Annotated in this window: 34 protein-coding genes; 19 read left to right on the top strand and 15 right to left on the bottom strand. The window is 37.0% G+C overall.

Annotated elements, in window-relative coordinates; genetic code table 11:
• Positions 1-138 precede the first annotated feature (138 nt).
• From C7972_RS22580 to C7972_RS22525, 12 genes are all read left to right on the top strand, one after another.
• On the top strand, positions 139-963 hold the full coding sequence (locus tag C7972_RS22580) for an ABC-three component system protein (protein ID WP_110358437.1): 825 nt from the start codon (positions 139-141) through the stop codon (positions 961-963).
• Positions 960-1,190: an ABC-three component system middle component 6 gene (locus tag C7972_RS24480; protein ID WP_110358436.1), complete on the top strand. Its 231-nt coding sequence runs from the start codon at positions 960-962 to the stop codon at positions 1,188-1,190. The genes C7972_RS22580 and C7972_RS24480 overlap by 4 nt, the downstream gene beginning before the upstream one ends.
• Entirely contained in the window at positions 1,181-2,878 is a 1,698-nt protein-coding gene (locus C7972_RS22570) for a DUF2326 domain-containing protein (protein WP_110358435.1), read from the top strand. The genes C7972_RS24480 and C7972_RS22570 overlap by 10 nt, the downstream gene beginning before the upstream one ends.
• 996 nt (positions 2,879-3,874) lie before the next feature.
• Positions 3,875-4,444, top strand: a complete 570-nt coding sequence (locus C7972_RS22565) for a Crp/Fnr family transcriptional regulator (RefSeq protein WP_110358434.1) — start codon at positions 3,875-3,877, stop codon at positions 4,442-4,444.
• Positions 4,445-4,491: 47 nt separating this feature from the next.
• Positions 4,492-5,604: a dienelactone hydrolase family protein gene (locus C7972_RS22560; RefSeq protein ID WP_220020945.1), complete on the top strand. Its 1,113-nt coding sequence runs from the start codon at positions 4,492-4,494 to the stop codon at positions 5,602-5,604.
• Positions 5,605-5,989: 385 nt separating this feature from the next.
• Positions 5,990-7,450 (top strand): DKNYY domain-containing protein, encoded by a 1,461-nt coding sequence (locus C7972_RS22555; protein ID WP_110358432.1) that lies wholly within the window; start codon positions 5,990-5,992, stop codon positions 7,448-7,450.
• Positions 7,451-7,655: 205 nt separating this feature from the next.
• Positions 7,656-7,949, top strand: a complete 294-nt coding sequence (locus C7972_RS24475; RefSeq protein ID WP_110358431.1) for a sterol desaturase family protein — start codon at positions 7,656-7,658, stop codon at positions 7,947-7,949.
• A gap of 238 nt (positions 7,950-8,187) precedes the next feature.
• On the top strand, positions 8,188-8,760 hold the full coding sequence (locus tag C7972_RS22545; protein WP_110358430.1) for a Crp/Fnr family transcriptional regulator: 573 nt from the start codon (positions 8,188-8,190) through the stop codon (positions 8,758-8,760).
• A gap of 73 nt (positions 8,761-8,833) precedes the next feature.
• On the top strand, positions 8,834-9,871 hold the full coding sequence (locus C7972_RS22540; protein ID WP_110358429.1) for a methyltransferase: 1,038 nt from the start codon (positions 8,834-8,836) through the stop codon (positions 9,869-9,871).
• Between the two features lie 216 nt (positions 9,872-10,087).
• A complete protein-coding gene (locus C7972_RS22535) occupies positions 10,088-10,642 on the top strand; it encodes an NADPH-dependent FMN reductase (protein ID WP_181422976.1) in 555 nt (184 codons plus the stop codon).
• 125 nt (positions 10,643-10,767) lie between these two features.
• On the top strand, positions 10,768-11,388 hold the full coding sequence (locus C7972_RS22530; protein WP_110358428.1) for a dihydrofolate reductase family protein: 621 nt from the start codon (positions 10,768-10,770) through the stop codon (positions 11,386-11,388).
• Between the two features lie 110 nt (positions 11,389-11,498).
• Entirely contained in the window at positions 11,499-12,350 is an 852-nt protein-coding gene (locus C7972_RS22525) for a GNAT family N-acetyltransferase (RefSeq protein WP_110358427.1), read from the top strand.
• Positions 12,351-12,395: 45 nt separating this feature from the next.
• On the opposite strand, the gene C7972_RS22520 is transcribed toward C7972_RS22525, so the two are convergent.
• Complete coding sequence (locus tag C7972_RS22520) at positions 12,396-13,166, bottom strand: LytTR family DNA-binding domain-containing protein (protein ID WP_110358426.1); 771 nt, start codon at positions 13,164-13,166, stop codon at positions 12,396-12,398.
• Entirely contained in the window at positions 13,147-14,310 is a 1,164-nt protein-coding gene (locus C7972_RS22515; protein ID WP_110358425.1) for a sensor histidine kinase, read from the bottom strand. Before C7972_RS22515 ends, C7972_RS22520 begins: the two co-directional genes overlap by 20 nt.
• A 194-nt stretch (positions 14,311-14,504) precedes the next feature.
• Between C7972_RS22515 and C7972_RS22510 the strand changes: the two genes are divergently transcribed.
• The 5 genes from C7972_RS22510 to C7972_RS22490 all read left to right on the top strand — a co-directional run bounded on the left by C7972_RS22510 (position 14,505) and on the right by C7972_RS22490 (position 20,510).
• The gene (locus tag C7972_RS22510; RefSeq protein ID WP_181422975.1) at positions 14,505-16,931 is read left to right on the top strand and encodes an outer membrane beta-barrel family protein; all 2,427 of its coding nucleotides are present in this window, start codon (positions 14,505-14,507) and stop codon (positions 16,929-16,931) included.
• A 158-nt stretch (positions 16,932-17,089) separates the two neighbouring features.
• On the top strand, positions 17,090-18,367 hold the full coding sequence (locus tag C7972_RS22505; RefSeq protein ID WP_110358423.1) for an APC family permease: 1,278 nt from the start codon (positions 17,090-17,092) through the stop codon (positions 18,365-18,367).
• 1 nt (position 18,368) lies between these two features.
• Positions 18,369-18,989 carry a MarC family protein gene (locus C7972_RS22500; RefSeq protein WP_110358422.1) on the top strand — a complete coding sequence of 207 codons (621 nt, stop codon included), beginning with the start codon at positions 18,369-18,371 and terminating at the stop codon, positions 18,987-18,989.
• A 276-nt stretch (positions 18,990-19,265) separates the two neighbouring features.
• Positions 19,266-19,625, top strand: coding sequence for a hypothetical protein (locus C7972_RS22495; protein ID WP_110358421.1), 360 nt, complete (start codon positions 19,266-19,268; stop codon positions 19,623-19,625).
• Positions 19,626-19,928: 303 nt separating this feature from the next.
• Complete coding sequence (locus tag C7972_RS22490) at positions 19,929-20,510, top strand: Crp/Fnr family transcriptional regulator (RefSeq protein ID WP_110358438.1); 582 nt, start codon at positions 19,929-19,931, stop codon at positions 20,508-20,510.
• A 1-nt stretch (position 20,511) separates the two neighbouring features.
• Here the strand turns inward: C7972_RS22490 and C7972_RS22485 are convergent, their stop codons facing one another.
• From C7972_RS22485 to C7972_RS22430, 13 genes are all read right to left on the bottom strand, one after another.
• Complete coding sequence (locus C7972_RS22485; protein WP_181422974.1) at positions 20,512-21,165, bottom strand: bifunctional 2-polyprenyl-6-hydroxyphenol methylase/3-demethylubiquinol 3-O-methyltransferase UbiG; 654 nt, start codon at positions 21,163-21,165, stop codon at positions 20,512-20,514.
• 1 nt (position 21,166) lies between these two features.
• Positions 21,167-21,781: a hypothetical protein gene (locus tag C7972_RS23975; protein ID WP_181422973.1), complete on the bottom strand. Its 615-nt coding sequence runs from the start codon at positions 21,779-21,781 to the stop codon at positions 21,167-21,169.
• A 153-nt stretch (positions 21,782-21,934) separates the two neighbouring features.
• A complete protein-coding gene (locus C7972_RS22480; protein ID WP_110358419.1) occupies positions 21,935-23,731 on the bottom strand; it encodes a neutral/alkaline non-lysosomal ceramidase N-terminal domain-containing protein in 1,797 nt (598 codons plus the stop codon).
• Between the two features lie 48 nt (positions 23,732-23,779).
• The gene (locus C7972_RS22475) at positions 23,780-26,758 is read right to left on the bottom strand and encodes a PVC-type heme-binding CxxCH protein (RefSeq protein ID WP_110358418.1); all 2,979 of its coding nucleotides are present in this window, start codon (positions 26,756-26,758) and stop codon (positions 23,780-23,782) included.
• Positions 26,759-26,905: 147 nt separating this feature from the next.
• Complete coding sequence (locus C7972_RS22470) at positions 26,906-28,363, bottom strand: neutral/alkaline non-lysosomal ceramidase N-terminal domain-containing protein (RefSeq protein ID WP_220020943.1); 1,458 nt, start codon at positions 28,361-28,363, stop codon at positions 26,906-26,908.
• Between the two features lie 160 nt (positions 28,364-28,523).
• A complete protein-coding gene (locus tag C7972_RS22465) occupies positions 28,524-29,735 on the bottom strand; it encodes an FN3 domain-containing metallophosphoesterase family protein (RefSeq protein WP_110358416.1) in 1,212 nt (403 codons plus the stop codon).
• A gap of 291 nt (positions 29,736-30,026) precedes the next feature.
• Positions 30,027-30,875 (bottom strand): endonuclease/exonuclease/phosphatase family protein, encoded by an 849-nt coding sequence (locus C7972_RS22460; protein WP_110358415.1) that lies wholly within the window; start codon positions 30,873-30,875, stop codon positions 30,027-30,029.
• 22 nt (positions 30,876-30,897) lie between these two features.
• The gene (locus tag C7972_RS22455) at positions 30,898-31,743 is read right to left on the bottom strand and encodes an endonuclease/exonuclease/phosphatase family protein (RefSeq protein ID WP_181422972.1); all 846 of its coding nucleotides are present in this window, start codon (positions 31,741-31,743) and stop codon (positions 30,898-30,900) included.
• Positions 31,744-31,977: 234 nt separating this feature from the next.
• Complete coding sequence (locus C7972_RS22450) at positions 31,978-33,447, bottom strand: RagB/SusD family nutrient uptake outer membrane protein (RefSeq protein WP_110358413.1); 1,470 nt, start codon at positions 33,445-33,447, stop codon at positions 31,978-31,980.
• Positions 33,448-33,465: 18 nt separating this feature from the next.
• Positions 33,466-36,564, bottom strand: coding sequence for a TonB-dependent receptor (locus C7972_RS22445; RefSeq protein ID WP_110358412.1), 3,099 nt, complete (start codon positions 36,562-36,564; stop codon positions 33,466-33,468).
• 686 nt (positions 36,565-37,250) lie between these two features.
• On the bottom strand, positions 37,251-37,475 hold the full coding sequence (locus tag C7972_RS22440; RefSeq protein ID WP_146216370.1) for a carboxypeptidase-like regulatory domain-containing protein: 225 nt from the start codon (positions 37,473-37,475) through the stop codon (positions 37,251-37,253).
• Between the two features lie 680 nt (positions 37,476-38,155).
• The gene (locus C7972_RS22435) at positions 38,156-39,895 is read right to left on the bottom strand and encodes an N-acetylmuramic acid 6-phosphate etherase (protein ID WP_181422971.1); all 1,740 of its coding nucleotides are present in this window, start codon (positions 39,893-39,895) and stop codon (positions 38,156-38,158) included.
• A 1-nt stretch (position 39,896) separates the two neighbouring features.
• Positions 39,897-42,122, bottom strand: coding sequence for an alpha-N-acetylglucosaminidase (locus C7972_RS22430; RefSeq protein ID WP_110358409.1), 2,226 nt, complete (start codon positions 42,120-42,122; stop codon positions 39,897-39,899).
• Between the two features lie 427 nt (positions 42,123-42,549).
• On the opposite strand from C7972_RS22430, the gene C7972_RS22425 reads away from it, so the two are divergent.
• Complete coding sequence (locus C7972_RS22425; RefSeq protein WP_110358408.1) at positions 42,550-43,353, top strand: AraC family transcriptional regulator; 804 nt, start codon at positions 42,550-42,552, stop codon at positions 43,351-43,353.
• A gap of 645 nt (positions 43,354-43,998) precedes the next feature.
• Positions 43,999-45,285 (top strand): S9 family peptidase, encoded by a 1,287-nt coding sequence (locus C7972_RS22420; protein WP_110358407.1) that lies wholly within the window; start codon positions 43,999-44,001, stop codon positions 45,283-45,285.
• Positions 45,286-46,654 lie beyond the last annotated feature (1,369 nt).

Genomic DNA, 46,654 nt, shown 5'->3' with positions numbered 1-46,654 from the left:
AAAAAACAAATAGATAAATTTGAATTAAAACCTGAAGATCTAGGATTTACAATTGCCCTAGATATCAGCAACTTAATTTGACGTTAGTCAGAATTTAAAAAACCATAATTAAAACATTTAAAATCCTATATTTGCTTAGTGGGAAAAGGACCAAGAAATTATAGCCAACTGACAATTAAAAGACTGTATAGTTTATCTGGAAATCAATGCGCATTTCCAGGGTGCACCACTACTTTTACAAGTCCTAAAAACGATACAAATTTATCTAATATATGTCATATCGCTGGAGCAGAAAAAGGAGGCGAACGATATGACCCTAACATGACAGATAAGGAAAGGGCTAGCTACGACAATTTAATTTTGTTATGTGCAAATCATCATATCGCAACTAATGATGTTTCAAAACACACAGTTTCATCTTTGAAACTAATGAAACAAAATCACGAAAAAGATATTTTAAAAAAAATTGGAACAACTGATATTTTAAACAAATATCCATCCTCATTAGCAACTGTGATTAATCATATCAGTTCTATAAGCTTAGATAATGTTGACATATTAACTTCAACAAACATTTACAGCCCTGACAAAAAAATCGATTACAATAAAGTTATAGTTTACAAACCAATTCTTGAACAGTATAAAGTTTATCATGGAAAGTTGAATAAAATATATTCAGAAATTGAAAAACAAGGTTCGTTTAAAAAAGAATTGCTTTTGCAAAACATCAATAAACTTTATTTAAAAGCTAAAGGTGAAATTCTTGGAGAAGATTCGACTATTGAAAAGATTCGAGAAAATGCCGATAAATTAATTGAACTTGTTGAAAACTATTTATGGGAGTTATTCGAAAAAAGTCCAAATGCAAAGGAAGACATTCCTTTTGAAGCTGTTAATATTGGCATGAAGATTATAATCGTTGATGCATTTGTACGTTGTAAAATTTTAGAAGAGCCTATATGATTTTAAATAAAGACATAAATCCAGAACATTCTTTATACTTTATCGGTTCATTAATACTTAATGAACTAACAAAATCTAAGAATGAAAAATTTGATTTTCTAGAATTATATAGTGGTATTCAAAATAGTCAAACGGTTTCAATGAACATATTCATTCTTAGTTTAGATTGGTTATATTTAAATTGTGTAGTTGACATCGACAAAGGAAAAATTAAAAAATGTTTCTAAAACTTTTAAAAATAGAAAATGACAAAAACGTCATAAGAGAAGTTTTTTTTCATAAAGGAATTAATTTAATAGTTGATGAAACTAATACGGATAATGAGCAAGAGTCTGGCAACAATGTTGGAAAAACAACTGCAATACGTCTAATAGATTTTTGTCTAGGCGGTAAAGGGAAAAATATATACCAAGACCAAGAATTTAAAAATAAAGGAAATAATGTTATTGAAAACTTTCTTAAAAACAATAATATAATTATCACCTTAATTCTAAAAGAAGATTTAGATGTCGAGAATTCAAGGGAAATAACTATTCGTAGAAATTTTTTAACTAGAAAAGATAAAATTCAAGAAATTAATGGAGAACAGTTTAATGATGATAATTTTAAAATAAAATTAAAGGAGTTAATTTTTGACTCTGACAAACTAAAACCGACTTTTAGACAACTTATTGCAAAGAATATTAGAGATGAGAAAAACAGATTAGTTAACGCTGTAAAAGTTCTACATTTTAATACAACCGCAGATGAGTATGAACCTCTTTATCTTTTTTGGTTAGGTATAGACTTAGATGATGCTGACAAAAAACAGCGATTGCTATCTCAAAAAAAGATTGAAGAAAATTTACAAAAAAGATTAAGAAAAGAAAGCAATCTTTCTCAAATTGAACAGTCGCTAACTGTAATTAATCGTACTATTTCCGATTTAGAAATTACAAAAGAAAATTTCAACATTAACGAAAATTATGATGATGACTTATCTTCTTTAAATTTAATTAAATCTCGAATCAATAAAATTTCTACTGAAATAAGCCAAATCGAAATACGCAAGGAACTTATTGAAGAAAGTAAAGCTGAACTTGAAAAAGAATACTCAAATATTAATGTATCTCAAATTCAATTTCTGTATAAAGAAGCAAAAATTCTAAATCCTTCTATTCAAAAATCTTTTGAAGAAACATTGAATTTCCATAATTCAATGCTTTCAGAAAAAATTAATTTCATAACTGAAGAACTTCCAGTTTTAAATGAGTCAATTATATCAAAAAGGAGAGAACTACAAGAATTATTAATAAACGAGGAAAAATTTACAACTAAACTGAAAAAATCTGGCGCTGTTTCAGAACTTCAAACAATAATTACAAATCTAAATGTAGCATATGAGAAAAAAGGTAATCTTGAAGAGCTAAAAAGATTATGGAAAAACTCAATGGATAAATTAGACGACATTTCTACTCAATTAAGTGAGATAGATAAATCTATTACTGATAAAGATGGTCTAATTCAAGAACGAATTTCTGAATTCAATAAGTATTTTTCTTCAATTTCAAATAAGTTATATGGGGAACAATTTGTTATGAGTTCAGAAAAAACCGAAAAGGGTTATGAACTAAATATAACTAGTATTAGTGGGAATTTAGGAACTGGTAAAAAGAAAGGGCAGATTGCAGCGTTTGATTTAGCATATATTCAATTTGCCGATTCTTTAGACATTGAATCGCTACATTTCATCATTCATGACCAAATTGAGACAGTACATGGCAACCAAATTTTGAATTTAATGACTACTATCATTAATGAAATAAATTGTCAATATATAGCACCTGTTCTTCGTGACAAACTTCCAACTGACATAGATACTAGTATTTATGAAGTGTTGAAATTATCACAAGAAAGTAAACTATTTAAAATATAGAATAAAAAAACTGGGCACAATAACTAAGTATTCGGCCCGCCGATAGGCCAGGGCTGAATATATTGTTGACGGATCCGATCTCCTTCTATGGGGAAAGCTTTCTTTTTAGCGTTTTTTATGGAGTCGTATTTCGGCAGACTTGCCGCAGTTTTGTATTGGGCTTTGAACTTCAGCATTTTTCTAGTGACCCAAATCCAACTTTTGCGCCAGTTTGGCGAACCGTCCTGTCTCTTTTTGGTTTAGCATTTACCTTAAGGCACAGCACTTCTGCCCCGCGGTTTGCAAGTAGTTCCTATGGTTGATCCGTAAACGTCAGTAATTCCTTCCAGCATTGGGGAGGGCCGCGCCCGTCGAAGGTCAAAAAGGGTAAGGCTACAAAACTATCAAATCAAATTGCTCTACGAACTGAATTAGGTTTTGATGCTTATGACAATGATGACTTCTATCCTGATGCTGGTTTTCTGCTGACTACCGTTATTACTTTAGAACCACGTTGGTATTATAATCTGGATAAACGCGCAAGTAAATCAAAACGAATAGACAATAATAGTGGAAATTTCTTTTCTCTTAAAACAAGTTTTCGTTCAGACGATTTACTTCTCGACTTTGGAGATGAAAAAAACGCACAAATCGTAGATAACTTATCAATAATTCCAACTTGGGGAATTAAAAGAAACTTAGGAAAACACTTTAATTATGAAACGGGTATTGGAGTTGGTTATATTCAATATTTTTCTAAAAATGCCGGGTTTTCAAAAAATAAAGGAGAAACCGCGATAAATCTACACTTACGTATTGGCTATCAGTTTTAGGAATAAAAACGTTGTACAACAAAGACGTGTATAATTAATAGCGATTTGGTTTATAACTCAAATCGCTATTACTTTTTATTTTGTATTTTACTTCCAGAAAAATAGTGTCTATAAAATCGCTACTACTCATACACAAAGACGTTGGCATCAACCAAAATGGGAATGACATTACTTAATAAAATATATGCCCGGCTATCTTAAGAAATACCTAACACAAAAAATGGTTATTTCTAATGAAGAATTAGAAAATATTTTGGTTTGTTTCAAGAAACTTCAATCCAAGAAAAATCAAATATTAATTCATCCGAACAAAATTTGTAAACATCTGTTTTTTGTGCAAAAAGGGTGTTTAAGAGTTGTTTGTACTAGAGATGATGGTCAAGAGTGGACAAGACAAATTGCAATTGAAAATGACTTTATTACGATATTCCCTAGCTTTTTAGAGCAAACAATTTCACGTTCTTACCTACAGACAGTGGAAGCAAGCGACGTATTCTACATTTCCTATTCGAATTTCAAAAAACTTAACAATATAGTGCCAAATTGGAGGGAATTCTACACGAGCATTCTTGAACAAACTTATGTGAATAGTATAAAAAGAATTGAAAAACTAATTGCAATGGATGGGAAACATCTATATGAAGACTTTAAAATAAACCATCCTGAATTATTGAAAAGGTTACCCAATAAAATTTCAGCAAGTTACTTAGGAATATCACAGGAAACACTAAGTAGGTTAAAGACCAAAAAATAAGAACCTTTGATTTTTGTCAATGCTTTTTAATCTTAAGCACTCTAATTTTGGCTTTAATTCAAAATAAACAGGCCATGCATTTTAAAGCCCTCCTTTTTTCAATCGTTTTATTCGCTTTACTCTCTACTATAGCTTGTAATGACAGTAATCATAAAGCAATAACTTTTAAAACCTATTTAAAAACACATAAATATGCGGTTGGTCAATCTAATTTTACCATTATTGATTCTTTAAGAAACAGACCTTTAATAACCGAAATTTGGTATCCTACCAATGATACTACAAAAGTGAATATAACAACCGAATTTCCGTTTATAGTACCTCCAACTTCCAAAGACGCTGATTTTTTATCAGAAAAATCTCCATTAATTTTACTTTCCCATGGAACAGGAGGAAACAGAATAAGTCAAATGTGGCTTGCTTGCGAATTGGCCGCAAACGGATTTATAGTTTTAGCAGTTGACCATTACGGAAATACATTTGACAATAAAATTCCAGAAAATTTCATCAAAGTATGGGATAGACCATTAGACATTAGTTTTTCACTTGATCATATTTTGAACAACCCTAAATTCAATTCTAAAATTGACTCTACCAAAATAGGAATGGCAGGGTTTTCATTAGGTGGATATACAACCATTGCCTTAGCTGGTGGAGTATTAAATTATAATTTTTTAAAAGAATTCTCAGATACGGAAGAAGGCAAAAAAGAGTTTGATATCCCCGAACTAAAAAACTTATCAAAGCTCATAAAGCCTGAGGTTATAAAAAAGGGAAATACCTTTAAAAATCTAAAAGATGATAGGATTACTTCATTTGTAACAATGGCTCCTGCAATAGGTCAGGGGTTTAAACAAAAAAATCAATTTGGGAATATCACGGATTCAATATTAATAATTGGTGCTGAAAAAGATGAAATAGCACCCGTTGAAACGAATGCAAAACACTATCATACATTAATAAAATTATCGAAATATATTGAATTAAAAGGAGAGATTGGGCACTATATATTTATGAATGAGGCTAAAAATGGATTAAAAAGAAGTGCACCTGTGTTTTTTAAAGATAATGAAACAATAATCCGGAAAAATGAACACAATAAAATAGCCAACATGATTATTCAGTTCTTTGACAGTCAATTTAAAGAGAATCAAACTTAAGAAATGTATAAAACATGGCAAGTAAGTGCCAAACCGAAAGTGCGTTGTTTGTTTACAAAGTACAACCAAATTTTTAATTTGGCTTTTGTGATAGAAAAGACACAACAAAATATAAAAATGCGGCCAATATCGAGCGGACCGTTCCTTTAGCCTGCTGTTAGATTGTGGTCGTCGCTTCAAGCAACCACTAACACGGCCTAAAATTTAGTCCTACCTTCTTCCAAAGAGAAAATTTCTTACTTTTAATCCGGCCCGATTCCGATCCTGTAAAATCCCACCACGCCCAAAAGCGTGGCAGACCGGATTTCCCAGACCGAAATCACAGTCTTAACGAACAGAACAATAACCCGGAATATTATATAAAATCGTTAACAACATTAAAACAATGAACGAAAGTTTTACTTTTAAAAACAATAAAGTTTACTATTCAGGAATCTTATTAAAAGGCATTTCGGCGGAAGGTTTTGGTAAAGTATCATACTCCAATAATAAAAGCGAGCAAAATATTTTCTGTTTAAAAGATGTCAAAGGTGTTTGGTGGTTTTGGCCACATAATAAACCAAAAGTAAAATTCCTAACCTCGGATATAGACAACTTCACTTTTATCAATGAAAACTTTGCTAAAGACAGCAAGTATGTTTATTTAGTGGCAAAAGATGGCTGTGTAATTCCAAATTCTGATGCCGAAACTTTTTTGGTTTTTGAGGATACACCTTATTTCTCAAAGGACAAAAATAATTTATATGCCCTAGATAGTATTTCTGGATTATTCATCTACAAATATGCAGATTGCGAATCACTAGTGCCTTTGGGATGGAATCAATTTATAACGGACAAGCATAATGTATATTACTATTCTAATGTAATAGAGTTGAGCAATGCTTCAAAACATGTCGAAATATTTGACCAAAACATACTTGGTGAAAGTGACTTGAACAACTTTGAACTGAACAAAAAATATCTGCTGGAAAAATACCCTCATATTGTTGGTTGGTGGCATCCAGACTATGAATATAATTTTGAATTTCCACGATTGAACCAGAATTGTTTTTATAAGACAAAAACTGCAATTTTTTACTTACATAAAAATCCTTACGGAGAAGTGGCCAATCCATGTCTAATTGAAAAAGTTGATTTTTCTTCTTTTGAAATCCTTTCTCACTATTATGCTAAGGATAAAAACCATGTTTATTGCCAACATCGTATTGTTGAACATGTAAATATTGCTTCTTTTGAGGTAATTAATGAAAACCTGGCAAAGGACGATCATTATATTTTCTTTAACGGATATATGGTAGATTGTGATAAAGCCAGCTTTGAGGTTATTCAGGAAGAGCCTAACTTGTCAAAGATAATCGCCAAAGATAAAAATAGCATTTTTACAGATAAACTTACTTTATTTGGAAACAATGGATTAAGAACGGGAAACGACAGAACATTAAGCCCCATAAGTAAATCAGACCCAAGTTCGTTTCAAATATTCTCTAAACTATGGGCAAAAGATAATAAACAGGTCTACTTCCATTACGAACCATACCGAAAAGCAGATGCTAAAAGTTTTGAATTTTTATTTTCAGATAGCCACGATGAATGGGCAAAAGACCATCAATTTTTGTTCAATGGTAATGGAAAAAGAATAGTAAAGAATATTGATGGGGCACATTTTAAAATGCTTAATAAATTTTGGGGTAAAGACAAAAAAAGTGTCTTTAATTTTAAAACAGGCGGTATTCGATCATCGATAGATGTAGATACATTTCGAATTACGGATGATAAAGGGAGTGCTGAAGATAAAAATTTTGTTTACGTCTACCGTGATGGAGAAGTACTAAAAAAGAAGAAATAAACCATTGCCAACAAAGGAAACCGATAATTCTACTACTCGGAGCAATTGTCGATTTCAACTATAATTATGTTATTGTTTTCATCGACATACTTGAATTTAATACGAAATAAGGATAAAACACCACAACAACGGCTCGTATAATTCAACGTCGCTCAATTATTAAAATTCAACTATATTTAATCCCATTGTTTAACACTAACACGTCATAATTGCCTACCTCTCGCACGCAAACATTCAAATACAAAAAAGCTTTTGGGACTACATAATGGTTACACCACAAATTCATCATTTTCATCATAATGAAAAAATGGAGGAAGCGAAAAATTTCAGTAATATTTTCCCATTTTGGGACCTGATATTTGGTACATATTATAACCGGGAAGGTACAGTTGATAAGGTTGGGGTTATTGAAAACTATAAGACAAATTATCCAAAAGATATAGAATACTTTAAGCAACTATTATTTCCAATATCAACTATAAAAGAATGTTGTAAATAAAAATGCCTGTGCAAAACAAAGATATGTATAGAACATAGCTATTTCGTGCTTTCAAAAAGACTTGTATGTATTTGCAAAGACAGCCAAATTTTTTAAACTTAGTTTTTAGAATAATAGAGTTAAAAACAAAATATAAAAATTCGGCTCGGTGTTTAACCGAAAAGTTATACCTTTTTACACGCTGCATTTCATACACCAAACCTTAGCAAAAAAATATAACACCATAGAGTAACAACTAATGTACGATAAGCTACTAGATCATATCAGGCAAAATGTTCCAGGTACCGGCATTGAGAAACAAATTTTAAAAGAATATTTTACACCAACGCTTTTTGAGAAAAAGGAACATTTCTTAAAGCAGGGCTACATTTGCAAATTTGCCGGTTTCGTCATTGAAGGTTGTTATAGAAATTATATGCTTTCTACTAAAGGGAAAGAAGTGAATACCGGGTTTGGTTTTGAAAATTGGTGGCTTGGTGATGTGGGTAGTTTTGTGAATCAAACTCCTACATTGATCAATACACAATTTCTAGAGGACACTACGCTGCTAACAATTACGGCAAAGAACCATTTAGAGTTATTGGAAAAATCCCAGTGCTTTAGGGAATACACTAATAAGTTACGTTCCACAGCAACCGCGGCTTCGGTGTCAAAACTTTCCGGATTATCCGAATCTGCCAGCACCCGCTATAAAGTATTGCTTGAAAAATATCCAAAAATTCAACAGAGGGTTTCGCAAAAGCAAATAGCATCATTTCTCCAAATCACCCCCGAGGCACTCTGCCGTTTAAGAAAGTCCGAAATTCCTTAAAAGTCTTGATGTAGGTCAACGATTTTACGTTCTAAATGAATGTCCTTTGATATTCATTTAAAACAACACGATCATGGAAACATTCAAAAACGTAAAAGTAGACCCTTCCAAAATAATGCAAATTGGCATGGGGTTTTTTGCATCTAAAACAATGCTGACAGCAGTAAACATGGGATTGTTCACACATCTGGCAAAAGCAGATTTAACAGGGCAATCCATCAAAGAAAAATTAGGACTACACAACCGCGGGCTTTATGATTTTTTAGACTCGTTAGTGGCTTTAGGCTTTTTGAAAAGAACAGGAATAAAGGAAACTGCCATTTACAGTAATGCCGAGGATACAGATCTATTTCTCGATAAAAACAAACCAAGCTACATTGGTGGAATGCTTGAAATGGCAAATAATCGTTTATATCCTTTTTGGAATAATTTGGAAGAAGGTCTAAAAACTGGAAAACCTCAAAATGAAACCAAAACAGGTGAAGCTCCCGTTTTTGAAGCAATATATGCGGATCAGTTAAGGCTAAAAGAATTTTTAAGTGCCATGGGCGGTATTCAAATGGGCAATTTTATGATGTTTTCCAAAATGTTTGATTTTACCAATTACCATACACTTTGTGATGCAGGAGGTGCGGGCGGATATCTTGCCGCACAAGTGGCCATAAACAATCAACATATGCGGTGTGTTACATTTGACTTGCCACCGGTGGAACCTGTGGCCAGAGAAAATATCAATATGATGGGATTAAGTGATCGGGTATCTGTACAATCAGGTGATTTTTTAATCGAAGACCTTCCCAAAGCTGATATCATTACCATGGGAAATGTGCTACATGATTGGGGAACAAAAGAAAAGAAAACACTTATCAAAAAAGCATATGAGGCGTTACCACAGGGCGGAGCATTGGTCGTTATTGAAAATATTATTGATGATAATAGAAGTGAAAATGCTTTTGGTCTAATGATGTCGCTAAATATGAATATAGAAACCCCAGAAGGGTTCGACTTTTCCGCAGCAGATTTTAATGCTTGGGCAAAGGAAAGCGGTTTTACACGAACATCCGTAATGTCCTTGACCGGGCCATCAAGTGCCGTAATAGCCATAAAGTAAAAACCTTTGCCAACAAAACCTGTGAAGTAATGTAGGGCCAGGTGTTCGATTCCGAGTTTTAACTATATTTATGAGATCGCAAAATCTTTCCGATTTTGTTGTTGAAATAATAAAGTGCAAACAACAAGGTTAAAGGCTAATTTAGCGTATAGGCTTATCTTTAACTTGTATAAACTATGTGCCTTAACGAACAGCTAAAAGAACTACTCGAATTGCATGATAAAAATTAAAAATATAATTGGAATTTGTGGTAGTGCCAGTCGGAATTCTGCAAATCTGTCAATTCTCAAGTGGATATCGGAATTGGATAAAGTTAATTTCAATTTGGAGATTGTAAATGATTTGACCGAATTACCACATTTTAAAACGGAATTGACAGATAAAAATGTACCTGAACAGATTATTGACTTTCGAAATAAAATTGAAAATGCAGACGGAATTATAATTTGTACACCTGAATATGTTTTCAGTATTCCGAGCGGTTTAAAAAATATGATTGAATGGTGCGTATCAACAACTGTTTTATCTAACAAACCAATTGGACTTATAACCGCTTCGGCAAGTGGCGAAAAAGCACACGAAGAACTGAAATTGATTATGGAAACTGTCCAAACCAAATTTACGGACGAGACAACCCTTCTGATTCAGGGAATAAAAGGAAAAGTAGGAAAAAATGGTAAAATATCGGACAAGAAAACAGAAGCTGAATTGAAAAAATTCGTTGAATCATTTGAAAAGTGGACGGAAATGCTAACAGCTAACACCTTATAAAAATAATTGCTATTTTAGGCTTAAACAAAGGCAGTTGCTCTTTTGTTACGGCTGGTTTTTCTACGGAAAATCCCCGCATACAAACCGGTTGGAGGTACTTTAAAACAACAGACACTATATTATAAATGAGTAAAATAATATTTGATAGCGGAATATCTCTTGACGGATTTTTCGCTGGAGACAATAGAAGCCCGAAAAATCCCATGGGCGGTGTTTCTGGACAAATACATTCGTGGATGTTTAATCAAAAAGCCTTTTGGGAATACCTAGGAATTGAAGGAGGTAAAGAAGATGGAATCGACGGGAATTTTATTAGAGAGACAATAGACAGAACCGGAGCATTTATAATGGGAAAACGGATGTTTGAGGAAGGCGAAGAAAGTTGGCCAAATGACCTCTACAAAGCAGATGTCTATGTTTTGACACACGAAAAACGAGAACCTTGGGTTCAAGAAGGCTCAACAACTTTTCACTTCATTAATGACGGAATAGAAAGTGCAATTGAGAAAGCTATACAATCCGCAAAAGGAAAAGATGTGAGAGTACAAGGTGGAGCAAATACCATTCAACAATTTCTGAACGCAGGACTTGTTGATGAATTTTTTATTCATATCGCACCTGTTTTCTTGGGTAGTGGAATCCGATTATTTGACGGAATCGACAAGGACAAGTATGATCTTAAGATCCTAGAAGTAATCTCATCTGAACTGACTACCCATTTGAAATACAAACTGATAAAAAAATAAAAACCAAAGTTCAACAACAACTATAATTATTTGACCGTCCCCACCTACTTCAGAACATCCTTGAAACTATTCTTATACAACATCATTACCTTTAATTACGAACACCTGAAATGGAAATAAAAACGTTAGTAGGAGTCGATAAAAAAAGCATCTTAAAAGCTTTTAACCATGCTTTTTCCGACTATTTCGTTTCTTTCAAACTAACCGAAGAACAACTAAGCGCAAAAATGCTTGCGGACAAAATTGACCTTAACCTATCTGTGGGGGTTTTTGATAAGGAAAAACTGATGGCCTTCATTTTACACGGATTCGACATCATAGAAAATAAAAAAGTAGTGTATAACGGAGGAACCGGGGTTATTCCTGAAAAAAGAGGTTTGGGACTAACAAAGCAGATGTACCACTTCATTCTTCCTATTCTAGTTAAACAAGGAATATACACAATAACACTTGAAGTAATTACCAAGAATATTCCGGCCATCACATCTTATAAAAAATCAGGATTTAAAGTTAAGAGAGAACTATTGTGCTATAAGGGATACGCTGAAATTTCAAAAACAACCGAGCACGTAGATATTAAACCATTGCAGCATTTTAATTGGGCGCTGATGGAATCCTTTTGGGATGTTCCCCCTACTTGGCAAAATTCAAAGTGCGTTCTCAGGACATTAAAGGACAACAACATTTCGTTGGGTGCTTTTATAGACAATCAGCTGGTTGGATATACTATTTTCAACCCAGCCAGCAAACGGGTACAACAAATTGCCGTTAATAAAGATTATAGAAAAAAGGGAATAGCTTCTACTTTAATTTTAAAACTAAAAGAAAAATACGGCAATGAGCTTTCAGTTATTAATGTAGATAAACGGGCTAGGGCCGTAAATGATTTTTTTAATAAAATAGGACTTGAAAATAATCTTGAACAATTGGAAATGGAACTGGAATTGAATAAAAAATTATAGCGAGCAGGGGGAAGCATGGTACAAGTCCATAAGTCCCTTAAGCAATTACAGATCCAACCATTCTTTAAAAGCGTTCGCTTTTCCACTACTTATCACCTGATCTCCTTCTGGGGCCGGTTCCAGAAGTAAATACAGTCGCCCTTTAAAATAAGGCACTACCTCTTTTACGGCTTGTATATTTACCACCAATTGCCGGTTGGCCCTAAAAAATGCCTGCGGGTCCAATTGCGTTTCCAATTGGTCAAGGGTATAATTTATTACAAACCGATTCCCTTTAAAATTGACCAACAAGACCACCCCTTCTTCCGCAATAAAATACGCTACCTCTTTCGTGGAAATACTTTTTATGACCTGCCCGGTTTTTACAATAAACCTTGATTTTTCCTCTCGATAACCACGATCCAATACGGAATTTTCAATCAAATTCCGCAAGTTTTTCAATTCCGAGGAAAGGGCTTCCGTATGAAGGCTTTCATACTTTTCAATGGCTTTTTGAAGCTCCTCCTCCTTGATAGGCTTTAATAAATAATCCACACTGTTCACCTTAAACGCCTCAATGGCATATTGGTTATAGGCAGTCGTAAATATAACAGGGCTGTCGATTTTCACCTCCCGCCACATCTCAAAACTCCTGCCATCGGAAAGATGGATGTCACAAAAAATCAAGTTCGGCGCACCATTGGTATCAAACCATTCTATACCTTCCTCAACCGACTCAATTCTTGTTAATACCTCATAATCGGGCCTGAGCTTTAGAATGAGCTCTTCAAGCGCATCTCCGGCCAAGGGTTCATCTTCAACTATTACTATTTTCATATTTCCCCACTTTTAACAACGGAAGCCTCACTATAAATTCTTCCTCGGTTTTTACCCATTCCACTTCTTCCTGTGAAAGAAACCTGTAACGCGTTTTTAGGTTTTTCAACCCTGTTTTTGTCGAACTGGTCTTTTCTAACCTAGGACTCAGCCTGTTTTGAACCACCAACTTTCCTTCCTCGGTATAGATACGTACCCGTAACGGATTTTTAGACGTGGATCCATTGTGTTTTATGGCATTTTCAATAAGCGTTTGCAAAGCCCCGGGAGGCAAAAAGTAGGATAAGCTATCCTCGGGTATGCCCAAGCTTATTTGCAATGCCTTTCCAAAACGCGTTTCAAGTAAAAAAATATAGGCTTTGGTTACTTCCAGTTCTTTTTTCAGGGAAATAAGGGGCTCGGTGCCATAGGTCAGAAAAGAACGGTATAGATCGGACAACCTTTGGGTGAACTCGGTCGCCTTCTCGGGGTCTTTGTTGATCAAAGACCTTAGAACGTTTAAACTGTTAAACAAAAAATGAGGCTGCACTTGGTTTTTGAGTCCCTCCAACTGCGCTTGATAGTTTTCTTTTTGTAGCCTTGCCGAACGTAACATTTCTGCCTGCAACTGGTTTTTATGCCGTTCGCGCTCCACAAAATAATAGAAAAACAATGAGATTAAGGTGCCGGAAATAAATGCCGTCCTCACACGTACCGGTAAAAGTGCTTCCTCACCAAAGATAAGAAGCAAGGGAAGGTAATTGGTCACCATATAAATGACCAAGGTAGAGGAAATCACGATCAGCATTTCTATAAAAATCTTCGGAAAACGGTTGATTTCCTTGAAAAACCTGTGCTTCATCAATACTGAAATCAAACTGTGGGTCCCAAACAATGTGAGCAGAAAGACAAATGCAAAGAAAAGCTCTTGTAACTCATACACCGAGAAAAAGATCTTCACCTTCCCCACATTCATATAAATTACCGTTTCGAAAACGAAAAACGTAGTAAGGGCCGCTATTCCGATTTTTTCAAGGACCACTGAAAAACGCGAACGCGACAATTCCTCTTGGGCTAGGCTATTATTTTCTTCTTTTGGTTTAATAAAAAATAACTTGTGTTTAAGATAAAAATATAAAATAATTCTGTTTTTTCCCGATGGCATACTTCTTTGGCATCAATGATTATACCCAGCCAATTTCCTAAAATTAGCTTACCTATCCTTCCGTTTCATTCCCTTCATATCCCGATTCATTTAGCCCATATCCAGATTCATCGGAAACGACTTCGGCAAGCCCTTAGATCACGGCATATTTGTGACCGAAAACGATAAAAATGAACAACTTAAAATTTGCCATTATGAAACGTTATCAGATAATTTTCGCATCAATGACCTTATTGGCAAGCCGAGTTTTACTTGCCCAAGGCCCTTACCTTAATGGAACACTGTACGACCAAAATAAGGAACCCGTTTCCTTTGCCACGGTTGCTTTAATTAAACTGCCCGACTCCACCATGGTTACCGGAACAATGAGTGATTTGGACGGACAGTTTAGCCTGACGCCCGATCTTACCGGAAAGTATTATCTACAGCTTAGTGCCATAGGATACACCAATACGCTCACCCCGGAATTTGAAATTACCGGTTCTGGCTTTAGCAAGGATTTTGGAAGCATCACCCTTAACGAAGAAACTACCACGCTCGATGAAGTAGTTGTAAAAACCTGGAGGCCCCAGTTGCGTGCCGAAAACGGAAAAGTGGTAATGAAGGTCGCAGGAAGCTCCCTTGCCGCAGGAAATACCGCTTACCAGATGCTGGCCAAGGCACCCGGGGTATCTGTCTCCCAAAATGGCGATTTTCAGATAAACGGTAAAGACGGGGTTGCCGTAATGATAGATGACCGCCTTACTTATTTTTCTTCTGAAGAGCTTAAAACCCTACTTGAAAATATGCCTGCAGAAAATATCGAAAACATTGAGGTTATTACAAACCCCTCGGCCAAATACGATGCCGAAGGAAGTGCCGGCATACTTAACATCACCCTTAAAAAAAATAGTCTTAACGGTATGAACGGAAATGTTTATAGCGGAATAAAAATGGGCCAACAAACGCTCTACAACAGCGGTGCCAACCTAAATTATAAAAAGGGGAAATGGAACTCCTTTTTAAACATAGACGCCTCACAACGGGGTTTGGTAAGGGATGCCTTCTCTTACCGCACCTTTCCGGAAGTTAGCACCTATAGTTATTATAGTCAGGACGGGGTACAGACCAGCAAAGGTTTTGTTCCATCGCTCAAGCTCGGAACCGACTATACCTTAAATGAAAAACACAGCTTGGGCATCATGGGGAATTTTATGTACCAGGATCGCAAGCAAGACTGGAACCTAAAAAGCCTTGGAATTATGAACAACGACACCTCTGTGGATATCGATGCCAAAAACCATATGGACGAAAGTTTTGGAAATACACGGATCAACCTTCATTATACCGGAAAACTCGATACTCTGGGAACCCGCATATCCGCGGATATTGATTACGTTAGGCTACAAAAGGAAAGCGAATCACAATTCAGGAATCAATATTTGTATTCCGAAGATGGTTCAGACCCGTTTGAAGCCCTATCCAACCAAAGCAACTCAGACTACGATATCTATGCCGCAAGAATCGACTTCAGCCTGCCCTTGTCCCCTACCTCAACACTTGAAACAGGTGTAAAGGCCAGTAAGGTAATTTCAAACAGTAAGCTACAGGCCTATTTGGGCATAGGGAAAGGAAGTACCTTAGATCCAGACGGAAGCAATGACTTCCAGTATGAAGAAAAAATCTTTGCCGGATATGTAAACTATAGCAATCGCATTAACGATACCTGGAACATTCAAGGGGGATTGCGCGTAGAAAAAACCAAGGGCAGGGGGCAATCGTTTAACCTTAATCAAACCAATAATAACAATTACCTAAATCTGTTCCCCAATGTTTCGGTTGAACAGCAAGTAAACGATAATTATAAACTGAATTATTCCTTTAACAGACGAATTACCCGTCCAAACTACCAGTTAATGAATCCATTTCTGTTTTATCTGGATCCAAACACGTCCATCGTTGGCAACCCCGATATACAGCCTCAAATATCCAACATCATTAAATTGGGGCAGACCTTTTTTAGAAAGTACAATCTCATATTGGGCTATGATTACACTAAAAATTTTATGGCCGAAGAACCATCTACCGACCCTATAACCGGTAAATCCACATACACCACAAATAACTTGGATTATTACAAAAGTTACAACGCCACCGTAATTGCCCCGATTACATTGGCGTCCTTCTGGCAAACCAATAATAACCTGAGCCTAACCCTTCAAAACTATAAAATGAAAATGCACAACGAAATAATCGATAACAACAACTTCCATTTTATGGCCCAAACCAACCACCAGATCAACCTCCCTGCTGATTTTAAACTGGAGGTGAGTGCTACGGTCAACGGACCAACGATTAACGGAATTTATAATATTGACAGCCAATGGTGGATAGATGCAGGCATTGAACGCTCTTTTATGGACAATAAACTGAACGTTTCCCTAAGGGCCTCCGATATTTTCAAGAGTATGGACATGACAGTCGATGCCACCTACGGCGGAAACTACTTTAACCTTAAACAATATTTCTGGCAACAGGCCATAAGCCTTAACCTGCGTTATAGTTTTGATAAAGGCAACAAAACGGAACGGGAGGTTCGAAAAAATAGCTTGGAGGAAATAAACAGGGTAGGTGGCAACTAATTTGGTGTAAAGCTAATCTTTAACTTATGTAATCTGTGTACCTTAACCAACATTCCCTATATAATGAAATGCTCTTAACTTCTTGAGCCAACGAGTTAATTTTTGTAAGAAAATTATAGTACATTTAGCCGTTGGCACAATAAAAGAAACCATATAATATGACTAAAAAAATAGGTTTAAAAGAAGCTATTTCAATAGGCATTGGAGGAATGGTGGGTGGTGGAATTTTTGCAGTCCTTGGGCTTGCAGTATCGCTAGCCAAAGGAGGAACACCAATGGCATTTTTATTCGCTGGAATTTTAGCATTGATAACCTCTTACAGTTATGTAAAGCTATCCCAAAAGTACCCTGACAGAGGCGGAACCGTTAAATTCATCAATCAGGGTTTTGGGAAAACAGTCTTTAGTGGCGGAATTAATAATCTATTGTGGATAAGCTATATTATAATGCTTTCACTTTACGCTTCGGCATTTGGTTCTTATGCCCCAAACTTATTAGAGTTAACGCACAACAAAATAACTGATACGCACATTTATGCAAGTGCAATTGTTGTTTTAGCAACTGCAATTAATTATTATAGTATTGCAGTCGTTGGCAAAATCGAATCTTACGCGGTAATTATCAAATTGGTAATTCTAATTTCCTTTATTTTCATAGGTGCTTATGGTCTAATTGGTAATCCCAATGTAACGCAACTTGCCGTAACAAATTGGGAAGCACCCATCAAATTATTTGCTGGCGGAATGGTTATTTTCGTTGCTTACGAAGGATTTGAACTTATTGCTAACGCAGCACCTGATATTGTTAACCCTGAAAAGAATATTCCAAGGGCCTATTACTATTCTGTAATTTTCGTAATTGTACTATATATCGTTATTGCTTTAGTAACTGTAGGCTCACTTCCATTTGCGAAAATTGCCACCGCTCAAGATTATGTTTTGGCTGAAGCGGCCAAACCAATGTTAGGGAAAATTGGATTTTCCATAATTACGGTTGCTGCCTTAATCTCAACGTTTTCAGCAATCAACGCATCGCTTTATGGAGGAAGTAAAGTCAATTATGAAATTGCAGAGGATGATGAACTACCACATCACTTTTTAGCAAAACTTTGGAATCAGCCCATTGGCTTAATGATTACAGCAGTAGCGACATTAGTTTTAGTAAATGTCCTTCAATTAGAAAGTATATCAACCGCAGGCAGTGTTGGTTTTTTGCTCATTTTTGGTGTAGTTAACCTTGTTGGGCATCGATTATCTAAAGAAACGGGTAGCAATAAAATAATTCCGTTAGTAGGTTTTGTTTTATGTATGATGGCAACTGCTATTTTAATTAATCAACAATACACTTCAAATACTATTGGTGTCATAATTTCAATAGCCATTATTGGATTTTGTTTTTTAGCGGAGTGGGTTTATAAAAAAACCGAAAAGAAATAATATGGACAATTTAATAACTTTTTCAATTACTGTTTTTACTGGTTTTTTTGCAATTATGAATCCTATATCCAACATGCCGATATTCTTGACTTTAGTAGAAGGAGCTGATAAAAGGACAAAACAGAGAATAAACTTAAAAGCAGTGATAATTGCTTTTATTATTGTTTCCATATTTGTGGTTTTAGGAAAATTTATATTTGAATTATTTGGTATAACAATTCCCGCTTTTAAAATCGCAGGTGGTATTTTAATTTTCTATGTAGGTTTTGAAATGCTGCAGTCCAAAAAATCAAACGTCAAACACTTGGAAAAAATTAACGTGGATGAAAATATAGCTGTCTCACCTTTAGCGATACCTATTTTAGCCGGACCGGGAACAATTGTAACGGCCATGAATTTTGTTTCCCATTCATCATATGTACATATTGGTTTGGTAATACTTGTTTTTGGGATTATGTGTTTGTTAACCTACATAACATTTAGTTTAAGCGATTTTATCGCAAAAAAGATTGGAGACAATGTAATTTCCGTCATCGGAAAATTAATGGGACTAATCATTGCAATTATCGGAACTAGTATGGTTATAGAAGGAATTAAAATTTCATTTGGCTTAGCAAATTAAAAAATATTGAACCGGATAAGACTTAGCCCAAGAATGTATAAACTAATTGCGGCTTTACAGCTAATTCGAACCCAAGTAAAAATTAAAAGGGTGTGTGTTGCCAAAACCCTGGTGCGTTTTAATCCGGAACTATTGTTTTATTGCACCGTTGTGATAAACAGTTCAAAAAAGCAGAAATTCACGCAACCTCTCAATTGAAAATTCATCTATCTTTAAATCAAAATTGGGTAAATTTTTGAACATTCAAGCTATTGTTGAAAATTAAATATTTGCACTATGAAATACGGACTAGGGCTATTCGTACTTACTTTATTGTGCTGTTCCCAAGATGACACAAAAAGTCTTACCTCTTCTAATCTAAAAGGAAAATGGATCGAGACTGTAACTCGAATGGACACTTTGTCTTTTGAGTCCTTGGACAATTTGGATGTTATGAATTTGAACAGGGGAAAAGAACTAAAAAATGGTAATTTGTTACCTAAACCCAAATCAGGACCTTATAGATACGAGCTTTTAGAACAAAAAATCTCTTTAAACGGGGTATTATCCAGTGATTCCAGCTTTAAGGACTACTATCTTCGCTTCGACTTACAAATAATAAATTATATATTGAAAATTTTTATGGTTCCACATTAGGCGAAACCTTGACTTTTGAAAGATTGGATTAAAACTCCGTTGACAATTACCATAGGACTTCACTTGACGCAAATCTTGCTGGGATGGACTTTTTACTTCTTTGAAAAACTCGACTAAAATTAAAGTTTTATGCTTGGTCGGATGTGTCCCTACTAATATCAACAGACCCTATGAACTAATCCGGGGGTCTTGTGTTCAATTCCAAGTTTTGACTATATTTATGAGACCGCAAAATCTTTTGCTATTTGCGTGGTGGAAGGGCAAGTGCAGAACCGTCATCGCAGTACTCATAAAAACATACCCATGAAAAAACATATACTAGTTGAAATAATGTCTGAATTGACTCCTTTAACAGAGGAAGAAAAATTGGATATTGAAAATAGTTTCCCAATTGAAAGATTTAATTGTGGAACCCACCTCTTAAAAGAAGGGCAAATTGCAAAAGAAGCATACTTTATCATTGAGGGATGTATAAGGGAGTATAGGCACTCTGATGGGGAAGAAAAGACTACAGCATTTTTCACTGAAGAACAAGCAGTGGTCAATTTTGACAGTATGATTAATCAATCTCCCTCAAAAATCAATTTTGTTTGTGAAGAAAATACTTCTGTTGCCATATTAAATTCTGAAAAAGAACAAGAGCTATATAATAAACATCCTAGATTTGAGACGTTTTGTCGACATGGTGTTGAAAAGATGATTGGTGGGAAACACGAACAATTGGTCAATTCCATAACTCTTAAACCAGAACAGCGCTATTTGAAATTACAGGAAGAAAGACCGGATTTAATCAACCGAATTCCCCAATATCATATTGCAAGTTATTTAGGGATTAAACCAGAAACACTAAGTCGGATTAGGAAAAGGATCGTGGAAAAAAATTAGTTTAATCACCAATTTTTTGTGCCACTATATAATATTCTGTAGCAGGAGTATCCATTAAAATGGCGGTTTCAATTATTTTAAAACCACAACTTTCAATTTCCCCTTCTAGCTCTGTAATCGAAAAGAATTTTAGATAAGGTAGGATTTTCAATGTTTTTAACGCAAAGATAATCCCTTGGGATATCCATGCGGCAAATGTTCTCTTTTCTTTCAAACAAGCAGTAGAAGTAATCATTACACCTCCTGTTTCCAATAACTCCCCTGTTCGTCTTAGAACTTTTTCAGTATCTTTAAAATAAAGCAGAATATTTAATGCCAATACAGTTTGATAACTGTTTTTACCAAATCTCTTGTCGAAAGGATTCGTTTGGTAAAATATAATATTTTCTGTGCCCATACATTTTGATTCACGTTTTGCAACCTGAATCATTTTGGCGGCCGTGTCGAAAGCGTGAATTGTTTTAACACGATTGGCAAAAGCTATGGAATACAAGCCAGTTGCACAGCCAAAGTCCATTATTGTATGATCCTTCTTAAGATACTTTCTGCTTTTGGCGATAATTAAATCGTAGGCCTTATCCTTGGCTTTCTTATCGTAATTTTTTGATAGTTTGTTCCAAAAACGCTCTGACATATCCATTTTATTCTTTAACAAATTAGAACTTAAACCCAAAGTTAAGACTTGGTTCAAATATATGTTTTGGTCTTCCTTCCTCGACTTTTGCAAAATCGACAGGGAAATTTGTGTCAATAGGCCAATATTTGAGGGCATAAGCAGGTTCCACATAGAAACGTTCCCTAAAAAACTTAAAACGGTAACCTGCCACAAATTGGAGATACAATTGAAAACCCTTTTCGGTTTGATTGTCATTCGTATCGTGGTATTGTTTCAAAAAAGGAGTTCCTTGAAATGATGTAAACAGACCTTTCCAGTGAAGGCGTTGGTATCCAAATCCAATTCCCCAAGCTCTCACAAATCCTGGGTAAAACTCTTCAGATTTACCATATGTCCCAAGAGGTTCTGCATATTTCCAAGTATTAAACTCTGTAAATATCCTATCTTTTTTGGTTAGTTGAAACCCATAAGTCAATAAATAGTACTCAGGGGAATCATCGAGAAAATTACCTAATATAAAAAAAGAAGAACCTAAAGAATGCCTATGTTCAATTGGACCTTCCTTATTAGGTAATAAAAAAAAATTTGACGACTTACTCTGACCAAAAACTAAGGAAATAGTCAATATTAAAAGAATTAATAACTTAGCTTTCATTATCATTGTTCATATATTTATAATGCTACAAATCTATGCCCCACTTCCATCTTATTCATTGACTATGATCAAGAAGTGAAAATTATGTGCCTTAATAAACATTAAACAATTTTTAAATGTTATATTAATTTTACTCCATAACAACAAATATGATTATTGACTTTTGACTATTCTGAGTTTTATTTCACGGAGGTCCAATAGTGCGCCTTTGTCAAAATGTTTATTTGGGCCGAACATGATTTTCTGACGGCCCTCCTTGAGATTAATGGACCCTACCTTTTCTGTTCTAAAAGTTTCCCATGACCCGCTAGGTGCCACTATTCCTGTCAACTTTTGACCTTTTGCTTTTAGTAGAAATTCCTTTCCAGCTTCCTCATCCGAAACGGACCATTCAAGGATTACTTCATAGTTGCCTGCCTTTTCAACGTCAACATGCCAATCTACTCTATCTTCTGAAGTAAACCATCCAAAGGCTGCCCATTCGGGCATATATTTAATTTCCGGTCCATTGGCATAGCCCTTCCGGGCTGTGAGCCTTAATGAGCCATCCGCATCCGTTTGAACTATTTGAGGCCTATTTACAATATTGGTCTTGTCATTGTAAGTTTTAATACTCCGCATCTCACCTTGCAAATATCCCACAACAGACTCTTTTAAATCACGCTCACCAGATGGAGTATAAGGAGACACCACCTCTACTTCATATCCCCCATGTTGAAATGCCTTTTCTGTTGGAAGATAACCCAGCCATCCATTGGTATAGCCGTAGTAAAAAGTATAGGGAAAAGGCGAGTAATCACGAACTTCATTGGAAATTTCGCAAAACAGCTCAACGGGCAAACTCCATATAGCAACATCCTCATTAATCTTTAAGAATCGTACTGGGAGTCGAACCTTATTAGCTCCGAATTTTGTTGTACGTGTATATTTACCCAGATCAGAAGGCCATCCCAAATTAGCTTTTCTAGGTGTTTCCAGTATCATAGAACTAGAAAATAATTTTACTTTATTGGTAGTAGATACTATTTTTTTATTAGCCTCAAGAATCTTATCTCCTAACAATAATTTGAATTGATTTAGATACCCCGATCCGGTATTTGGATAAACACTGTAAATAGGAGCAATATTACCTGCCGCACCATTAATATAAAGCATAGGGGCACCTGTTTTTTGCTCAACATATTCCGCAACTACTCCTTGTGCGTCTGCACTGATTTCTGTATTATCCGGGCCAAATACAGTGCCATGCATAGCATAGTTGGCGATCAAAGCAATTGGCGTACCATCTTCCTTGTCCAGCCGGATCAAACCAATTCTGCGATCCACAGGCAAATCTGGATTCATACCAAGAGAAGCCTTTCCATTTTCATCTATAGCGCGCCGGTTCATATTCGCCATCGAAAATCCCCAACCTACACCTAGACGCGCCGAAACTAATTTACTGCGGGCCTCAATTATGCCATCTACCAATGAACGCGCAACAAATGATTCATAATCAGTATCCACCTCATGCCTATAACGGTCTCCCATAAAAACTTCCGGCAATCCCGGAACCCCTAACTCTGGCGCAGAATGGGTGTGAGATAAAGACCACCAAAAATTTAATGGATCAATCCCGAGTTCCCGCTGAAGCATAGCAGCCACATGGTCATATTGGGATGGTGACATAACACAAAAATCAGATTGTACCAAAAAAAACTGAGTAACCCCGTCGTCAAGTGCAACTATACGATGATAAATGTGGTCACGAATGCCCGTTGACTCTCTTGGACCATAACCAAGTAACCATTTTGAATCACCCGGTGCAGGCGTAACATCTACTTTTACAACTGATGCCCGAAAAACACCTGTATGTTCTGAATCAAAAGTAGGGAGTGGTTGACTTAAAATACAAGGAGTAGTTAATAAAAAAAGGAAAGCCATTACAGTAAAAAGCAATTTCTTTTTCATGATATATTTAAAGATTTAAAAGTGACAGTCTACAAATTTTTGACTCGTTCAATTTTGGCGCAAATAACTCAGGAGGTCTGCCATTTGTTGTTGATCTATATTTTTTTCCAAACCTGAAGGCATTGCTGAAACATTTGCTGTTTTCAAAGTTTTTATTTCCTGACGATTAATTGTTATGTCCGGTTTCCCGCTGTTGACCAGGGTAATGGCAGTGGGAGTTTCGCTTTTAATAATACCTTGAACAGATTGGCCCGTATTCAATTCAACATTCCAAAGATCAAAGCCAGCTGATATAGATATATTTGGATCAAGTATATTGGCCATGATATCTTCTTTCGTCCAATTATGTACCGATCCAAGATCAGGACCGATAGCTAGCCCAATTTTTCCCCTTATCTGGTGGCACATCACACAGCTCTGTGCATACACTGTTCTACCATTCGATGGATCTCCGGTTAAATTAAGGGCTTGTTGGTACTTTTCATTTACCCTTTTCCCCTCTTCCTGGCTACGTGTAAAAATCGCTCTCGCTCGATTACGTAGTTTTTTATCGGTTTGCATCATTAAACCTACACTGCCGTAATAACTAACACTGTTTGGTAAGATCAAATCTTTTTCCATTGCCGTCAACAACAAATTGACCCGCTCAGGTTTGCCCATAAAAGTTTCAATTGCCGCATCCCTTATCTCAGGAGTAAGTTCCTGCCACTGTCGAATGATATACCGACTCACAGAAGTACCCAGCACTAAGTTCATTGTGCGTAGAGCTGCCAATTGAACTACCGATGGCTCTTGGGGGACAAGTAACTTCTCAAGAATAGACACATAATTAGAAGGATTGCCCAGAGCGAGAAAATCGATGGCGTCTGCCCTTCTATCCGCTTTGTGAATAGTATCTTTTATAATCAAAAGTGCTTTCTTAATGGATTGATCTTTCAATGACTCCTCTGATATTCCTCCTACTTTTAATACATGATAAGAAGCATTTCGCATTTGGGATGAATTGTTTTCAAAGAACGTCCGCACCAACCGCTTTTGGAGAATGGGAGAAATCATCAACGGCGATTTCCTGTTCTTTAGTCCACGGGATAATCCTTCAAGAATGGCTACATTACTTTCTATATTTATATCATCGGGTGTTGTTGCTTGTTGAATTAATGGGTAAATATTGTGTTTATCTCCGGTAATCCCTATCATGGATGTAAGTCTTTGGACCAAGGATGAGTAGGCGGGTATTTCAGGACGAAATCTTGCAAGTACTACATTCAATAAAGATGAAGTTTCGGCTCCGGCAGACAGCGCTGCAATCTGAACCCATTTATCGTCAATATCTGCAAACAACAATTTTGTTCTGGCCTCAACAGATTGAGGTGTATTTACAAAACCCAGTGTTAATAATAATTGAAATCTTACTTTCGCGTCAGGATCAGTTTGTAAGCTAAGCAATGCATCTGTTAGCTGTGGTGCAGAGGTCAGATGTAGTTCGGCTAAACGAATAGCATTTTCCCTTATTCCTGCAACCGGATCTTTTAATGCTTGTATAATTAAAGAAGGATCGAGAGAATTCATCCCCTCCAGTGTCCAAAGTGCATGAAGGCGTCCGATGTCAGAGGAGGTGTTTTTTGCCATCTCTATTAGCCCTGGAATTGTTTTCTTATCATTACGATCAACCAGGAGCCTCTGGGCATTGAGCCTCCACCAATTATTTTTATTGGCAAGATTCGCGATCAGTTCGTTATCACTTACATCACCTAACTTTAAACCTTTGGTCCATTCAGCAGGCCTGGCATCTGTCGGAGTAATACGAAAGATGCGGCCCTTATCGGAACCGGCATACAGACCTCCTGCAACGACTGCCTCATCCGCCATCCATTCGGGGGATTCAATAACCTTTCTGTAATAATCCAAGACGTATAGTGCACCATCAGGGCCTACATAAAAGTTAACGGGCCTCGCCCAGGCATCGGTCGAGGAAAGGAATTCTTTCTGTTCAAAGATTCGGCTCGCAGTAAAGCTCGTTCCGCTATCTTCAAGTACGTCAACATGGACCAGATTATATACAGGTTCTGCTATAAAAGTTGCATTTTCATTATAGGGTGCTGGAAATTCCCCGCCCAGGTATGCAGTAAGTCCACTCCCCGATGTCATCACCCCTACCCCGGACAGCAATTGGCGATCAGGATGGATAGTGGTAGGAAATACCTCCGGCGCATTCAAATGATCGGACATATCTTGCACGGCATCAGAGATTGGCAAGGCCGAGTTTCGTTTAAAATAACGGTTTGCTATGACTTTCTGGTATCCCTGATTGGAATTGTTACATCCGAACCAGTGCCCCCATTCGTCAAAAGTATGGCCAAACTGGGAACGACTTGAGGTCATTTCAATTTGTTTTTGATCGGGCCTAAAGCGAACGGAAAGTCCATTGGCATTCTTTGGCAAACTAGCGCTACCAGGTGAGGACGGAAAAATGATTTCTGATCCTTCGTCACCAAATTCTTCTTTATACTTTTGTGTGGATACGGATCCCTCGTGAGCTAGGTAAATCCAATTATCCAGTGCGTATACTGGATTGTTTACATTATGCTGAGGGTTGGACAAAGCAAAACCCGTAAGTACTGTATCCCTGACATCTGCGTGCCCATCGCCATTCGTGTCTTCGAGATATAAAACATTAGGGGCATCTGTAACCAATACACCTTTTTTCCATCTCATTACACTATTAGGAAGTTCAAGATCGTCCGCAAAAACTGTTCTATTATCCATAATTCCGTCTCCATTCGAATCAGTGAGAAGTATTATTTTACCAGTACCACTTCTATCAAGGGGGTATCCGTGCAACTCAACCACATACATGCGTCCATATTCATCTATTTCCATATCTACAGGATCAGAGATCAAAGGCTCGGCAGCGATCATCTCGATCTTAAAACCATCAGTAATCTTGTAGGTTGAAAGTGCATCTTTTGCCTCCACCGGGATTGAGCCCGTTTCCGCCTTATTTTCACATGATAAAATACTTATCATCGAAAAGATGAAAAAATAATGATTTAAGATTTTTTTTAAAATAGTGTCGTAATACATTTCAATTATTATTTAATGCAACGGGTTGATTATATATTATTAATTTGTTCCAAAACAACTCTTTCATTAATCAAAACTGATTATAATGGGTTATCTTTCTCGTTTTCGTTTTTGCTTTAGTTTAGCTCTAACAGGTGATTGCCCGGTCTGCATTTCTCCCTGTAGATAACCGACAACCGACTCTGTGAGATCTGCAGCAGCAGCAGATGTAAAAGGTGAAACCATTTCCACTTCGTATCCGCCATGGGGCCATGCCGATGCCGTGGGCATATAACCAAACCAGCCATTGGTGTATCCGAAATAAAAGGTAAATGGGAAAGGGGAGCGGCTTCTGACTTCATTGGACACTTCGCAAAACAGCTCGATAGGAGCACTCCATATGGCAATGTCCTTATTAATCTTTAAGAACCTCACCGGTAGTTTAACCATATTAACTCCTGATTTGGTCATATTCGTGTATTTAATTAGGTCTGATGACCATTCCAAACCCGGTTTCCGTTGTGTTTCTACTGTTAGGGAACCTGTAACCAATTTTATACTATCTACATCAGTCTCAATCCTTTTGTTGGCCTCCAATATCTTGTCCCCCAATAAGACTTTGAATTGACTTAAGTGCCCTGATTGGGCATTTGGATACACGCTATAAATAGGTGCAATGTTGCCTGCAGCACCATTAATATAAAGCATAGGAACACCTGTTTTTTGCTCAACATATTCCGAAACAATGCCTTGCACATCACCACTGATTTCTGTATTTTCCGGGCCAAGCACAGTGCCATGCATGGCATAATTGGCGATCAAAGCAAGTGGCGTTCCATCTTCTTTATCCAGCTTAAGCAGTCCTATCCTCCGGTCAACAGGCAAACCAGGATTCATACCAAGTGAAGCCTTTCCTTTTTCATCTATGGCCCGACGGTTGATATTTGCTTGTGAAAACCCCCACCCTATACCAAGCCGAGCAGGAACAAGATTGTTACGTGCTTTTAAAATACCGTCAATTAACTTTTGTTCAGCCATGGCAGTATAAACTGAATCAACAGTATGGCCAATTCGGTCGCCAAGATAAATGCCATATATGCCAAAAACCCCAACTTCCGGAGCGGAATGTGTATGTGTAGTTGACCACCACACATTTAATGGATTAATACCATATTGCTTCTGAAGCCGGGATGTTACCTTATCATACTCTGAAGGTGAATAAAGACATATATCTGACGATACGATGAAGAACTGTGTCGTTCCATCGTCTATGGCTACAATTCGATGATAAATTTTATCCATAACCCCTGTGGACTTTCGTTCACCATAACCCAGCAAATATTGAGAGTTGGAGGGAGTAATATCTTCTTTCACAACAGCGGCTCGAAATTGTGCTTCAGCTGCCAGGCCAACGAAAAGAATTATGCACAGCTGTATTAGAAATTGCAGAAAGGAGAATGAAGATAGTGGTCTAAATCCCCGTGAACCAAAACGATACTTAAGAAACTTATTTTTTAAATTAATGAATTTTGTATAGCTCATAGCTGTAAAAATTAAAATTAACGTCATTCAGTCAGGTGAAACCAGTAGGCATTGTCTGCCCGGCATCAAGAGCGGGGTAATGTGAGAGGCACACTCCATTCCCAATTTATGGGCGAAGCCGTCTACTATATCGGCGTATGTTTAATGATTCCGTTTTAGTTTCCTTATTTTCTAAGATATTAGAATCTCATTTATCTTTCTCAATAAACATATTCAATACCTCTTTAGAGTCCATGTCAATTCCTTTAATTTTAATTCCCGTTTTATCAATTAAGAGGTTATATCGAGTCTTATGGTCTGCAATTAGAATGGGAAAATTATTTTCTTCACTCTTTGAAGTTTGAAATGAGAAATTATGTGTATGGCCAGATACCATTAAATCAATACCCGCCTTGTTAAGTATCGGTACAAACTTTGATCTTACTTCAAGATCCCCATGCCATTCTTGTCCTCTGTTATTATCATAGGGCGGAATATGCATAAAAGCTATTTTATGTTCGGCATTTTTAAATTCATCTGATTTTACAACTTCTGATAACCATTTTGACTGTACGCTGCGATACGCATCAAAATCTGCAAATCCGTTGTATTCTATATCAGAATCAGCCTTATCCTCACCAGAATCCAATATTATAAATAACGTCGTTCCTATTTTATAGGTATAATAATATTTGTCTTCAGGGAAGTGAAAGTATTTTTTTAGTTCATGAGCTTTTATTCCTCTTGTTTCATGATTTCCTCTTACGATGACGAGCGGCTTCTTTTGTGCAAATATATTGACACATGTATCTAGCACACCTCCGTATAAATCCGATTCTGATTCAAAGGAATCTACAAAGTCTCCATCCAATAAAACAAAGTCTATTTTATCCCATTCAGCTTCTTTCAAAAGGCTACCTACTTTTTCCGTATTTTCATGCATATCACTCAATACTACAACCGATATTTGATCTTTTTTTAATGGCTGTGTCGTAAAATAAAGTGGTTCTCTTTTATATACTTTGGTTGCCACAGTTTTTCCAAAACTCCTATCTTCTTTCACTTCTTGCGAATAGATCCGGTAGGCATATTTTGTAGCAGGTTTCAAGTTTTCTAGTGTCACACTGTGTTGTAGACTTATATTTTTAAGTCCATCAGATGCATTGAATATTTGTTCTCTTTCTTTTTGATAAAAATTTGACCCGTCTTCTTCATAGTATTCGACCCAGGATATAGTATTTTTAGAAGTACTCCAACTTATAGTTACCTCATTGGAGGTTAAGTATTGAAGATATGGCCCATGTGAAATCTCAAGATTTTGAGCGTATATCCATTGAGCTGAGTACATTAAAAAAATAATCGTATAAAAAGTACTTCTGATGTTGATTTTGTTTCTAATAAAGTTGCAAATTGCTTTCATAAAATATGTTTTTTTTAGTTTTAAAATACATTCTTCAAGAATCGTATATTAGAAAGTTAAATTCACATTGATTTGATGAAATTCCGACTTGGTTAGTACAATTGATACATATTGGTCTATTATGTTTTTTTCATTAACGCAACCTAAAATTACGTCGCATTAAACACTCTTCAAATTCCGAGTCATTCATTTTAGGCGCATGTAACCATGTTGAAATACTTTCACCACCTTCATGCTTGCTATATACCCAAAACGTTCTATTGGAGAAGTATCATGACAAACTACGGTTGTTTATATTTCAATTTGTACAAAGACCGGGCAATGGTCCGATAGACAAATTTCATTTAATTTCTCAGTGAAAACGGCATATCTATGAACTACTGGGATATCTTTTAAAAAAATATAGTCGATTACCCTTCTTTGTTCAAACGGTTTGTTATCGAAGCTTGTGGAGGTCCAATTGGGACCATAGTTTAGTTTGGCCATCATTTTTGAATCTACCAAGCTATTGACATCCGTTGAATCTGTTAAACCGATAATTGCATCCGATTCCGGCAAAGAATTAAAATCCCCTGTAAGAATAACGGGCCTTCCCTTGGCAATCCCCACTATTTTGGATTTCAATAATTTAGCACTTTGTAATCGGGCTACTTCTCCCCTATGATCAAAATGGGTATTTAGGATCAGGAATTCCTTATTGCGACTTTGGTCCTTTAGAATTGCCCAAGTGACAATTCTCTCCAAATTGGCATCCCATCCCCTACTTACTTTATCCGGGGTTTCACTGAGCCAAAAAGTTCCCGATTCAATTTTTTTGAAGCGATCCTTCCTATAGAATATGGGGACAAATTCGCCTTTGTCCTTCCCATCCTTCCTTCCAACACCCACCACATCATAATCTTGCAAATTGGTTTTCAGGTAATTTAATTGGGAAACCAAAACCTCTTGGAATCCAATAAGATCAAGATCGTAAAACTTGAGCATTCTTATCACATTTTCTTTTCTGTGGTGCCAGTTTTGATCCTTGTCTTTTGGTTCATCGTATCTAATATTAAAGGACATGATATTGGTTTGGTCCCTGTCTTGGGAGAAGTTGACGGTTGTAAAAAAAACCATTATCAGAGTGATGAAGATTTTCATTGTGAATTCTTTAAATGGTTGTTTATTTTATATTCAACAGTGCCCAAACGGGTTTGTGATCGGATAGCGGTTTCGCCATTTCAATAATTTGCCCATCAATCGCCTTTACCTTGCTACTGGAATAAATTATATGATCTATAACCCTGCCCGTATCATTTTTTTCAGCTCTCGATTTTACCATGGATCCCAGGCCAGTAACGTCTATATCTAAATCGCGCCAACTGGCAAGCATCCCTAATTCCACAAACATTTCATAGTATGGGCTTCTATACTCCTCGGTAGACAATACGAAATTGAAATCGCCCATAACTATAGAAGTTTCACTGGGTTGTTTATCCCTTAAATAGTCTACAAAGGCCGTTACCTTACCGGTGGTTTCATCTATATGTGCTTGATCTCTCCACCCAAATGGGAAGTGGACTGAGTACACTGCAATTTCCTTGTTTTTCACTATGGTTGTGGCTCTTGTGACCGTATGCAGCGTATCGGCCATTAAGACCTCTTCATAATTTGACAAGGGTGTACGGCTGGCGATTGTTTTGTATTTATTCTTATGGCCAGCAGTTGAATATTTTCCAACTATTACATGATTTAGGCCCATTTCGGCCCCTACTTTTTTAGTCCAATCCCCTCCTGGAGCTTCTGAAAAACACACAATATCAAAATGGTAGGGCTTTAGAAATCTACCTATTTGCTCAGCTGTACCTTTGTCACTAAACTCCACGTTATAAGCGGCTACTTTTAAGGTAATTGGATCTGTTTGTTTTGATCCATCCTTTTGATGTAAATTTTGCCCCTTGGAAACGTTTATCATAAGCCAAATAGGAATCCATACTATATAAATAAGCGTTTTTACTTTGTGTTCCATCTCTAATGATCTTAATATTATTTCATATTTTTCTTTTAAATGCATTCCCTATTGAGAATCACTTGTATTGGTGTTGGCTAATTTTAAAATTCCCCAATAATAAATAGACACCTTTCCATCTAGAAAAGTTCTAAAGATTATTTGGGGAATTTAGCTAACAAAACTAACTCAATCGCAATTATAATTTTTGAACAAAAATCCGCCTTTACCTTTTACACAGACAGAGTAGTCTCTTTAATTAATCCAGTCGGGATTTTGTACCAGTATCCCATCAGAATTATCAATATCTGTTTGATAAAGTGGTTGGTAGAAATTTTTTGGTGCACTCCAAACTTTCCTGCCCACATCACTGGGAATCATTTTTTCTGGTCGTGATAAAAATTCTTCCAAATCGTAAATTCCAGCTTTATGCCATCTAAGGAGGTTTTGATAGCGGAAATTTTCCCCGGCCAGTTCTACCCTTGTTTCATGGATCAGGTCATCTATATCCGCACCCGATACTGGACCTAAACTAGTTCTTTCGCGCACTGCGTTTATCAGATCATCACCGGCACCGGCACCATTTAATCGAATCTGTGCCTCTGCCACCAGCAAATAGGTATCAGCGGCCCTCAAAAACGGAATGTTAAGTCCGTGGTTGAAATTTCCGCTTTCGGTCCAGTCCATATATTTAAAATAGCTGTGCCCAGTATTGGTCAGGTCTGGCGTATGTTCCACCAAGCCCAAAGATCCCTGAAGTGCAAATTCACCATCTGAAATAATGGTTACGCTTTTCCGAACGTCCCCGTCTTCAAATTCATTCACAAGATCGTCCAAAGGTTCTTGAAATCCGTACATTCCCCAAGGTCTTGGCCCTCTATGTTTGGACATGATGCTTTGGTTGATCCAATCCAAGTCGTTCATCATAATAAAAAGGTTTTCCTTTAAATATTGATTGCCTTCACGAAAAAGGGAAAGATAATCATCTGCCAACGGATAATTGTCCACTACATTTTGACCAGCGGTTATGGCCTTGTTCAAAAATTCGGTATTACTATAATCTTCGGCCCTATGCATGAATATGGAAGTCATTACTGCCCAGGCAGCACCCTTGCCTACACTTCCCGGAACATTGTCCATGGGCAAAAGGGCCACGGCCTGCTCAAGATCGTCCAGTATAAAATCGCTCAATATCTCCGGGGATTCACATTTGGGAACATTATACTCATTGTTCAGGACATTTTCTTCAGTAATGATAGGAACCCGGCCATGAATTAAATATAACCGATAGTAGGCATATGCCCGTAAAAAATAGGCCTGCCCCATAATTGAATTGTACGAGGCATCACTTATGGCTCCGAGCTCCTTAACTTTGGGACCATTGATCAAAATACCATTTGCACTACTGATCACTTCATATTTATATCTATAGGTATCCCTTAATTTATAGTTGGAAGGATTGGTGTTGAATGTTTCAATTTCTTCATCTTCGGCATGATCCCCTGCTCTCCAATGGTCATCCCCTTGATTGTCAAAAAAGAGGTCGTGCATACCCAAGGCCCTTGTTGCGAATTGTCCATAGGCAGCGGCCAAGGCATCTACCATATCCGCTTCTGTAGTCCAATAGTCTTGATCAGTTCTTTTTCCAACTAATTCTTGTTCCAATATATCATCACAAGAAATTGTCATGATCATGGAAAGCAATATTATTGTGTATTTTTTCATGGTTATATGGCTTTTTAATTAAAATGTAATGTTTGCTCCAAGAACAACACTCTTGGATTGTGGATAATTGTTGAATATTACACCACGCGTCAAGTTACTGGTTCCGCTTTCCTCTGGGTCTACTCCATCAAATTTTGTAATGGTCAACAAGTTACGTCCAGAAATATAGAATTTTAAATTGCTTAGACCTATTTGTTCCGTCAATGTCTTGGGAATGGTATAGCCTAGGACAACATCTTTCATTCTCATATAATTACCGCTTTTTAAGCCTAGTTCGGAAACCCTATAATTGTCATTTGCACGTATGGTGGACATTCTTGGATATGTATTGGAAGTACCTTCTCCCGTCCATCTTTGATAGGCCACTGCATCCATATTGGCGCTCTGTGTAGGATCAATTCCCCTCATCATCATCGCATCATAAAGTTCATGCCCAAACGCTCCGCTGAAAACAGCTGAAAAGTCGAACCCCTTATACTTTAAATCGGCATGAAAGCCCAAAAGCAAGCTTGGGTTTGCATCCCCTATATGCACCCTGTCCTGTTCATCAACAATATTATCTCCGTTGGTATCCACAAAACGAACATCCCCAGGAGTAATATCAGCTTTTCGGGGATCCAACGAAATATTGGTGTCATTGTCAATTTCAGATTGGTTTTGATATATTCCATCTGTTTTCCAGCCATAGAACGAACTAATCGGTTCTCCTTCATAGGTCCTGGTCTGATCTCCTCCAGAAATGAATTTGCTGGAGCCATAGAGCTTAGTAACTTCGTTCTTTATAATAGTGGCGTTCACGCCCAATTCAAAACTTAAATCGCCTACCTGTCCTATATAGGATGGTTCTATTTCAAACCCAGAATTGCGCATTTCCCCAATATTGGAATCGGGAATAGCTACCAACCCAGCGGTATTCAAACCTGGTAAAGGAATCAACATATCAGAAGTCAATCTATCAAAATAGGCAACATCCAAATTCAATTTATTCTTAAATAAACCTAGTTCCAATAGGATATTCAAAGCACTGGTAGTTTCCCAAGTAATATCTGGATTCGCAAAAGAGGCCAAACGTGTCCCTGTTAAATTAGTGTCGCTTAAAACATACCTGATGTCCTTATTATACGTATTCAAATATTGAAAGGCACTAACGTTTTGATTTCCAAGCTGTCCCCAGCCGACGTTTAGTTTCATATTGGAAATGGTTGGATCATCCTTCATAAAGTTCTCATTGGAAATTCTCCATCCCCCGGAAATCGATGGGAAATACCCCCAACGATTGCCATCTGCAAACCTTGATGAACCATCCGCCCTGAAAATGGCAGATAAATAATATTTATTGTTATACGCATAAGTTCCACGGACAAAAGCCGAGGCCAGGCCTGTTGCCAAATAATCATTTCCATTGCCTCTGATTATGGAGGCATTATCCATTACTAATTGGTTTTTGTCCACCGAAGCGAAGCCCTCTCCTGACATATTCATAAAGCTTCCCTTGTCCACTTGTCCGGATATACCGAGAACTGCCCCTATATTGTGCAATCCCGAAGATTTTGTATAGCTTGTGAACAATTCTCCCAAAGTAACTGTGGTTTCATCCGTATTGACTCTCAAAATAGGAAGGTTTATGGTCCTGGACTGATTTGGTGTTATGTTCTGAAACCCTTCAAATTTGGAAGTAGATTTCTGATAGGATGCCCTAGCGGTAAGCGTTAAGGCTTCTGTTATATCATAATCGGCTTTAAGACTCACAAGTGTATTAAACCTATATCTATGCCTCCATTCCTCTTTTGCCTTATATACCGGATTCCACATATCGCCCAACTGGGTTGAGGCCAGACCGGAACCATAACTGCCATCCTCATATTTTACCGGAATTGCGGGCATATACCTATAGGACGAATAAATCGTCTGTGAGGTACCTGTGGCACCATCATCCTGGGTCAATAAAGTGTGGTTGTTGGTTATTCTTATATTCTCTTCAATTCTAAAACGATCGGATATTTTTTGGGTTCCTCTCATGGAAATTCCCAAACGCTTAAGATAAGTATTGATTTGAGTGCCCTCTTCATCCCTATAAAAAATATTGGCGTTGATGGTTGATTTTTCCGAACCCCCGCTTATATTCATATTGTAATCCTGAAAAAGGCCATCCCTAAACATTTCATCCTGCCAATCGGTCCTTGTCTGATTATAGTACTCATCGGCCCATGGTGAATTTGGATCAATGGGAAGTCCGTCCATAATGTAACGTTCACGTTTTAATTCGTAGAGCTGTTCGGCATTGGTAACGGGATATTTTTTTATAACACTATTAAAACCAGTGGAAGCGTTAAGCCTAACTGTGGTTTTCTCGTTAAACCTGGCATTGTTGGTCGTTATTAACACTACACCGTTAGCTGCCCTTGTCCCATATATGGCACCCGATGCTGCATCCTTCAATATCTCCACGGATTGTATTTCCGAGGAGGCAATTTGTGCCAAAACATTACCATCTACTGGCACTCCATCCAAAACTATAAGAGGCTGAGAGTTATTTATAGTCCCAACTCCCCTAATTCTAATACTCGGTGTACTTCCCGGCGTACCCGAGTTTACAAATTCTACACCGGAAGCGCGTCCCTGTAATGCCATAGCAGCATTTGAAGCTGTTGACGTTTGAAAATCCTCACCATCTATCTGGGAAATAGAGGAAGTTACCTCACTTTTTTTCTGGGTCCCATAACCTACCACAACCACGTCATCCAACTGGGTGGCATCTAATGGGAGGGTTACGTCTATATTAGTTTTACCGTTTACCGCCACTTCAACAGTTTTGTAACCTAAATAACTAAAAACCAATATCCCACCTGAATCCACTTCAATGGAATAGTTGCCATCAAAATCGGTAACGGTTCCCGTTGTAGTTCCCTTGACAACTACACTGGCTCCGGGTAGAGGGGTACCGTTGTCATCATTTACAACACCTGTAACTATTTCCGACTGATTAAAAAGTTCAAAATTTGTATTTGCAGAAATTTTATTGGCTGATAAAATTTGCACACCAGAGGCATAAAATGCTAGTAATAGGATAAAACCTCCGGCCCTCGGTATTAAGTTTAAGCTTATTTTTAATTTCATTTCAAAATAATTTTTAATGTGGTTAATTGGTTATTTTTTTACTCCTTTAAATCGCCTAATAGGTATATAGTTTATATTATTTTTACCCGACTCTGGGTATAATTGATTATACTATCACCTGGATAAAAATTTGGCATAAAGTATCGAGAAGTGGTTCTTTTGGGCAAAATATATTAGACCCCCATTTTATTTCTTTACAAATGAGGATAATTGCCTTTTCCTTGTTCAACCCCGAGTATTATTTCCTATATAGGATAAAAAGTATCAGTGTCCAAGTTTAGTCCTTAAGAGGTTGGCATAAGTGTTAATTAAAACCCTAAAAAGGATGGCGAACCAAAAAAATCATTGAAGTTTTTTCATATCTTTGTAGTGCTTTAAGTGGTTAAACATTAGTTATAATCGCTTTGTATATATTCGGGGAATGCTGTCACATTTCCCGATTTTTATTCGAATGCAATTTATTGGTTTATTATCTTAAATAGATAATGTTATTATTAACAAATAGTTAATTATTTTACATACTTATCAAATAAACAATAAAAAAATTACACTTTCTAATGCTTTTAATTGTTTTTAATGCAAACCTTTGCATTAAAAACAATTGTACAAATAACCTATGAACTAATCAATGGATCCCACTACCACCATCTCATTAAGCCCCGTTGCGTCCTCTTCCAATATGATATTCAATTTCGTTTTTCCTTGTGACGCGATTTCTTTGTCTTGAATCCCGAATAGGAAATTATCAAAATGGTATTTTCATCTGCCACCTGTAAGGAAAAATTACCTTCAAAATTGGCATGGACACCTTTTATAGTCCCATCTTCCAAAAAACTGGCACCAAGGAGTAAGTAGCCATGATTATCGGTAACCTTCCCTGTTATGATGTATTGAGGCAAGTCACCCTTCATTCCTGGAACTGTCGAAAATAAAGCTTCCCCAGAAATTGAACCTTGGGATGTCCAAGGAGTATTAACTCCCCTATAGCTGGGGGTTGCTGGAATGGTTATGGCCCCAGCCTGCAACTGAAATAGTGCCGTTATGCAAAATAAAATACAAAGGTTTAGTCCGAATAGTTAAGCGGTATGTTCTCGTGCCTTGCCTGAAAATATTTCTATTATCATAATTATAGATTGGTTTAGATTAATTCTTATTCCAGGTTTGAATAATTATATATTCGAAAATTTAAACTTTACTGTTTAAATGTTGATATTTACTTACTTTACGTATAGCGCCGATCCTCTGTAACAAAAAAAAGGAAAGAAAAACGGAAACTATTAGCACAAAATTTCATTTATTTCGCAAATAGTATCAAACCTTCATTCTAGGTTTCTCAGCGACGGCTATAATAATTAAATAATTGTTATAAAAATGAGCCGACAAAATATAGAGTATGGAAGCCTGGAATAAATACCCATAAATGAAGTAACCAATAGTGAATGGGGCGGAATAGACTATAAAGCCCCCATCTGATCAACTATTTAAATGTATTATCACCTTCAACTTTCTAATATTAGAAATGCTGTGAATGTTTATTGACAAAGTAAATAATCAGTACAAATCTTATATTTTATAGGTCTTTTTCAGAGCTTTAAAAGTTTATATTTTTGATTGCTTTGTCTAATTCCATATTACAATCTTTAAGTTTTTGCAAAGCTTCATTATCAGTTAGATTGTAAAGAGTTTTAAGGATGTTTACCGCCCGTTCAATTAATTTGGTATTTATACATGCCATATTAACCATATATGGACCGGCCACTTTCCCCAACTTTATCATTACTGCCGAGGAAATAAAATTTAACACCTTTTTAGTTGCAGTGCCAGCCTTCATTCGTGTTGACCCAGCAATTACTTCATGTCCTGAGTGTAATGCAATAACATCATCACAAAATGATTCATTTGATTCTGTAATTTCAGAACGGATCATTACCGTATATGCCCCTTTACTTTTAGCAAATGCCAATGCTGATTGAACGTAATAAGCCGAGCCACTTGCTGTAATTCCAATAACAGAATCTTCTGGGCATAAATCGAGCAATAACATTTCTGGGACAGCACTAGCGTCTTCCTCAAAATTGGTTTCAATCTCCAATGCTGCATCTGTAATACCTCCAGAAATTAACACCAAGACTTTATCCTTCGGAAAACCGAAGGTGCAGGGTATTTCAACAGCATCAATTGCCGCAATTCTGCCACTGGTACCTGCCCCCACATAAATAATTCTTCCACCTTCCTTTATTTTCTTAACCACAATATCAACCACGTAGGAAATTTTGAAAAGACTATTTTTTAGTGCCTCTCCTGATCTTTGTTCAGCTTCCCACATCGTCTCGACTATCGCTACAGAATCCATATTCTGGACTTGTATTTCTTTAATATATGGTATCTCGGTGACCATTTTATTATAAGGTACCACCTTTCTATATTGGTAAGCGATTGACTCTGCTTTTGCCAAGGCTAAGGCTCCTATTAATTGAAGACTGTTCCCATTTTCCGAAACAATTATTTTAAGTGGTTTATCTAATTTTGTAAAAAGTTCTGGATACTTTCTATTCAGTACCTTTTGCAGAGGATAATTGCAAACATTTACGGCTTCTACGAGTCCTCCTGAAATAACAACTTCATCAAGTCCATATAACAAGGCTGCACTATATATTAGATTAAGTAAGTTTAGATGATATTGTTCTCTTTGTTTTTGGTAGTTTTTATTTAGCAAGACTTCAACTAAATCGTGATCCCTATCAAGTAATGCCAAATTGGAGGCGCTTGCCAAATTATTGTAATCACCTTGAGGTGTAATAATGCTCCCCACTAACGGCAACAGTTTCCCAGGTCGCCAACGTCTACCATTTCTCCAAATAGAAAACCCAACACCAGTGCCAATTGGCATGATTCCAATTGTCTTATTTCCCTTCAGTTTTCCCAATTGTGATAGGCCTATTGCTACTGCATCGGCATCATTTATAAAACTGACATGGCATTTAAAGAAGGTTTCGAGTTCTTTCTTCCATGTTTCACTTTTTAACACCTCCAAATAAGGATTTCCACCCATAACCTTTGATCCATTATAATCCACGATTCCCGGAGTAGAAATGCCAATCCCTTTTATGCTTTTTGTAGATACCTGCAAATTCGTTATTAATTCATTCAAGGCTTTGGTCAAATGTTTAGGTTGGGCATTTAACTCTAAAGGACTCTTCACCTTAACAGAAATTAGTTGATTCAAATCCGATTTAATGAAAGTTTCCTTAACGACTGTCCCTTTAATCCAGGTGCCGCCTATGTCCAAGGCCAAAAAGCTCGAAATTAAGGGAGGGTTCACTTTTTTCATCTTATTTCGTAGTGAGAATTTTTTGGCCGTATTTGGCCCAAAGATTCTTGGCGACAGCCACGCTCTCTCCCTGGGGTTCATGGGGATAAATATCCTTTGCGTCCGACCAATCCTCCATCCAAACCATAAGCTCATTCCTGAATTCGGATTCGTTCAACTGTTCACCTGTTTGGAGTTCTATTTGGATTTTGTCAATAAATTTTTTCCAACGTACCTGGTAATAGCCAGAAACAAGCCCTGACCATTCCTTGCGTGCATAGTCGTGTAGCTGGGTGGTTCCCCAAAGTGTAATGACCCTTCTGGCATTCCATTCAAGAGTGTTTTTTTCCCCAGGAGTCGTTCCCCAGCGTTTTGCATCCTCGAGATTCTTTCCGAGTAAAAACTCCTCACGGGTACCGAGCAGTTCGTCTAGGTCCATGGTCAATTGGATAAAATCCAGGGATGCTGCCTCATAGGCTCTTAGGTTCCTTTCCTCATAGGCCTTAACCATCTTGCTATGGAGTACGGAGGCATGGTTCGACAACACTTGTCTCGCTATGTTAACAAGATCGAACCTATAGGTGTCGACCTGGCCAAATTCGCCAGAAGCCTTTAGGAGATCTTCCCAGGCGCTGGCCAATCTGTTATTGCTATACGGGAGTTTAACATTGGGTATTTTCAATGTCGGATAACTTGTAATCAAAGAGTAAGAATAATGATCGTCTTTCTGCTGTCTGGCGTAGACCGTTTCCTTAAGAGTGCTCCAAGCGCGTTCGGCATGTATGTTCGGGCGGCCGTATCGATATCCGGTATATCGGCCGACCCACTTCTCTGGATCTACCACCTCATCCCTCCATGCCATCTCAAACATTAGATCCTGTACAATGGGATTGTAGCCCAGTCCTTCATTTACAAAGCCCAATCCCTTCAGGTTTCCATTGGCTGGATCCTCCCTAACCTCCACTATTCCGTTATTTATCTGGTCGAGCCCTCCTCCAAGGAACACCTTATCTCCAAAATTCTGTATGTTGCACCATAGCCAGGGCTTGCCATAAAATGATTCCGTTCGACTCCACATTGGCGTCTTCTCGGCATACAGGTCAAGACAGATCATTTTGTCGTTCGGGGGGCCGTCCAGAAATGCCTTTATCCGGGGCTGGGTCCAAAAATCGCGCTGATTGAAGAAGGTCCAGGTCTGGAAAACCCATACCGCCTTTGGGTCGCTCTTGCTCATGCCATTATAAATGGCCTTGCTCAGGTCGCCAAGATAATCGAGTTGCCCGCTTGGCGGCTGCATCTCGATAAATGTGTCGGCCGCATACATATGGTCCGTCCCAAAGAGTCTTGTCTGTTCTTCCATGAAAATATCCGATATTTGTTGGAAAAGTGGATCAAGCGGATCCAATAGATCCGTCGTCCATTCAATCCATTCTACGGTGTTGATTTTGGCGTCGGGGTACTCCTGTGATAATGTTGGGGGAACATGTCCCGTGAAACCCTGCTGTATAGGGATCATCCCTAGCGATCTTTCTCTTTCCAATATCTTTTGCCCAAGTACTTTATGACTTCCAATCCAGCTTTGTGGCAATGGACCTCCCCAACCGTCGAGACAGCCCATCCACCCGAAGGGTAGATATGGTGGCCCTGCCAGGAACTGGGAAATCATATCATCGCCCATGCCCAACCGTTTGCATACAGCCTGCCAAGTGGCCTCCTGTCCCGTCACTGCAAGCGGTGCATTGACTCCGTTAAGAGCCATAAAGTCTATCAAACGTTCCCACTGTGGCCAATCCCACCATGGCAAAGAATAACCAAAAGCACAATAGTTTAGGAAGTACCTGTAATCAGCCCAGCTCGTTTTTCGGAATATCCCCTCCACCTTAGGCAACTTTTCAGGTAGATCCAAATTACTGCCACGTAAAGACACACTACGCCCACAAAATTCCTTTAAATACCAATTGAGACCGACTGCCATTGAAACGCCGTTATTCCCTCTAACGACAATCTTATCCCCGAACATTTCAAGCTCAAAAACATCCTTGCCATTGTCCTTGGCAATCTCTTCAAAGATAAAATTGTCGGCTTGCCCAGGGACTACCCGTTCTGCAAGATCCCTTGCCGATTTTACTGCAGGCGAAACCTTGGCTTCTGGGGTTATGGCGGTTTGATCTAAGCACGACTTTAAGATTGCTACCACAACCAATAACAATATTAAGGCCATGGTACTCGAACTTTTATTCCTGTTCATATTAATATAATTTACGTACGCATCTCACATACGGTTGTTTAGGTTTTTAATCAAATACAAACTTATAAGCCTTCCCCTTCATCATCGTACCATGATCTAAATACGTCGGAAATCACAAAGGGTTTCATAACTATACTTGCACAAAACTTTAATCTACACCCACTGTTCCATTTCATTCTTAATGAGTTTATTATGTGACAGAAAAATTAAAAAAAGAACTTAATAGCTCCTACTTTTTAGAAAACTCCAGTTAATTATATGATTTCTGGTTTATCTGTCATTTAACCATTATTTTCGCGGAATTACCCAAATAATTGACACCTTGAATCCATTATGCAAAAGAAAAATAACTATATATCATTATTTTAGCATAAAAACTCAATTATTTAGCAAATAGTTTCAAATACTATAGATAACTTCAATTAATATGACCATTGAACAATATGATTTTCCGACAACTTGTATTTCCTGTCCGGTTGAAAGTATTACGGGAATTTGGGAGTTTAAAAGGCCTTCATTTTTTAAATATCTATGTTATTCTCTTTCAGGTCATTTATTACACCTAGTTACAAAAGGATCTTACGTTGTAAAAATAAACGGTAGGGAATATAAAGTAGAAGAAGGGGATATTGTATATTATTATGAATCCGAAGAAGTTGAAACAATAGGCAATAAATCCGAAGTAAATTTTTATTCTGTTAGCTTTCAAGCGCCGAAATTCCTTCCATTGCCATATGAAATGCGGGTCTTCAAAGCTGATAAGGAATTACCTATTTTGTTTCGGAAAATATATGAAGAATTTTCGTCACAGAATATAAAGTCAAGACATTATATGGCCTATTCAATACTATTAAAAATTTTGAATAATATTGAAGGTATTTACTTTGATTTTAAAAATTGTACGTTAGAAGAGGAATTGTGGTGGTCTATTGAAAGGCGAATTCGTAGGGACAAATTATTCAGACCAATACTTAATGATCTTCTTAAAATTTCCGGATATAGTCGGTCTACTGTAATTCGATCATGTCGAAGAGCAACCGGGCATACACCGATAAATCGCATTCGCTCAATTCGAATGGAAGAAGCTAGGAGTCTTTTGACTTTTGCCCATTTAAATGTCACCCAAGTATCAGAATATCTTGGATACCCACGCGTTCATGAATTTTCACGCGAGTTTTCAAAATATTACGGAGTGCCCCCTAGCGATTTACTTAAAAAAAATGCCCATTAGAGAATAGACTACGAAAATGCGCCAAACTATAGAAATTTAAAGAACAAAATCTTGGAATTTGAAAAGGGCAGGTAACGTTTGTCCGTTAAATGACATATGTGCAAAGTTTTGATAAGATATATAGGATAAGCGGCCCTTAACATTTGATATTGATGATTTTAATTCTTATCAGTTCAATTTGTTTTACCCATTTCGATATCTAGCCCAACAGTTATATTGAGACGGGTGAAAGGCAAAACACGTAGTGATTTAAATAGTTTGAAACAAGGTTGATCAGATACACAATTTATTCTGTTTGGATTGACAATCAAATGAACCCTTTCAATTTTGCCCATAGACAAATGGTATGGTTTATATCCATTGGTCAAAAGAAATTCAGATAAAACTAAATAGATGATAAATTTTTAATTCTAATAATAAATAACCAAATGTATGCAATGCAAACCTGTGCATAACCAAAATCCTTTAGTAATATGAAAAAATCCCTATTTTCGAGTATTGGGAAAGAAAGAATATGCAAATGAACATGAAAATTTTTAAATGATTAATTCACTGGAAAATCCATGATAAGAATTCAGGGATGAAGATGATTTAACCCTATGGATTGGATTAAAAGGTGGAGAATTTAATTATAGAATACGATACATGATAAACAAACTTTTAATTCTTGTCTTTGCCGCATTTGTTTCACATATTGGTGCAGCCCAAACTTACGAAGGAAAATATTTAGAAGCGAACTATGACGAATCCAAAGTACCGGAGTACAACTTACCTGATGTGCTTTTTTCGTTTGAAGGGAAAAGCATAAAAACGGTTGAAGATTGGGAGAAATTCAGAAGACCCGAAATCGTTGACTTTTTTGCCCAAAATTTGTTTGGTGAGGTGCCAACACCTTCGAGCCCTATTAAAAAATCGTTCAAATTAATCTCTGTAGACCAAACCATTTTTAATGGCCTATGCACTAGAAAAGATGTGCTAATAACTTTTGAAAATGAAATGGGAAAAGTTACCATGCCTTTTGTGCTTTTTGTTCCAACTAGTTCCAAAATCAAAGTTCCCGTAATTTTACTGGCAAATGGCGATGACATTAAACGAAAAAGCCTAAAATTAAACAGTCCGCAGAGTTACGGTAAAACCGAAAATGGAATTCCTTTACATCAGTTAATGAGCCGCGGAATAGGTGTTGCCACTTTAGATTACCAGGCATTTGGAATTGACAGTGGAAATAAGGAAGGAAAAGTAAGTGAAGGAATTTCAAATCTTTTTTTTAAAGATGGGCAGGAATTTACAAAAGAAAATGAGTGGGGAATGATTGCAATCTGGGCTTACGCTTTACGTGCTGGAATGGATTATTTAGAAACAGATAATGATGTACAGAAAAATCAGGTGGCAACACTCGGCTGCTCAATTAGTGGGAAAGTCGCTCTTTGGGCAGCAGTAACAGACACACGTTTTGGGATGACACTTTTGGCAACAGCAGGACATGGCGGGGATGCAATCTGGCGCCGTGAATACGGGGAAACCTTACAAAACATGTGCGATTACCTGCCAACCTGGATTTGCAGAAATGCAACCAATTACGCCAAAAATGTACATGCTATGCCTGTCGACCAGCACTCATTATTAGCTACAATGGCACCGCGCCCCTTTTATGTAAGTAATGCACAACATGATTTATGGGCTGACCAAAGAGGACAATGGATTGGAACCTACCATGCAACCCCTTCATATCAGCTTTACAAAAAAAATGTGGCGTTTACATCTGACAAACAACCTGCGATTAACCAACCAATTATTAAAAGTACGATTGGATACCACGTTCGCTCAGGTGTACATGGACTTGAATTGTATGACTGGGAGCAGTTCATGAAATTTATAGAATTTCATTTTTTGAATATTGAACCAAGGAGTGTGGAAGAAGTTTATAAATAGGATTCAATAATTAGCAAAGACGGATAATAAATTATAGTATTGTACTGATGATGATTCTTTTCAAGGCAAAGAACTCTTCAAAAAACAAAACGAATTGAAAGATAGGATGGTAGAATAGAAAAACGACTCAGAACTGTTCTATAATACAACTAAAAAATCACTTTTTTTTAAAACACTTTCCAAATAAAAATTCTATGCCTGTAGCAAACCACTTTGGGAATCATCCCAAAAGTTGTGTGTGAATTACAAAAAGATATGCCTGACCAGCTCAAGTTAGTGTTCTGTTCATTTTTTTTGCATCGCCCAAATGCGCAGCATTCATTGAATACCATTAAAAATCAATAGACCAGCCGATGAATAAAAAACGACCAGGGCGAATAACCAAGGTACGGTGTACCTTGGTTAGGAGGAGCCAGCTGTAGCCATGGCCAAGCTGATTTTAAATTTCTTTAAATCTACGCACTTTCCACGGCCCCTGCGTCCAGGCCGCTTTCACTTGGGTGAAATGCTCTATGGACGCCTTCCGCCTTCCAATGTGAAAACCACTTGATTTAAGACGAAATCGAAGATTCACGAAAACCTATAAAAAACCTGTCTGCCGACAAAGGCAGGCCTGTCTGCCGAAGGCAGGCAATAATAACCACTTAAGTAAATTGAAAATAGGCCGGTCCTTACGTTGCGTCAACCTTCATGTGGGGATAAGTCATTTCCGTTATTAAAAACCTTTGGGCATTGCCCTCAAGGTCTATGGTTTGGTCGTTCTTCTTCCTTCGTGGAGATGGCATGGTCGTTAAGAATTAGTGAAGCCTTGGAAATAATTTAGGCCATGGCATCGGTCCTTAAAATCTCGAGATTTTAGGGACCACATAGTGAAGAAGGGTCTTTTCTTTTGTTTCGTTTTATTCATTGCCTTTTTATTTTATAATAAGGTATTCATGAACCTCCTACGTCAGTTTCATTGGACAAGCAAAGAAATCCAAGATTCACGAAATCCGATAAAAAACAATAACAACCAATTGAGTAAAATGAAAAAATAATTTAATGGTTGGTTTTACTAAATTGCTCCTATTAATTAAAACTATTGATCAAAAAAAACACGACTGATCAAATTAATCCTAATTTCTGCACAAACACAGCAATTAATATTGATCCCACTTTGGTTCAGGCCAAATTTTTATTCAATTGCGAAATAACAAAATGGATCATGACCAATTGAAATTGTTCTTGATTCCAAAAATTGTACTTGATATTCCATTTATTCTCCCCCTAAACAAAAAGAGGTCGTCTAAAAACTAATTAGGCGACCTTTTATTTTTCGGTTTTTCTGATATTATTTTGAACTTGCCTTGTTGATCAGGTAATTTTAGAG

The organism is Arenibacter sp. ARW7G5Y1, assembly GCF_003201775.1.
Taxonomy (GTDB): Bacteria; Bacteroidota; Bacteroidia; order Flavobacteriales; family Flavobacteriaceae; genus Arenibacter.
The sequence above is the reverse complement of the archived record's forward strand: the minus strand, read 5'-3'. Positions and strand labels throughout refer to the sequence as shown.

Coding starts and splice junctions, on each gene's coding strand:
- C7972_RS22555 (WP_110358432.1), top strand. CDS start 5,990: ATGAACGAAAGTTTTACTTTTAAAAACAATAAAGTTTACTATTCAGGA.
- C7972_RS22530 (WP_110358428.1), top strand. CDS start 10,768: ATGAGTAAAATAATATTTGATAGCGGAATATCTCTTGACGGATTTTTC.
- C7972_RS22545 (WP_110358430.1), top strand. CDS start 8,188: ATGTACGATAAGCTACTAGATCATATCAGGCAAAATGTTCCAGGTACC.
- C7972_RS22495 (WP_110358421.1), top strand. CDS start 19,266: ATGAAATACGGACTAGGGCTATTCGTACTTACTTTATTGTGCTGTTCC.
- C7972_RS22520 (WP_110358426.1), bottom strand. CDS start 13,166: ATGAAAATAGTAATAGTTGAAGATGAACCCTTGGCCGGAGATGCGCTT.
- C7972_RS22440 (WP_146216370.1), bottom strand. CDS start 37,475: ATGAAGGGTGACTTGCCTCAATACATCATAACAGGGAAGGTTACCGAT.
- C7972_RS22450 (WP_110358413.1), bottom strand. CDS start 33,447: ATGAAAAAATACACAATAATATTGCTTTCCATGATCATGACAATTTCT.
- C7972_RS23975 (WP_181422973.1), bottom strand. CDS start 21,781: ATGAAAGCTAAGTTATTAATTCTTTTAATATTGACTATTTCCTTAGTT.
- C7972_RS22460 (WP_110358415.1), bottom strand. CDS start 30,875: ATGAAAATCTTCATCACTCTGATAATGGTTTTTTTTACAACCGTCAAC.
- C7972_RS22425 (WP_110358408.1), top strand. CDS start 42,550: ATGACCATTGAACAATATGATTTTCCGACAACTTGTATTTCCTGTCCG.
- C7972_RS22430 (WP_110358409.1), bottom strand. CDS start 42,122: ATGAACAGGAATAAAAGTTCGAGTACCATGGCCTTAATATTGTTATTG.
- C7972_RS22510 (WP_181422975.1), top strand. CDS start 14,505: ATGAAACGTTATCAGATAATTTTCGCATCAATGACCTTATTGGCAAGC.
- C7972_RS24480 (WP_110358436.1), top strand. CDS start 960: ATGATTTTAAATAAAGACATAAATCCAGAACATTCTTTATACTTTATC.
- C7972_RS22480 (WP_110358419.1), bottom strand. CDS start 23,731: ATGAAAAAGAAATTGCTTTTTACTGTAATGGCTTTCCTTTTTTTATTA.
- C7972_RS22465 (WP_110358416.1), bottom strand. CDS start 29,735: ATGAAAGCAATTTGCAACTTTATTAGAAACAAAATCAACATCAGAAGT.
- C7972_RS22435 (WP_181422971.1), bottom strand. CDS start 39,895: ATGAAAAAAGTGAACCCTCCCTTAATTTCGAGCTTTTTGGCCTTGGAC.
- C7972_RS22445 (WP_110358412.1), bottom strand. CDS start 36,564: ATGAAATTAAAAATAAGCTTAAACTTAATACCGAGGGCCGGAGGTTTT.
- C7972_RS22475 (WP_110358418.1), bottom strand. CDS start 26,758: ATGATAAGTATTTTATCATGTGAAAATAAGGCGGAAACGGGCTCAATC.
- C7972_RS22505 (WP_110358423.1), top strand. CDS start 17,090: ATGACTAAAAAAATAGGTTTAAAAGAAGCTATTTCAATAGGCATTGGA.
- C7972_RS22565 (WP_110358434.1), top strand. CDS start 3,875: ATGCCCGGCTATCTTAAGAAATACCTAACACAAAAAATGGTTATTTCT.
- C7972_RS22420 (WP_110358407.1), top strand. CDS start 43,999: ATGATAAACAAACTTTTAATTCTTGTCTTTGCCGCATTTGTTTCACAT.
- C7972_RS22540 (WP_110358429.1), top strand. CDS start 8,834: ATGGAAACATTCAAAAACGTAAAAGTAGACCCTTCCAAAATAATGCAA.
- C7972_RS22535 (WP_181422976.1), top strand. CDS start 10,088: ATGATAAAAATTAAAAATATAATTGGAATTTGTGGTAGTGCCAGTCGG.
- C7972_RS22490 (WP_110358438.1), top strand. CDS start 19,929: ATGAAAAAACATATACTAGTTGAAATAATGTCTGAATTGACTCCTTTA.
- C7972_RS22455 (WP_181422972.1), bottom strand. CDS start 31,743: ATGGAACACAAAGTAAAAACGCTTATTTATATAGTATGGATTCCTATT.
- C7972_RS22525 (WP_110358427.1), top strand. CDS start 11,499: ATGGAAATAAAAACGTTAGTAGGAGTCGATAAAAAAAGCATCTTAAAA.
- C7972_RS22470 (WP_220020943.1), bottom strand. CDS start 28,363: ATGACGTTAATTTTAATTTTTACAGCTATGAGCTATACAAAATTCATT.
- C7972_RS22500 (WP_110358422.1), top strand. CDS start 18,369: ATGGACAATTTAATAACTTTTTCAATTACTGTTTTTACTGGTTTTTTT.
- C7972_RS22515 (WP_110358425.1), bottom strand. CDS start 14,310: ATGCCATCGGGAAAAAACAGAATTATTTTATATTTTTATCTTAAACAC.
- C7972_RS22570 (WP_110358435.1), top strand. CDS start 1,181: ATGTTTCTAAAACTTTTAAAAATAGAAAATGACAAAAACGTCATAAGA.